The sequence below is a fragment of the Streptomyces sp. NPDC031497 genome, assembly GCF_055580905.1.
This window is the reverse complement of the sequence record NZ_JBVIKO010000004.1, coordinates 1-57671: the sequence shown is the minus strand read 5'-3', so window position 1 is coordinate 57671 and position 57671 is coordinate 1. Positions and strand designations below refer to the sequence as shown.

The following is a 57671-nucleotide window of genomic DNA, read 5'->3' as shown; positions in this document are numbered from 1 at the left end:
CGGCGTTGGGTCCCGAGGGGCCTGGGGGTCCGGCGCAGGCGCCGGGCGCGCAGACTCCGCCGGGCGCCCCCAACCCGCCCGGTGCGCCGGGCACTCCGGGTGGCACGCCCCCCGGCGATGTCCATCGGTCGGACACGATGCTGGCCGACCCGAGCGGGATGCGAGGGAGCGCGGGCGTGCCTCAGCCTCCGCGAGCCCCGGGCATGCCGAATCCGCCCGGCGCTCCTGGAGCACCGGGCGCCCCGGGTGTACCCCCAGCGCCCGGCGCACCGCCGCTGTCGCACGCCCCGGGTGCACCTTTCGCCCCGGGCGCACCGCACGCCCCGGGCGCCCCCGGCATGCCTCCCGCACCTGGTGCCCAGGGCTCCGCCGGTGGCGCGCATGGGGCGGTCCACCACGCGGAGACCGTGTTGGCCGCGCCTCCGGTAGGCGCCTCGGGCGCACCGCTGCCGCCACCCGCCCCCGGCGTACCCGCGGCCCCGGGCGCCCCCGGAATGCCGCCGGGCGCCCCGCAGATGCCGCCGCCGGCGCCGGCCGGTGCGATGCCGCCGCCCGGGCAGCCCGGGCCGGGGCAGCAGCCGCCGGCGTACGGCTACCCGCAGCAGGGGCAGCCGACCGTGGGCCCCGGCTACCAGGCGGTGCTGCGTTACCGTGCGCAGGACGGTTCGGAGCAGCAGCTGATCCGGCGTTCGGCGCCGGGGACGCCGCACCCGGAGTGGCAGATCTACCACGAGCTGCGGGCGATGAACGTGCCGCCGGACCAGGTGCTGGAGCTGCACACGGAGCTGGAGCCGTGCGAGCTGCCGGGTGCCTACTGCGCGCGGATGATCCGGGAGCAGTGGCCACAGGCGCGGCTCGCGAGCATCGCGCCGTACGGGACGGATCACGCCAGCCGGCAGCAGGGGATGCGGCAGTTGCTGGCGCACCAGGGCGAGCTGCACCAGGTGGCGGCGGGTCCCGCGCGGCCCGCGCCAGTGCGGGCGCCGTTGCCGCAGGTCCAGGCGGCGCCGCCGATCCCGCCCGAGGCGATCGCGCAGGAGCTGGGAGCGGCGTTCGGGCCGGGCGTGTTCCGGTTCGAGCAGGCGGCGGTGTCGCGGCAGGGTGTGCCGCCGATCGTGGCGCACACGCTGGTCGCGGCGGGACTGCCGCTGGACATGGGACCGTTCTTCTGGGCGCAGGCCCAGCCGGGCCGTCCGGTGCCGACGCTGGCGGAGCTGGCACAGGAGCGCGGGGTGCAGCCGGCGCCGGACGCGGGGTCGTACCTCGTGATGGGCACCGACTTCGGCAAGGCGGTGTGTGTGCAGTACGGCACCGCCAACATCGTGGCCGTGCCGGTGGAGGCGGGGCCGGGCGGGGCGTCAGTTCCGCCGCAGTTCGTCAACACCGGGCTGCCGGAGTTCGCGCGCTGTCTGGCGCTGCTGGGCCGGATGTGGCGGCTCAGGTTCGGCCTGAACCAGGAGCAGGCGGGCCGCTGGACCGTGGACTTCCAGGCCCAGTTGGCCTCCCTGGACCCGGCGGCGCTCGGTTCGCCGGAGAGCTGGTGGTCGGTGCTGCTGGAGCAGATGTGGGACGGCCTCCTGTAGCGCGGCGGTAGGAACGACCGGTGGGGGCCGGTCCGGTCGGGTGACCGGACCGGCCCCCTCGCGCGTGTGCACGCCTGGACCCGGGGCCGGGTCGGGCGGCGACGCTGGGCCGGTACCGCGACCACGGGCGCGCGGCTGTGCGTTCGCGCCCCTTGGTGCTCTCGTGGGCCTCGATACGACACGCGACGCTCCGGCCGTGACATGTCTGCGGAGTGTCGCGTTATGAACACTTACGCCCTATCCATCAAGATGTGCGCGAAATCATCATTTCGTGCGGGTCCGGCGGAGAGGGGTTCCAGGGTGAGCAGCGCATCGATGTCGCCGTACGGCTTCGTGACCGTCCGGGGGCGTGGTTACCGCCCCGAGCAGATCGACGCGTTCCTGGTGGCGCTCTCGCTGGACAGGGACGCCGCCTGGGAGCGTGCCGCGCGGCTCACCGTGCTCGCCAAGGAGATGGAGGCGGAGGCCGTGCGGATGCGTGCCGTCGTCGAGCAGCTCCCGCCCCAGACCTACGAGACGCTCGGGGACCGCGCGCAGCGGGTGTTCCGGCTCGTGGTGGACGAGGCGTCGGCCGTCCGTGAAAACGCCCGGCGCGCTCTGACCGACGGGGTTGTGCAGGCGGAGACGTGCGCCGAGAACGAGCGCTGTGCGGCGCAGGAAGAGGCGGACGCGCTCCGCGCGGACACCGAGGAGCGTGCCCGTCAGTTGCTTCTCGCCGCGCGTGCCGAGGCCGACGAGATCCGTATCGGCGCTCGGCTGGAGGTGAAGGAGATGCGCGGTGAGGCCCTCGCGGCGTTGCGCGAGGTGCGGCAGCGCACCACGGGGATGCTCGCCGAGCAGGCCAAGGAGCACGCCGAACGCTGGATCGCGGCGGAGGACGAGGAGGCCGCGCGCGCCGCCGAGGCCGATGCGGAGATGGCCGACCGCATCGCCCGCGCGGAGGCCGCCCTGTCCGAGGCGAAGCGGGCCCTGGGCGAGGCGGAGGAGTGGCAGCACCGTTCCCAGGAGGCGGCCCGGGTGCGTGCCGACGAGATCCTCGCGGAGGCGCGGGTCCGTGAGGAGCGCATCGCGCGGGAGACCGAGCGGGTGCTGCGCGAGCACGGGGAGACCTGGGACGACGTACAGGCGCACATGGATCACATGCGCGACAGCCTCATGACCCTGACGGGGCGCGCGACGGCCGACTAGCGCGCCGCCCCCGCCCTCACGCCCCCCTCACGCCTCCCCCCTCACGCCCCCGCCCGCAGGCCGCCGGCCCAGCCCGGCCTACCGCACCCGTTCCGCTCAAGCCCCCCGGCGCCCGGCTCCCGCGAGGATCCAGCCCTCCACCGCCTCGTACTGTCGGCGCTGTTCCGCCGCCCCGCGCCGGCCGGAGACGACCGTCCCCAGCCAGCCCAGGAGGAAGCCGGCCGGGATGGAGACGATGCCGGTGGTGGTGAAGGGGAACCAGTTGAAGTCGGCGTGCGGGAAGGCGGCGCCCGGTGAGCCGGAGACAAGGTTCGTGCCCGGCATCAGGAGGAGCACGGTGAGGGTGCCGCCGAGGAGGGTGCACATCAGGCCGGTTCGGGTGTAGCGGCGCCAGAAGAGGCCGTAGACCAGGGCGGGGGCGAGGGCCGAGGCGCCGAGGCAGAAGGAGAGGGTGGCCAGGGGCTGCAGGCTGTGGTGCTGGACCAGGGTCGCCAGCAGGATCGTGGGGACTCCTATGGCGAGCGCGCAGACGCGGGCGAGTTTCATCTCGCGCCGGGCCGGTGTCTCCTGGGCGCGGGTCGCGAGGACGTCGTGGGCGAGGGAGTTGGCGCAAGCGAGGATCATGCCGGCGACGGAGGCGAGCAGGGTGAGGAAGATCGCCGTGGTGACGGTGGTGAAGAGCAGGGTTCCCGCCGTCGAGACGTCGGCTCCGAACGCCGCGCGGGAGCCCAGCAGATAGGCGGTGTTGCCCTGCGGGTCGGCGGCGGTGATGGCGGTGCGGCCGACCAGGGCGGTGGCGCCGAAGCCGACGACGCTGATGATCAGGACGAACAGGGCGACGCTCGACACGGCCCAGGACATCGAGCGGCGGACCTGGCGGGCGCCGGCGGCGGTGTACATGCGCATGGTGATGTGCGGCAGGCAGGCGCCGCCGAGGACGATGGTCAGCTCCGAACTGATCATGTCCAGCCGGGGGTTGGGCCCGGCGGCGAACTGGAGTCCGGAGTGCAGGTAGGCGGTTCCGGCGCCGCTGCCCCGGGCCGCCGCGGTGAGCAGCGCGCCGGGATCCCAGTCGAAACGGCGCAGGATCAGCAGGGCGACCACCGTGCCGGAACCGAGCAGCATCACGATCTTCAGGATCTGGATGAGGGCGGTGCCCTTCATGCCGCCGATGGCCGCGTAGCTGATCATCAGCGCGCCGAGGCCGATGACGCAGCCGGTCTGCACGGACTCGTCGGAGAAGCCGAGGATGAACGCCATCAGCTGGCCGGCGCCGGCGAGTTGGACCAGCATCAGCGGCAGCAGGGCGGCGATGGTCACCGCGCAGGCCGTGATCCGCACGCACCGGCCGGGCATCCGCCGGGCCAGCGCGTCGCCCATGGTGAACCGGCCCGCGTTGCGCAGTGGTTCGGCCAGCAGGAACATCAGCAGCATCAGCGACAGCGCGGTGCTGAGGGCGAGGACGACGCCGTCGTAGCCGCACAGGGCGATCACGCCGCCGGTGCCGAGGACGGTGGCCGCGGAGATGTAGTCGCCGGCGATGGCCAGGCCGTTGCGCAGCGGGGAGAGGGAGCCGTAGCCGGTGTAGAAGGCGTCGAGGTCGTCTCGGTCCGGGCCGGTCAGTACGCACAGCAGGAGGGTGAGCGTGGCGACGGCGGTGAAGGCGACCAGGGACACCAAGGACATGGACTGCGCGGAGTCGCTGAAGCCGGTCACCGCGCGGCTCCTCGCCGGGCGTCCAGCTCGGCCGTTCTGCGGATGCGGTCGGCGAGCGGGTCGACGTGGCGGCGCGCGGTGTGCTCGTACAGGGCGATCGCCAGCCAGGTGACGGGCAGTTGGAGGAGGGCGAGGAGCAGGCCGGCGGGTACGCCGTCGGCGACCGTGCTCGTCATCACGCGCGGGGCGAACGCGGACAGCATCAGGAACAGGGTGAAGTAGCCGAGCGCGGTGAGGGTCGCGGTGCGCCGCTGGAGGCGGTAGGCGCCGCGCAGCACCCGCAGGTCGCTGTGGTGGCCGACCGGCTCCCGGTGCGGCACGTGACGGGGCTTCGGCGGCTCCGGCGGCAGCGGCTGCCAGGGGTAGGTGAGGTACGACGGATCGCGCGGGGAAGGGTCCTGGGACATCCCGGTGCTCCTTGCGTGGCTCGGGTCCGTGGCGGCGGACCGCAGGGAGAGGAGGGAGCGGGGTCACGCACCCTACTCGCAAGTAGCCGGGGCTCGCGGTGTTTTTCGCCAACTGGCCGACCGGTATGCGCTTACTGGACGAGAGGGCGTCTGACCTCGGGTGTTACCCGCGTTAACCGAGGGGTGGGCGTCGGTTCCCGGGGACCGTGTTGACGCAGGGTCAGGCGTCAGTCGGTGAGGACCGGGAAGCGTCGCGGTGCCACGAACAGCAGGACTAGGAACGCCAGTGCCGCCGCGCACGCCGCCCCGAAGTACACGGCGTGGACCGCGTCGGCGATCGCGTGGCGGGTGGACTCGGAGGCGGTTCCGTCGTCCAGTGCGCGCGTGACGGAGTCGAGGTCGCCGGCGCCGCCCAGGTGGGCCGCGAGCACCCCGTTGGCGATCGCGCCGAACACCGAGGCGCCGATCGTCTGTCCGGTCTGCCGGCAGAAGAGCACCGACGCGGTCGTCGTGCCCCGCTCCTCCCAGCCCACCGTCGACTGCACGCCGACGATCAGCGGCAGCTGGAACAGGCCGAGCGCACCGCCCAGCACGAGCATGAGCAGCGTCGGCTGCCAGGCGGCGCCGGGGTAGGGCAGGAAGGGGAAGGCGAACAGGACCAGCGCGGCCGCGCCGATGCCGAGCAGCGCGGTGTCACGGAAGCCGATGCGCCGGTACACGTGCTGGCTGAAGGCCGCCGAGATCGGCCAGCTCAGCGTCCACACCGACAGCACGAATCCGGCGGCCACCGGCGCGAGGCCGAGGACCGACTGCGCGTAGGTGGGCAGGAACACCGTGGGCGCCACCATCAGCAGGCCCAGCGCGCCGAGCGCGAGGTTGACGGCCGCGATCGTGCGGCGGCGCCACACCCAACCCGGGATGATCGGTTCCGCGGCCCGGCGCTCGATCCACATCACGAGCCCCACCAGCGCGAGCCCGGTGGCGAACAGCGCGCACGACGGCGCGGACCACCACGCCCACGCCACCCCGCCCTGCACGAGCGCCGTCAGCAGCACGCCCCCGCACGCGAAGACCGCCAGCGCGCCCGCCCAGTCCACCCGCGGGGGCGTGCGTGGCGCGCGCTCCGGCTCGTGCAGATGACGCACTATCAGCCAGAGCGCTGCCGCGCCGATCGGCAGATTGACGAGGAAGATCCACCGCCAGTCCGCGTATGTGGCCAGCACCCCGCCGAGCCCCGGTCCGGCGACCGCGGAGACCGCCCACACCGTGGACAGCTTGGACTGGATCTTGGGGCGCTCCTTGAGCGGGTACAGGTCGGCCGCCAGGGTCTGCACGGTGCCCTGCAGTGCGCCCCCGCCGAGGCCCTGCACGATCCGGAACGCGATCAGTGCGGCCATGTTCCAGGCGACCGCGCACAGCAGCGACCCCAGTAGGAACACCACGGCCCCCGCGACCAGTACCGGCTTGCGGCCGAAGGTGTCGGAGAGCTTGCCGTACACCGGCAGCGTCACCGTCACGGCCAGCAGGTAGCCGGAGAACAGCCAGGAGAAGACGGAGAACCCGCCGAGGTCGCCGACGATCTGCGGTACGGCGGTGGAGACGACGGTGGAGTCGAGCGCGGCCAGGGCCATCGCGAGCATCAGGGCGGCCACCACGGCCCCCCGCCGGCCCGTTCCGGCATCGCGCCCGGCCGCGCGTATCGCGGGTCTGGTGTTCTCCACGCCGGATCCTCTCCCCATGCGTTCCCCTTGCATCTATGTCGCGTGCGACAGCTTCCCATCCGCCCCGACCTGGCGGGAGAGCGCATCCGCTTGACCCTCACGCGCGGAGAGGGGGGAGGCTGACCGCGCCGAAGGGTGGAGCCGGACCCGGAGAAGGACTCCACTCGGCGGTGGACTTCCCCTAGGGGGTTCTCCGTACTACGGCTCGGGGAGGGTTCGTACCGCCGGAGGAGGAGACGGCGCCCCTGCCGTCCTTAACCTGGCTTTACGCCGCCGGGGGGCGGTTGACCGAACCGGCGGGGGTGGGGTTTACCCCCCGGGAAAGACGGGGCTTCGCACCAGCGCGGAGCGACGCCGTGCACCGCGAGACTCATCGTCGTACCAAACGCTTCCCAAACGCTTCGCAGCGGAGCGCGGCACCTCGCTGTTCATTCGCTGACCGACTTAGGAGACATACCGTGACATCGGCTGTGACCATTCCCAGGCACGGGGGTACTGGAGGGCGTACGGCCGTTGCCGCGCGGGCGCGGCAGGTCGTCAAGGCGTACGGGTCCGGAGAGACCCGTGTCGTCGCTCTCGACCACGTCGACGTGGACATCGCGCGGGGCCAGTTCACCGCCATCATGGGCCCCTCGGGGTCCGGCAAGTCCACCCTGATGCACTGCCTCGCCGGACTCGACACCGTGACGAGCGGTCAGATCTACCTTGACGAGACCGAGATCACCGGCCTGAAGGACAAGAAGCTCACGAAGCTGCGCCGGGACCGGATCGGGTTCATCTTCCAGGCGTTCAACCTGCTGCCGACGCTGAACGCGCTGGAGAACATCACGCTCCCCATGGACATCGCCGGGCGCAAGCCCGACAGGGAGTGGCTGGGGCGCGTGGTCGACACCGTGGGGCTCGCGGACCGGCTCAAGCACCGTCCCACGCAGCTCTCGGGCGGTCAGCAGCAGCGCGTGGCCGTGGCGCGCGCCCTCGCCGCGCGCCCCGAGATCATCTTCGGTGACGAGCCGACCGGAAACCTCGACTCCCGCGCGGGCGCGGAGGTCCTCGGCTTCCTGCGCAGCTCCGTCGACGACCTGGGGCAGACGATCGTGATGGTCACGCACGACCCGGTGGCCGCCTCCTACGCGGACCGTGTGCTCTACCTCGCCGACGGCCGGATCGTGGACGAGATGTTCAAGCCGACCGCGGACACCGTCCTGGACCGCATGAAGGACTTCGACGCGCGGGGGCGTACGTCATGACCGTCATGAAGACCTCCAGGCGCAACTTCTTCGCGCACAAGGGACGCATGGCCCTGTCGGCCGTCGCCGTGCTGCTGTCGGTGGCGTTCGTGTGCGGCACGCTGGTGTTCACCGACACGATGAACACGACGTTCGACAAGCTGTTCGCGGCGACCTCGTCCGATGTGACGGTCAGCGCCAAGGGCGCCTCCGACACCGGCGAGACGACCTCCGACAACGGCAAGCCGCCGGTCATGCCGGCCTCGGTGGTCGCCAAGGTCCGTGCGGCGGACGGCGTCAAGGCGGCCGAGGGGACGGTCTTCTCGACGTCCGTGACCGTCGTCGACGCCGAGAAGGACAGCCTGTCGCCGTCCAGCGGGGCGCCGACCATCGTCGGCAGCTGGAACTCCAACGACGCCCGCACCATGAAGATCACCTCCGGTGCGGCGCCGGAGAACTCCGGCCAGGTCATGGTGGACGCCGACACCGCCGACAAGCACCACCTCGGGCTCGGCGACGAGATCGGCGTGATCAGCGCGGTCGGCACGCACACCGCGAAGATCTCCGGCATCGCCGACTTCACCGTCACCAACCCCGGTGCCGCGATCTTCTACCTGGACACGAAGACCGCGCAGCGCACGCTCGTCGGGCAGAGCGGTGTCTTCACGAACGTCAACGTGACGGCGGCGTCCGGTGTCACCGACGCGCAGCTGAAGAAGAACGTGACCGGCGAACTCGGCGCCGGCTACCAGGTGCAGACCGCCAAGGAGACCGCCGACGCGAACCAGAAGGACGTCGAGGGCTTCATGAACGTCATGAGGTACGCGATGCTCGGCTTCGCCGGGATCGCCTTCCTGGTCGGCATCTTCCTGATCATCAACACCTTCTCGATGCTGGTCGCCCAGCGCACCCGCGAGATCGGCCTGATGCGGGCCATCGGCTCCAGCCGCGGCCAGGTCAACCGGTCCGTGCTCGTCGAGGCGCTGCTGCTCGGTGTGGTCGGCTCGGTCCTCGGGGTCGGCGCGGGCGTCGGCATCGCGGTCGGGCTGATGAAGCTCATGGGCTCGATAGGCATGCACCTGTCGACCAGCGATCTGACGGTCGCCTGGACGACCCCGGCGCTGGGCCTGGTCCTGGGGGTCGTCGTCACCGTCCTGGCCGCCTACCTGCCCGCGCGCCGCGCCGGCAAGGTCTCCCCGATGGCCGCGCTGCGCGACGCGGGCGCCCCCGCCGACGCCAGGGCGGGCCTCGTACGCGCCCTGCTGGGCCTCCTGCTGACGGCCGGCGGCGGCTGCGGCCTCTACCTGGCCGCGGAAGCCGACAAGGCGTCGCAGGGCGCCGCCTGGCTGGGCCTCGGCATCGTGCTCTCGCTGATCGGGTTCGTCGTCATCGGCCCGCTGCTCGCGGGCGCCGTCGTACGGGTCCTGGGCACCGTCCTGCTGCGGATGTTCGGCCCCGTCGGACGCATGGCCGAACGCAACGCGCTGCGCAATCCGCGCCGTACCGGTGCGACGGGCGCCGCCCTGATGATCGGGCTCGCGCTGGTCGCCTGTCTCTCGGTGGTCGGCTCCTCCATGGTCGCCTCCGCCACCGACCAGCTCGACAAGACCGTCGGCACGGACTTCATCATCCAGTCCGACAGGGGCCAGCGGATCACCCCGCAGGCGGTGAAGGCCGTCAAGGACACCCCGGGGCTCGCGCGGGTCACCGAGTACCGGGTCACCGAGGCCGACTACACCACCCCCGACGGCAAGACGCTCAAGGACACCGACATCACGGCGGCCGACCCGACGTACGCGACCGACCTGCGCACCAAGACCGTCGCCGGAAACCTCGCGGACGCCTATCTGCCGGACTCGATGTCCGTGCACGACAAGTTCGCGAAGGCGCACGGCATCCACCTCGGCTCGAAGATCACCCTCAAGTTCAAGGAGGGGCGGACGGCCCGGCTGACCGTCCGGGCGATCACCAGCAGCGACGGTCTCATCGACGCCGGATCCAAGTACATGTCGATCGCCACGCTCGCCAAGTACGTGCCGGCCGACAAGATGCCGCTCGACGACCTGGTCTTCGCCACCGCCAAGGACGGGCAGCAGGACAGCGCGTACAAGTCGCTCAAGAGCGCGCTGCACGAATACCCGCAGTACACCGTGCGTGACCAGACCGACTACAAGGACGCGCTGAAGGACCAGATCGGCCAGCTGCTGAACCTGATCTACGGGCTGCTCGCCCTGGCGATCATCGTCGCGGTCCTCGGTGTCGTGAACACCCTGGCGCTCTCCGTGGTCGAGCGGACGAGGGAGATCGGCCTGATGCGGGCGATCGGTCTGTCGCGGCGGCAGCTGCGCCGGATGATCCGCATGGAGTCCGTGGTGATCGCCCTCTTCGGCGCCCTGCTGGGCCTGGGGCTCGGCATGGGCTGGGGCGCCACCGCCCAGAAGCTGCTCGCCCTGCAGGGCCTGAAGGTCCTGGAGATCCCCTGGCCGACGATCATCGGGGTCTTCCTCGGCTCGGCCTTCGTGGGCCTGTTCGCCGCACTGGTCCCGGCGTTCCGGGCGGGCCGCATGAACGTCCTGAACGCGATCGCGACGGACTGACGGGACCGAGACCGGACTGACGGGACCGAGACCGGACTGACGGGACCGAGACGGGACTGACGGGACCGAGACGGGACCGACTGAGAGACCACCGCATACGGGGGTTGCGGGGGATGGCCCGGCGCCGGGGAGTCTTGGGGGACTCCGCGGTGCCGGGCTTTTTGCCCGCGGGGGACGTCAGCTCGCTTCGAGCCGGTTCCAGAACTCCTCCGTGCCGGGGCGCGTTCCGTCGTTGGCGAGGATCGCGGCCGCGCTGCACTTCAGCCGGAGCCGGATCTTGCGCTCCCCGCTGGCCGAGAAGGTGTCGTCGTGGGCCAGCTTCGAGTCCAGAAGCTCGTTGACGAACCGCTTCCAGATGTCCGGGCCGTATTCGTGGGTCCACTTCAGCCGGGCGTCCTCCGGCTGGTAGTCGCTGCGGAGAATGACGGACTTCTCCACCCGCCGGACCATCGTCGTCAGATAGTGGCGTGCGGCCAGCACCCCGACGGGCGGAAGGTCGTCGTCCCGGTCCTTCGTGTCGGCGACCTCTGCCCCGTAACGTCGCAGGGCGTCGAGGATGTGTTCCCTGCGGTACAGGAACTTGTTGGGAAGCAGCAGTTCCACCAGATCGGAGTGGCGCACACCGCGCAACCCGGCGAGGTCCGAGGGCGAGCCGCTCACCCTGATCTTCTTGACACTGGTGTTGTCGAGCCGCAGGGTCCAGCCGCCCGACGCGGGCAGGACCAGCCCGGCCAGCTCGCATCCGACGATGCGTGTGTCCACGTCCTGAACCTTGGACAGGTCGAGTTCGTCGGCGAACACGGCGTTGTGTATGTCCGCGCTCGGCATACGGCCCGTCTCCTTGATCACGGCTCCCCACAGGGCGCCGAGGTTGGTGGCCGCGACGGTGGACTCGATCTGCTGCTCCGTGCGCTGGATACGGGGCGCGAAGTCAGCGATGGCGCGGGCGACCCGCCCCTGCCCGGCCGTGGCGACGACCCCCGTGACGGTGGCGGACCGCCAAGGGGACTGCTTGAGCATCCCCTGGAACACGGCGGCGTGTCCCTCCAGGAGATAGCTGCTCGCGGCGCCGGCCAGGAACTGGTCGAAGAACAGCTCGTGCTGGAAACGGAAACGTGAGGCGGACGTGTCGTCCGAAGCCGCCGTGAGTCCGCAGAGTACGGGCAGCCGCTGCTTGAGGTGGCGCCGGGAGGACAGCTCCTCCTCGATGGCGTACTGGGCCGCCTCCTGCAGCTCGCCGATGTCCGCCTCGCGCTCTTCATGGGTTGCCATGAACTCCGCGACGTATTCGAACATGCGCCGTAGTTCGGCGCTGGTCAGGAGGGCGGCGTCCCCCTGGCCGGTCAGCTTGCGCTCCTCGCGCGCCACGTACTTGTCGAGCAGTCGCTCGGCGAGCGCGTTGCTCTTTATCACTCGCTCGTCGGGGTTGAGCGTCATCTCCGCGAACGCGTGCGCGAAGAACGGCAGCCCCAGCAGCTGCCGGTCGGGCTCGGACAGCCGGTCCAGGCTCTCGCGCGGGACTCCGTACTCGTCCAGGAACGACGTGACGTCCTGGGGCGACCAGCGTTGCACCGTCGCCACACGGTGGCGCACGAAGGGCATTCCCTGCTCGTTGGCGCGCTCGACGCTGGAGCGGTACTGGCCCATGTAGTAGGAGGACCTGGCCGACACCACCACGACGCCCCGGCCGCCGAGCTCGTCCAGCCAGGGCCGTAGCGACCCGATCGCGTCGCTGTATCCCACGCCGCCCAGCAACTCGTCGAACCCGTCGATGAGCAGGGTCATCAACCCGTTGCGGCACAGTGCCTTGACGCCCTTGTCGGTGAGGTTCCGGGTCGACGCGACGGCGCTGTCCACCACGGTGCGGAGGCTGTCGAGCACCTGGCCGGTGGAGCGGACGTACAGGAACAGGGCCCGGTCCGAGGATTCACCCGCCTGCAGTGCCTGCTCGACCTCCAGAGTGCGGGTCTTCGCCGCGTCGAGCATCGCCCGCGTCTTGCCGATCCCCGCCTCGCCGTTGATGAAGACCACCTGCGTCTGGCCCCGGTTGGCCTGGAGGTCCTGGTCGACACCGTCGATGAGCGCGGCGAAGGTCTGGGGCGGCTCCTCATGGCTGCCGTCCATGTCGGAGACGACGACCTTGGCCATCCGGGTCGTGACGCGTTCCCGGGAGGCCCAGCCCAGGGAGTCCCGCTCCTCCTCCGCCAGCTGGCGCTCCAACTGCTCCAGCTTCTGCCGCAGACGAGTCGCGACCACCGGCCAGTTGGCCAGTGAGCGCAGATATTCGGTGTACGGGACCCAGTCCGACTCCGCCCGCCACTGACGGGTGTTGTTCGGGCCCAGCCGGAAGTAGTCCCGGCGGGGCTGGGTTCCCGTGCCCTCACCGGTCGCCTTGTCCCAGTAGAACTCGAAACCCTGGTCGTGATCGGCGTAAACGGGCTCGGAGTCGTCGTCGGCGAAGCCGTCGAGATCCTGCTCGACATCCTTGACGAAGTATTCCAGCGTGCCGTTCTCCGCCTTCTTCGCTTTGAGAAGGGGGTGCAGCGCCGACTGGACCGCTTCGTCGGAGGGAGAGCTGTTCACCGATCCGCCCCCGAAGCAGAGGAAGGTGGGGTGCGCGCGGGTGAACTTGGAGAAGAGGTGCCAGACGCCACGGGGCTTCACGTGGACGAACGGCCAGAGCGACACTTCGTCGCCGTCCCAGACGAACGACGGCCGCAGTTCTCCTGAGCCGCCCTCGTGCAGCACCAGTTCGGCAGGGATCAGGGACTCCGTGACCGCGTCCGCGATGGAGTGGACCAGCTCGTCCAGTGTGGCCAGCTCTGTTTCCCCGGCGGGCAGCGGCCCCCCGTGGCTGATGTGATCGCGCAACCGCTTCAGATCGCGCAGTTCCCTGGGGGCACCCGGAACACCCTGGTCGTAGAGGTCCAGGACCTTGCCGACGGCTCGGCCCACGTGGCCGGCCGGCACCGTCACGCAGTTGTCCAGTTGCTGACGGGCGCGCCGCAGGTAGCCGGTCCACTCGCCGAGGCCTGGGGAACGGCCGACGGGCGCGGCCGCCAGTCCGGCCGCCCGTACCGTCGCGGCGGCCAGCAGCGCCAGGAACCTCAGCTCGAAGTCCAAAACGGAGAAGCCTTCGTGGATGCTGCGCGGACTGCTTCCGGACGCGTACGAGGCCTCCATGAGCCGGAACACCCCGGCGGGAGTGTCCGGCGTCGGCTTCTCGGCCGGCGATTCCCCTGTGCTCTGCACCGATTCCCCCCGGATTCTGTGTGACAGTGCCACGCACCTTATCGATCGAGCCGGGACATCGCCCGACCTGTGGACAAGAACGGCGCCGGGGGAGTCCTGGGGGACTCCCCGGCGCCGGGTGTGTGTCTTCTCGGGCCCGGCCTCTCGACCGACCGGGCCGGGTGGCGGCCGCGGGCATAGGCTTCGGGGGTCCAGGGGCGGAGCCCCCTGGTACGGCCACCGAAACGCACGTGCCGCACAGGGCGACGGAGGTTATCCACAGCCCCGGCACACACCGACGCGTCGACGTACGCTGGAAACCCCCCGGTCGCAGCCCGCGCCGGGCACTTCGCGTTGCCCACCCCCCAACGAAAGCCGCCTGAATGAGCCTGCACGGTCTGCTCGACGCCGTCCTCAAGGACGCCGCACTCGCGGAAGCGATCAAGGCGGCCGCGGACGGCAACCGCATGCACGTCGACCTGGTCGGCCCCCCTGCGGCCCGCCCCCTCGCGGTCGCCGCCCTGGCCCGCGAGGCCGGCCGCCCCGTGCTCGCGGTCACCGCCACCGGCCGCGAGGCCGAGGACCTGGCCGCCGCCCTGCGCACGCTGCTGCCCTCCGAGGGCGTCGTGGAGTACCCCTCCTGGGAGACGCTCCCGCACGAGCGGCTCAGCCCCCGCAGCGACACCGTCGGCCGCCGCCTCGCCGTGCTGCGCCGCCTCGCCCACCCGAGCTCCGACGACCCCGAGACCGGCCCGGTCTCCGTCGTCGTCTCGCCGGTACGGTCCGTGCTCCAGCCGCAGGTCAAGGGCCTCGGTGACCTGGAGCCGGTGGCGCTGCGCACCGGGCAGAGCGCCGATCTGAACGACATCGTGGAAGCCCTCGCGGCCGCCGCCTACGCGCGCGTGGAGCTCGTCGAGAAGCGCGGCGAGTTCGCCGTGCGCGGCGGCATCCTGGACGTGTTCCCGCCCACCGAGGAACACCCCCTGCGCGTCGAGTTCTGGGGCGACGACGTCGAGGAGATCCGCTACTTCAAGGTCGCCGACCAGCGCTCCCTGGAGGTCGCCGCGCACGGCCTGTGGGCGCCGCCCTGCCGCGAGCTGCTGCTCACCGACGACGTCCGGGCACGCGCGCGTGCCCTCGCCGAACAGCACCCGGAGCTGGGCGAGCTGCTGAACAAGATCGCCGAGGGGATCGCGGTCGAGGGCATGGAGTCCCTCGCCCCGGTCCTGGTCGACGACATGGAACTGCTGCTCGACGTGCTGCCCAAGGGTGCGATGGCCGTCGTCTGCGACCCGGAGCGGGTCCGCACGCGCGCCGCCGACCTGGTGGCGACGAGCCAGGAGTTCCTGCAGGCCTCCTGGGCGGCCACCGCGGGCGGCGGCGAGGCGCCCATCGACGTCGGCGCGGCCTCCCTGTGGTCCATCGCGGACGTCCGCGAGCGGGCGCGCGAGCGGGACATGATGTGGTGGTCGGTGTCGCCGTTCGCCGCCGACGAGGAGCTTGCGGCCGACACCCTCAAGCTGGGCATGCACGCCCCGGAGACCTACCGCGGCGACACCGCCAAGGCACTCGCCGACACCAAGGGCTGGCTCGCCGACGGCTGGCGCACGGTGTACGTGACCGAGGGCCACGGTCCCGCCTCCCGCACCGTCGAGGTGCTCGGCGGCGAGGGCATCGCGGCCCGCCTCGACGTCGACCTGGGCGAGCTGAGCCCCTCGGTCGTGCATGTGTCCTGCGGCTCGATCGACTACGGCTTCGTCGACCCGGCGCTCAGACTCGCCGTCCTCACCGAGACCGACCTGTCCGGCCAGAAGGCGGCCGGCAAGGACGGCGCCCGGATGCCCGCCCGCCGCCGCAAGACCATCGACCCGCTCACCCTGGAGGCGGGCGACTACATCGTCCACGAGCAGCACGGCGTCGGCCGCTACATCGAGATGGTGCAGCGCACCGTCCAGGGCGCCACCCGTGAGTACCTGGTCGTCGAGTACGCCCCCGCCAAGCGCGGCCAGCCCGGCGACCGGCTGTACATCCCCACCGACCAGCTGGAGCAGATCACCAAGTACGTCGGCGGCGAGGCGCCCACCCTGCACCGCCTGGGCGGCGCGGACTGGACGAAGACCAAGGCGCGCGCCAAGAAGGCCGTCAAGGAGATCGCCGCCGACCTGATCAAGCTCTACAGCGCGCGCATGGCCGCCCCCGGCCACGCCTTCGCCGGCGACTCGCCCTGGCAGCGCGAGCTGGAGGACGCCTTCCCGTACGCGGAGACCCCCGACCAGCTGACCACCATCGCCGAGGTCAAGGACGACATGGAGAAGTCGGTCCCCATGGACCGCCTGATCTGCGGCGACGTCGGCTACGGCAAGACCGAGATCGCGGTCCGGGCCGCCTTCAAGGCCGTACAGGACGGCAAGCAGGTCGCCGTCCTCGTGCCCACCACCCTGCTGGTGCAGCAGCACTTCGGGACGTTCTCCGAGCGGTACTCGCAGTTCCCGGTGAGCGTGAAGGCGCTCTCCCGCTTCCAGACCGACACCGAGGCCAAGACCACCCTGGAGGGCCTCAAGGAAGGCGCGGTCGACGTCGTCATCGGCACCCACCGGCTGTTCTCCTCGGAGACCAGGTTCAAGGACCTCGGGCTGGTCATCGTCGACGAGGAGCAGCGCTTCGGCGTCGAGCACAAGGAGCAGCTGAAGAAGCTCCGCGCCAACGTCGACGTGCTGACCATGTCCGCGACCCCGATCCCGCGCACCCTGGAGATGGCGGTCACCGGCATCCGTGAGATGTCCACGATCACCACCCCGCCGGAGGAACGGCACCCGGTGCTCACCTTCGTCGGCCCGTACGAGGAGAAGCAGATCGGCGCCGCCATCCGCCGCGAACTGCTGCGCGAGGGCCAGGTCTTCTACATCCACAACCGGGTCGAGTCCATCGACCGCGCGGCCTCCCGGCTCCGCGAGATCGTCCCCGAGGCGCGGATCGCCACCGCCCACGGCCAGATGTCGGAGTCGGCGCTGGAACAGGTCGTCGTCGACTTCTGGGAGAAGAAGTTCGACGTCCTCGTCTCCACGACGATCGTCGAGTCCGGCATCGACATCTCCAACGCCAACACCCTGATCGTCGAACGCGGCGACACCTTCGGCCTGTCCCAGCTGCACCAGCTGCGCGGCCGCGTGGGCCGCGGGCGGGAGCGCGGGTACGCGTACTTCCTGTACCCGCCGGAGAAGCCGCTCACCGAGACCGCGCACGAACGGCTCGCCACCATCGCCCAGCACACCGAGATGGGCGCCGGCATGTACGTGGCGATGAAGGACCTGGAGATCCGGGGCGCCGGCAACCTGCTCGGCGGCGAACAGTCCGGGCACATCGCGGGCGTCGGCTTCGACCTGTACGTCCGGATGGTCGGCGAGGCGGTCGCGGACTACCGGCGGCAGCTGGAGACCGGGGCGATCGAGGAGGAGCCGCCGCTGGAAGTCAAGATCGAACTGCCCGTCGACGCGCACGTCCCGCACGACTACGCGCCCGGCGAGCGGCTGCGCCTGCAGGCCTACCGGTCCATCGCCTCCGCCAACTCCGAGGAGGACGTCAAGGCGGTCCGCGAGGAACTCACCGACCGCTACGGCAAGCTGCCCGAGCCGGTGGAGAACCTGCTCCTCGTCGCCGGGCTGCGGATGCTCGCCCGCGCGTGCGGCGTCGGCGAGATCGTGCTCCAGGGCACCAACATCCGTTTCGCTCCGGTCGAGTTGCGCGAATCGCAGGAGCTGCGGCTCAAGCGTCTGTACCCGGGGACCGTCATCAAGCCGGCCGCCCACCAGGTGCTGGTGCCCCGCCCGAAGACCGCCAAGGTGGGCGGAAAGCCGCTGGTGGGACGGGAGTTGCTGGGCTGGGTCGGCGAGTTCCTGGCGTCGGTGCTGGGGTCGTAGGACCGTCGGTCCCGGAGTCGCGGGACCGTTGAGGCGCGGCTTTTGTCGGATTCCTTGACACTGGCCGCGCCCACTCCCCATCGTTGACGCATCGGCGCCTGCCAGGTGCCCCGTTCATTCCCAGGGGGAGGAATGAACAGCGTCGTCTTCGGCAATCTCGGCGTCATACTCACCGACGGGCACGGCGCGCGCGTCACGCGCCTGCCACTGCGCCCGCCCGGCCCGGGGCCCGTCCGGCTCCCGCACGGACCGGGGGCCGGCCCGCCGCCGTATCTCGTGGGCCGCGCGCACCAGCTCGACCTGGTGCACAGGGCGATGCGCGAGCGCGGGGCGGTCGAGTTCACCGGGCCCTGCGGGGCGGGCAGGACCACCCTCCTGCGAAACGCGGCGGCCCTCGGCGGCACCTACACGCGCGTGGGCCGCACCGAACTGGAGGACCTGCTCCAGGACCTGATGCGCCAGTTCTACGTCTACCCAGGCCCAGGCGGCACCCGGCTCGGCACCCAGGAGTGCGCCCAGGCGCTCGGCAACGTCCAGGGAACCGTCGTACTCGACGACGTGCCCTACGGCCCGGAACACCTCGCGTACCTGCGGCGGGTGCTGCCGGGCTGCGCGCTGCTGACCGGTACCGATACCCCGGCGCTCGGCCCGCTCGGAACCTCGCACGCGCTGCCCGGACTGACCGAGGCCCCGGCCCTCGCCCTGCTCTCGCGTGAACTGGGCCGCTTCATACCGGACACGGAACAGGACGCCGTACGACGGCTGGTGGCCGCCGTCGGCGGACAGCCGCTGGCGCTGCGACAGGCGGCCGCCCTCGTCCGCTTCGACGGGCGCACCTTCGCCGACCTGGCCACCCGCGCGGAGTCCGACCCGGCGGTCCTGGACGAGCTGAGCATCTCGGCGGTGGGCCCCCAGGCCAGACGGGCGCTGGCGGTGCTCACCCTGGTCGGCGGCGTCCTGCTGCCCGCCGGCCTGCTCGCCCAGATGGCCGATCTCGCGTACGTCGCCGAGACCCTGGAGACGCTGGCCGCACGCGGCCTGGCCGAACAGCGCGAGGACCGCTTCGGGTTACCGGTCTGCAAGTCCGAGCCCTACCGCCGGATCCTCTACCGCTCCATCGGACTCGCCTCCGCCGTGCGCTCGCTGGCCGCCTGGCTCGCCTCCCGCGACCCGGCGGGCGAGGAGGCGCGCGGGGCCGCCGAGGCGGCGCTCGGCCTGCTCGGCATCGCCGCCGAACAGCGCGAGTGGCAGACGGTCGTCGAGATCGTCACCGCCCTCGAACGCGTGCTCTTCGTGCAGGGGCACTGGCAGGCCTGGCAGCAGACCCTCGCGCAGGGCATCACGGCGGCCCAGGCGGTCGGCGACCGGGCCGCCGAGGCGTACTTCACCCATCAGCAGGGCGTCCAGCACTTCCTGCACGACCGCACCGAGCACGCGCGGCGCCTGCTCCGGCGCGCACTCGACCTGCGCACCCAGTTGGGCGACACGGCGGGCGCGGCGGTCACTGCCGCCAACCTCGCCCTCCTGGAAGCCGCCCCGCCGGCACCGTCGCCGCCCGCTCCGCCGAGGAGGCAGGAGACCTGGCGGCGGGTGCTGACCGCGGTCGCCGCGGTGGTGGCGGTGCTGGTGATCGGCACGGTGATCGGGCGGGCGCTGGGGGGTGCGGGCGGCGGGGACGGCCCCTCGGGAGCGTCCTCCGGGTCCGCGGTGGACGGCGGGACGGACGGCGGGGCGGTGGGCGGTGACACGGCGGCCGGTGGGACGAACAGCGGGACGAGCGAGGGGACGAGCGACGGGACGGCCAGTGGTACGAGCCGGGGTACGAGTCTCGGTACGACCGTGGGGCAGACCACGAACGGGAGGAACGGGAGCACCACGACGGGCCGGACGACCTCGGGCAACGGCGGTACGCGCGTGACGCTCGCCGCGCCCCTGGTCAGCCCGTCCGCACATGACTTCGGCCTGGAGCACGTCGAACCGGCCGAGAACCCGGCGGAGTTCGACTTCACCGTCACCAATCCCAACAACCAGGCCATCGAACTCGGTTCCGTCGCCGCGCCGCAGGACTCCGGGTTCGCGGCCATCGGCAGCACCTGCCCAGACCGGCTCGCCGCCCGGGCCACGTGCACGGTGACCGTCGAGTTCTCACCGCCCAGGACGGGGCCCGCGAGCGGCGCCCTGACGGTCACCTCGGGGAAGAACACCGTCACGGCCGCCCTGACCGGCACCGGCTACGTCCACCTCACGGTCGCCCTCGTGGGCGCGTCCGACCGGCACGTCACCATCGACGGGGTTCCCGCCGACGCGGCCTGCGACGGCCCGGCCGACACGTGGAACTGCGAGTTCGACGTCACGACCGATGAGTTGGCCCTGACCGCGACCATCACCGACACCGGCTTCTCTTTCAAGGGGTGGTCGAGCCCCTGCACCGGCCTCTACAACCCCTGCACACCGGACCTCGCCGTCGACGCGACCGCCACGGCGACCTTCGGCCCGCCGATACTGCACTGACCGCGGCACGGCGCCTGTCCCGGGCGGTTTGGCGCGCCGCGGACCGGCAAGGCGTGCGGTACGGCGTACGGCCGTGGCGTGGTGTGAGCGGGCGCGAAGGCGTACCGCTCGGGCTTCTCCCGGTACGTCAAAGTGGTTCCAATAAAGGGGAATTGCTTATCGTTGATCCCTTTTTGGTCCCATTCGGCGTGAACCGTGCGACGGCTACCGTGAGCCAGGAGAGATCCGCCCGTGTGGAGGCGGAAAAAAAGAAGAGGGGGCGCACGTGACGCGTCTGAGGGGCGGGGCGGTCATCGCTGTCGTCATGATCTTCGCCGTGGCCGGCTGCAAGGACCTGCAGGACAAGGGGAGCCCGGGAGCCCAGGGCACGGGCGGCGGGGGAGCGGCGCTGACCGCCGCCGAGGCGCTGACCGTCAAGGGCCGGGCACCGAAGACCGGTTACACCCGGGAGAAGTTCGGCTCCGCCTGGGCGGACACCGACTCCAACTCCTGCGACACCCGGGACGACATACTCAAGCGCGACCTGAAGGAGGTGAAGTTCACCGACGGCGACTGCAAGGTCTCCTCCGGCGTGCTGGACCCGGACCCCTACTCCGGCAAGGACGTCACCTACAAGCGCGGCCGCAGCCTGGTCGACATCGACCACCTCGTCGCCCTCTCGGACGCCTGGCAGAAGGGCGCCAAGTACTGGGACGCCAGCAAGCGCATAGCCCTGGCCAACGACCCGCTCAACCTGCTGGCGGTCGACGCGAGTGCCAACCGCGGCAAGGGCGACGGCGACACGGCCACCTGGCTGCCGTCCGACAAGGCCTACCGCTGCACCTATGTCGCCGCTCAGGTGGCCGTGAAGAAGAAGTACGGCCTGTGGGTCACCGCCGCCGAGAAGGCCGCGATGAAGAAGGTCCTCGTCACCTGCCCCGGCCAGAAGCTCCCCGCGGGCGGCAACCCGACCAAGGCGCCGTCCCGGTTCAAGGCCCACTGACGCGACGGCTCGCGCATCGGCGCCGCGGCGAAACCGTTCGGCACCGCGGGCGCCGTCGGGTACCCGGCGCGCGCACCCCGGTTCGCTGCGAACCGGGGTGCGCGCGGGTGCGCCGTGCGCGCCGTGCACGCCGTGCCCACCGTGTGGACGCACCCGCCGCTCCGACACCGCACGCCACACCACTCGACACGCGCCTCCTGGCGCACGCCCGCCCCCTCTGACGCGCGCGCCCGCGCCCGCGCGCACCACTCGTCCGCGCAACCCCTTTCGACGGCCCGCGCCGAGGCGTGGGCGTCCGCGCCCCGCGCTCGCCACACAACGGTTCGATACAACCCGGGCCGCGCGTCGGTGTCGGGCCATATGCTCGATGCGACCACCGCGCGACCGGTGTTGTCCGCACGCGGACGCATCGGACGGGCACGTACGCCCTATTTCAGGCAATACAGGAGCGATCATGCAAGGCCAGGGCCATGCGCAGCCGGTGCAGCGGCCGCCGCACGATGCGGTACTGGTCCTGTTGCGCGTGGTGTTCGTGGCGATGGGGGTGTTCAGCGTCGGCTTCCTGGCCTGGGTGATGATGCTGCGGCTGGCCGTGGTGACCCGCAGATCGGCGGACTACGGCCTGCTGGTGGCGGTGGCCGTAGCCGACATCCTCAGCATCGTGCTGCTGGCCACCGAACCCGGCGACGACGTGCACACGGCCGGCGGCTATCTGGGGATCACGCTGCTGTTCGGCACGCTCCTGGCCACGATCGTCTACTACCTCGCCGCCGACGTACGCCACTTCCAGCGGCAGCGCGAGGCGTACGCGGCGCAGGCGCCGGCGCAGACGTACGGCTACCCGCCCCCCGCCTCCCCGTACACCACGGCGACGACGCCCCTGGGCACCCCGCCCCCGCACACCGTGCCCCCGGTTCCGCGGCCGCCGCTCTCCCAGCCCCCGATACCCGCGCCGCCCCAGCGTCCGGCGCCCGCGCGGATCGACCAGGTGCGTGCCGAGCTCGACGAGCTCAGTGACTACCTGCGCAAGCACGACGGCCAGGACGAGGGCGGAAGGTGACCGTGGCGACAGGACGGGTCGTCGCCGACCGCTACCAGCTGTCCACGCTCATCGGGCAGGGCGGCATGGGCCAGGTCTGGACGGCATACGACCAGCGACTCGACCGGCGCGTGGCGGTGAAGCTGCTGCGCCCCGACAAGGTGGCGGGCGCGGACGCCGACGAACTGCGCCGCCGGTTCCTGCGGGAGTGCCGGGTGACCGCGCAGGTCGACCACCCCGGCCTGGTCACCGTGCACGACGCGGGCACCGAGGGCGAGGAGCTGTTCCTCGTCATGCAGTACGTGGACGGGACCGACCTCGCCGGGCACCTCGCGGAGCACGATCCGTACCCGTGGCCGTGGGCGGTCGCGGTGGCCGCGCAACTGTGCGCCGTGCTGAGCGCCGTGCACGCCGTGCCGATCGTCCACCGCGACCTCAAGCCGCGCAACCTGATGGTCAAGCAGGACGGCACCATCACCGTCCTGGACCTCGGTGTCGCCTCCGTGATGGACAGTGACACCACCCGCCTCACCCACACCGGCACCCCTATCGGCTCGCCCGCCTACATGGCGCCCGAGCAGGCGATGGGCGGCGCGGTCGGCCCGTACACGGACCTGTACGCGCTCGGGGTGCTGCTGCACGAGCTGCTCAGCGGGGAGGTGCCGTTCGCCGGCTCCACCTCGCTCGGCGTGCTGCACCGGCATCTGTACGAGCAGCCGGTACCGGTGCGCCGGCTCCGCCCCGAGGTGCCCGAGGCGCTGGAGGCACTCGTGCTGCGGCTGCTCGCCAAGGACCCGCAGCACCGGCCCGGCTCGGCGCAGGAGGTGTACGAGAACCTCGTCCCGCTCCTGCCCGCCCGCGGCATGCACACCGGGGCACCCCTGGACCCCACGCGCCCCTTCCTGCGCCCGCACGCCCCCTGGCCGGACCGCGCGCGGATGCCCGCGCCCCAGCCCGCCGCCCCCGTGGCCGCCGTACCCGGAAGACCCGAGGTCGCCGTAGCCGTCGACGAGGTCAAGCGGCTGCTCGGGGAGGGGCGCATCACCCAGGCCGTCGACATCCTGGGCGCGATCCTGCCGGTCGCCGCCGACCAGCACGGCGAACGCTCCACGGTCGTACGCACCCTGCGCAAGCAGTACGCGGCCACTCTGATGGACGACGGCCAGTACCGGCGCGCGCTGCCCGAACTGCGCCGGCTCGCCGACGAACGCGCCGCCGAGGCCGGCCAGGCCGACCCTCAGTCCCTGCGCTTCCGCTACGAGACCGCCCAGTGCCTGGAACAGCTCGGCGAACCGGCCGCGGCGCTCGCCGAGTACCGCGCGTTGCTGCCGTACTACGAGAACCAGTACGTGTCCGGCGATCCGCAGCTCGCGCACGACGTGCGCCGCCGGATGGGGCATCTGCTGCTCGCGCTCGGCGACCGGCCGGCCGCGCACGACACGCTCACCCGGCTGCTGTTCGACGTGGAACGGCTGCACGGGCCCGGTCATCCCATGGCGGGCGAGGTCCGGCGGACGCTGCAGTGGCTGGGGCAGGTGCGGCGCTAGCCCTCGCGACCGGGAGGCCCTGGTCCGGCTCCCTGGATTCTTCTTGCACAATGACTCTTCTTGACAGCGCACATACAAGGGTGGGGTTCCGCATGTCCAGCCATCGGCAGTCGAAGAAGCTCAGATACATCACCTGGGGCGTCGCGGGGACCGCGGTCGTCGCCGGGGCCGGGATCGCCGCTCAGGCCTCCATGGCGGCCACCACCTGGCCCGCGCAGAAGACGTACACCGGCCGCGCCTTCGACACCTGCACCGCGCCCTCGCTGGCCGCGATGAAGGCCTGGCACGGCGGCCTCTACGGCGCCGCCGCCGTCTACGTCGGCGGCAAGAACCGCGGCTGCGCCCAGCCCAACCTCACCGCCTCCTGGGTCAAGTCCGTCTCCGCGACGGGCTGGAAGCTCATCCCGCTCTACGTCGGCGCCCAGCCGTCCTGCCAGAGCGGCTCCAACCCGGAGAAGATGACCACCGCCAACGCCGCCTCCCTGGGCACGAGCGACGCCACCGACGCGGTCGCCAAGGCAGCCGCCCTCGGCATGAAGGCGGGCAGCCCGATCTACCTGGACATGGAGGCGTACGACACGACGAACACGGCGTGCAACAACGCCGTGCTCACCTATGTGCGCGCCTTCGACAAGCAGCTGCACGCGAAGACGTACCGCGCGGGCTTCTACGGCTTCACCAGCTCCAGCGCCAAGGCCATCGCGAACGCCAAGGACAAGACGGACCTGCCGGGCAACCTCTGGTACGCGCTGTGGGACAAGAACAACACCACCACGGCGGACTGGCCGTTCGGCGCGACCCAGTTCACCGGGCACAGCCGGGCGCACCAGTACATGGTGAACAGCAAGGAGACGCGCGGCGGTTACACGATCACCGTGGACCGTGACGCGTGGGACGCCCCGGTGGCGATCACGGGCTGAGCGCGGGACGCCCCGCGAAATCCCGAGGACCGACCCGCAAACCCTTGCGGAGGGTGGCGCGGCGGTGCCGGACGCGCGTGTGAATCGTTGGTCGAATGGGTTGGCCAGAGCTTGCCCACTGCCTACCATCGATCACCGCAAGACTTTGTGCGCCCGCCCGTCGCCCGACCACCACCCCTGAACGAGCCGCTACGCGGCGCACCTGTCTTCACCATCTCCTCGGGAGGCATCCTTGCACCGCCGCCGTCGCACCGCGCTCGTCCTGTCCGCCGCGATCGCCACCGCGGCCCCCTTCCTCACCGCCTGCGGAAGCGACGCGCACCCGGGCGCGGCGGCCGTCGTCGGCGGTCAGCGGATCACCGTCGCCCAGCTGGAGACCAGGGTGAACGAGGTGCGTCAGGCACAGCGTTCCGCGGTGCCGGACGAGCAGCAGTACCAGCAGGTCCTCGCCGCCACCAGCAGCCTCACCCGGGACACCCTGCACAACATGGTCCTCGACCAGGTGCTGCACCGGGCCGCCCAGGACGCGGGCATCAGCGTCACCCGCAAGGAGATCCAGCAGATGCGCACCGGCCTCGAACAGCAGGCCGGCGGCTCCAAGGAGCTCCAGAACGCCTGGCTCCAGAAGTACGGCATCGCCCCCAAGCGCCTGGACGACAACCTCCGCCTCCAGCTGGAGGCCCAGAAACTCGCCCAGCAGCTCGGCACCGACACCACCCAGCCCGCCTTCTGGAAGGCCCTGTCCAAGGCGTCCCAGGAACTCCACGTCGACCTCAACCCGCGCTACGGCGCCTGGGACGTCCAGAAGAGCAGCAGGGTGGACGCGAAGACGCCGTGGGTACGGGAGGTCACGTCGTCGGGGACCCAGGCGACGGCGTAGGGCGGGCGCCGGCGGCGGGCAGCCCGGATCGACGAGCAGAGCGAGGCGGCGGGCAGAGCGAGGCGGCGGGGTCGACGTGGTCGGTCATACGATCACTTGATCGTCCCCGCCCTGTGGACAACGCCCGAGGCCGGCGGCGCGGGTGCGTTACGTTCGGATCGTGAACACCACCAGCCCGGAACCTCCCGCTCCTGCCGCCCCCGACACCGGCCGGATCATCCTCCTCACCACCAGCCACCGCGTCGCCCCCGGCCTGCTGTCCTGGCCCGCCTGGCAGGCGCTGCGCTCGGCGGACCGTGTGCTGTGCGCGGACGGCGCGCATCCGCAGCTGCCGTATCTGCGGGAGGCCGGGACGGCCGTGGACGAGGCCGCCCCCACCGCCCAGGAGCTGGTCGACGCCTGCGCCGGCGGGCGGACGGTGGTGGTCGTGGCGACCGGCGAGGGTGAGCCGGCCCTCACGGACGGCCTGGCCCGCCTCGCCGGCTCCGGCCGTGTCGCCATGCCCGACCTGGAGCTGCTCCCCGCCTCCTACGATCTGCCCGGCGCCCGCCTCCTCGACCTCGTCCAGGTCATGGACCGCATCCGCGCCGAGTGCCCCTGGTCGTCCCGGAAGACCCATGAGGGACTGGCGAAGTACGCCATCGAGGAGGCGTACGAGCTGGTCGAGGCCATCGAGGACGGCGACCGCGACGATCTGCGGGAGGAACTGGGGGACGTCCTGCTCCAGGTGGTCTTCCACGCCCGCATCGCCGAGGAGGACCCGGACGCCCCCTTCTCGATCGACGACGTGGCGGGCGGCATCGTCGCGAAGCTCATCCGCCGCCACCCGCATGTCTTCGGCGACGAGACCGCCTCGACGCCGGAGGAGGTCAAGGAGCACTGGCTGCGCACGAAGGCGGCGGAGAAGCGCCGGGACTCGGTGACCGACGGGATACCCCTCGGCCAGCCGGGTCTCGCGCTGGCGGCGAAGCTCTCCTCACGGGTGCGGACGGCCGGGCTGGAGGTGCCGCTGCCCAAGGTGGAGGGCATCGGGTACGACCTGCTCGCGCTGGCGGTACGGGCCGAGGCGGAAGGCGTCGACCCGGAGGCGGCGCTGCGGGCGGCGGGCCGCGCCTACCGGGACGCGATCAGGGAGACGGAGGGCCACTGAGATCGTCCCGTCCGCACGGGGAGCGGCCGCGTTTGAGTACCGTGGATCCAGCGACGCTCGGGCTCAAAGGGGGACGCGGTGGATACCGGGGTCGACGAACTGGCGAGGGCGGGTGCGCGGACGGTCGTCCGGGGCCTGGCGGTCCTCAAGGAGGGCCCGCGGCCCCCGGCGATGGCGGACTTCCCTTTCCTGCTCTGCCTTCTCGACGCTCCGGGCGGCAGCAGGATGGAGGGGCGTCTCGTCGTGGACTGGCACCGGCTCAGAAACCGCGGCAGCGCGGCGACGCGCGAGATCGAGACCGACTGGTTCCACCGCTTGCGGAATCGACTGGGCACGGACCCGCTGAGGGCAGCCCGACTGCGAGCCGCGCTGGAGGAGGACCGCCGGCGGCCGGACGCGGACACGGACGTGCCCGAGGAAACCGCGGCGGCCGACTCCGAGGGGCCGGTGGATCCGGCGGCTTCATCCGCCCCCGACAGCCCGCAGAGCGCGGGGGACCACGTCGACTTCCGCAGCGCCACCTTCCTGGACCAGGTAGTGGGCGTGCAGCACCACCATTACGGGACCGGGCCCGCACCGATCGCCTGGCGTCCCGCGGACGAGGTCGCGCCGCTGGAGTTCGGGGTCCGTCCGACGCGACGCGTGCCGGGGCTGCCGGAGGTGCCGCCGTACATCCCGCGCGACTGCGACAAGCGGCTGCGCGCCGAACTGGATCATCCCGGTCTCGTACTGATCCTGGGCGAACCGTACGTCGGCAAGTCGTACTCGGCATGGCACGGCGTCCAGTCCTTACCGGACCCCCTGCTCTACATCCCGGAGCCCGGCGAGGACCTGCGCGCACTCCTCACCGAGCCGGAAGGCGGCCACGGCCGGTCCGTCGTCTGGCTCGACGACCTCACCGACCACCTCGGCGACGGGCGGCTCGGCCCGCGGCTGCTGGGCCGGCTCACGACGCTCGGCGTGGTCGTCATCGGGACGATGCCGGCCGGCGAGTACTACCGGCGCCGCGCCGGGACCGAGCCCGGCGACCGGGTCGTGGCCATGGCGCGCACCGTCGAGGTGCCACGGGAGTGGAGCGAGGGAGAGCTGCAGCGGCTGGCGGGGCACCGGCGTGATCCCCGCGCCTACCCGGCGTTCCTGTGGAGCGGCCGCGAGGGCGCCGCCTCGTACTTCGCGATCGGGCATCTGCTCTTCGACGAGTGGCGCCGGATCGGCACCCAACTGGAGCACCCGGGCGGCCAGTTGCTGGTCAGGGCGGCGGTCGATCTCGCCCGGTGCGGGGTCACGGCGGCGGTGCCGGTCGCACTGCTCCGGGCGGTCCGGCAGCGGTACGCGGCGGAGGAGCGCGAGCCGTTCGAGGAGGCGTTCGCCTGGGCGACGGCACCGTTGTTCGGCGTCTCGGGACTGCTGGTGGAGGGCGACGAGAAGGGCACCTGGCGGGCGTACGGGGCGCTGGTGGCGGAGGCGCTGAGGTCGGGGGACCTGGAGCCGGTGCCGGACGAGGTGTGGTGGACGCTGCTGGATGCGGCGGAGGCCGACGCCCCGTTCGACCGCGGGGCCGTCGTCGACGCGGCGCGGGCCGCACTGCAGCCGCGGTTCGAGGCGGGGGACACGGCGGCGATGTACGCCTTCGCCGGCCGGATCGACGGAGAGGAGAACGCGGAGCTGTTGCGCCGGGCCGCCGAGGCCGGGCACCCGGAGGCGGCCGAGGCGCTGGCGGTGCGGCTGCTCGCGGTCGGGGACGAGGAGGCGGCCCTCCGCTACCTGGAGGCGGCGGCGGAGGGCGGCAGCGTCTCGGCGGCCCGGGAGGCGGGGCAGCTGCACCGGGACCGCGCGGAGAGATGGTTGCGGCGGGCGGCGGAGGCGGGGGACTGGGCGGCGGCACAACAGCTGGGGGAGATGGTGATGGGGCGGGGCCGCAGGACCGAAGCGCGGCACTGGTACTTGCGGGCGCTCGACAAGGGCCATCAGGAAGTCGCCTTCGGCCTCGCGAACGTGTACCTGGGCGCGGGCGACCTCAAGACCGCCGAGAGCTGGCTCCGTCATGGCGTCGACCAGGGAGACGCGCGCGCGATGAACGGCCTGGCACTGCTGCTGCACCACAGGGACAAGGACGACCCCGAATGGGAGGAGCTGTTCCGCCGGTCCGCCGCGGCCGGGTACGTCGGGGCCAGGGTGAACCTCGGAGGCCGTCTGCTGGAGAAGGGGAGGGGGAAGGGGCAGCAGCAGGAGGCGGAGAGACTCTTCCGTGAGGCCGACGCCCTGGGGAACAGCGAAGCCGCGTTCCAGATGGCCGGTCTGCTGGACCGCAGGGGAGCCGAGACGGAGGCGCTGCAGTGGTACCGAAGAGCCGCTGAGCGGGGCCACTACCTCGCGGAGCGGGCCTTGGCGGAGCGAGCCGTACCCCCGCCGCGCGCACCGGATACCGTCAAGGAGTGACCCACCAGCCCGCCCCCGACGGCACCGCCCGCCCCGACGGCACCACCGCCGCCCCCGACCTCTTCACCTGGGAGTTCGCCGCCGACCCCTATCCCGCCTACGCCTGGCTCCGGGAACACGCCCCCGTGCGTCGCACCCGGCTGCCCAGTGGGGTCGAGGCGTGGCTGGTCACCCGCTACGCCGACGCCCGGCAGGCGCTCGCCGACCCCCGGCTGTCCAAGAACCCGGCGCATCACGACGAGCCCGCGCACGCGAGGGGGAAGACCGGGATCCCCGGGGAGCGCAAGGCCGAGCTGATGACGCATCTGCTGAACATCGATCCGCCGGACCACACCCGGCTGCGGCGGCTGGTCAGCAAGGCGTTCACGCCGCGCCGGGTGGCCGAGTTCGTGCCCCGGGTGCAGGAGCTGACCGACCGGCTCATCGACGGGTTCGCGGACCGGGGCGAGGCCGACCTCATCCACGAGTTCGCCTTCCCGCTGCCCATCTACGCCATCTGCGACCTGCTGGGCGTCCCGCGCGAGGACCAGGACGACTTCCGGGACTGGGCCGGGATGATGATTCGCCACGGCGGAGGGCCGCGGGGCGGGGTCGCGCGGTCCGTGAAGAAGATGCGTGGATATCTGGCCGAGCTGATCCACCGGAAGCGGGAGGCGCTGTCCGCCGAGCCGGCCCCCGGCGAGGACCTCATCTCCGGGCTCATCCGCGCCTCCGACCATGGCGAGCACCTCACCGAGAACGAGGCCGCCGCCATGGCCTTCATCCTGCTGTTCGCCGGTTTCGAGACGACGGTCAACCTCATCGGGAACGGGACGTACGCCCTGCTCACCCACCCGGAACAGCGCCGCCGCCTCCAGGACTCCCTGGCCGCAGGTGAGCGCGGGCTGCTGGAGACCGGTGTGGAGGAACTCCTGCGCTACGACGGGCCGGTGGAGCTGGCCACCTGGCGGTTCGCCACCGAGCCGCTCGGCATCGGCGGGCAGCGCATCGCACCCGGCGACCCGGTCCTCGTCGTACTCGCCGCCGCGGACCGGGACCCGGAGCGGTTCGCCGAGCCGGACACGCTCGACCTGGCACGGCGGGACAACCAGCACCTCGGATACGGCCACGGCATCCACTACTGCCTCGGCGCCCCGCTCGCCCGCCTGGAGGGGCAGACCGCCCTCGCCACCCTCCTCACCCGTCTCCCGGACCTGCGACTCGCGGTTCCGGAGAGCGAGTTGCGCTGGCGCGGCGGCCTCATCATGCGCGGACTGCGCACGCTCCCCGTGCAGTTCACCCCCGACGGCCGATAGCCCACCGACACCCGCCCGGCTTCCCACCGGCGTCTGCCCGGCTCCCACCGGCGTCTGCTCGGCTCCCCACCGGCGTCTGCCCGGCTCCCCACCGACACCCGCCCGGCCCCCCACCGACACCCGCCCAGCCCCTCACGGGTGCCTGCCCGGCCCCCACCGACGCCCGCCCCCCACGGGCCGCTGCCCGGCCCTCCGTCGGCGCCCCGCACGGCCCTCCACCGGCAAAGATGACCGGCGTTCAAGTCTGTGATCTTCACGTGATCTGCGCGGCATTAACTTGTGACAAGTGATCGTCTGCCTATACGTTCACCCATCAGTGCGGCGCCCCAGCGGGACCCGTCGCGCCGGTCACCGCTGTCGCTCGAAAGGTTTCCGCATGCTCTCCGGGAACGGTCGTCACCGTCGCCCCCGTCAGGCTCCGGCTCTCCTCGTCGCGGCCGGCGTGACCGGCTCGGCCATCGCCATCCCGCTCCTCGGCGCGGCGAGCGCCAACGCGGCCGACGGCAGCACCTGGGACAGGGTGGCCGAGTGCGAGAGCGGCGGCTCCTGGAGCATGGACACCGGCACCGGCTACTACGGCGGCCTGCAGATGTCCCAGGACGACTGGGACGAGTACGGCGGCCAGGAGTACGCCGGCACGCCGGACCAGGCGAGCCGTTCGCAGCAGATCGCCGTCGCCGAGAAGATCCTCGCCGACCAGGGCACCAAGCCCTGGCGGACCTGTGCCCTGCTCGCCGGACTCTCCTCGGACGACGCCTCGGTGAACGTCGACACGGGCCTCGACGGATCCGACGACACGTCCGGCTCCGCGGACTCGTCCTCCGGGCTGTCGGATTCGTCCTCTTCGTCTGGTTCATCGGATTCATCCGGTTCATCGGACTCCGGCTCGTCCGACTCCTCGTCGGACACCTCGGGCGCCACGGACTCCGGCTCCGCCACCCCGTCCCCGGGTGCGAGCGACGGCTCCGGTAAGGGCACCCCCACCGACTCCGCCAAGGCGGACAAGTCGGGATCCGAAGGCTCCGGCGCCTCGAAGGTGAGCGAGAACCCTGTCGTGCCCGAAGCTGACGACTCGGACAATTCCTGGCAGACGGGCAGTTCTTGGGACCTGGTCGACACCGGGGCCGTCAGTGGCAGCGGCGGCAAGCATCGGGGCGGCTCGGCGGACGAAAGTGTGACAAACGGTCAGAGTGTGACTTCTTCCGGCCGTCACGCCTCCCGGGACGCCGGCACCTACACCGTCCGGGACGGTGACACCCTCGCCTCCATCGCCGACTCCCTTGACCTCGACGGCGGATGGCGCGCGCTCTACGCGGCGAACAAGTCGGACATCGGTGCCGACCCGAACGACATCGCCCCCGGTCAGACCCTGAAACTCAGCGGCGAAACGGACGCAAAGTAGCGGGAGTTGACCCCTCAGGTCGCCCTACTTGGCAGTTATATGTCCGTTTTGGTGAAAGTGTGGGATGAGTCTCAGAAGCCCTGATCATCTTTGAAATTCACCTGATCGCCTGTTTACGGTCAAGTCCGCTCGTCACCACGAGCCCCGGCCGTCGCAACGCCGAGTCCTGCCAGCGGCCATCCGGGAACAGTCGTCGCGTCAAGCGCCGTAGGCAGGAGCGGGGGACCCAAGGTAAGTGCCGGGACCGGTAGTTGAGACTGCCGTGTCCGGCTCGGGGTGAAGCCGCGCACCGTGAGGTGTGCGGCCGGGCAACTCAACCGGCCCGAACCCGACAGCTCACCTCGCAGGCGTCGGTGAGGGGATCCTCCATGCTGTTTTCCGGCAAGGGCAAGCACCGTCGTCCGTCCAAGGCCACCCGCGCCGCCGCGCTCGCCGGTGTCGCCGGTGTCGCCATCGCCGCACCGCTGATGGCCTCCGGCACCGCCTCCGCCGCCACCGCCTCCGAGTGGGACGCCGTCGCCCAGTGCGAGTCCGGCGGCAACTGGGCCATCAACACCGGCAACGGCTACTACGGCGGTCTGCAGTTCTCCGCCTCCACCTGGGCCGCGTACGGCGGCACCCAGTACGCCGCGCAGGCCAACCAGGCCGGCAAGGCGCAGCAGATCGCCGTCGCCGAGAAGGTCCTCGCCGCGCAGGGCAAGGGTGCCTGGCCGGTCTGCGGCACGGGCCTGTCCGGCGCCGCCTACACCGGCAGCAGCGCCGGCTCCTCCAGCTCCTCGTCGAGCAGCGGCACCAGCGGCCGTACGACCGACACGCAGGCCGCCTCCCGCTCCGCCGAGCGTCCGGCCGCCAAGAAGACCGTCACCACCCCGACCGGCAAGAAGGTCAAGAAGGGTGACGGCGAGTACAAGGTCGTCAAGGGCGACACGCTCAGCTCGATCGCCGAGAAGCACAAGGTCAAGGGCGGCTGGCAGGCGCTGTTCAAGCTGAACAAGGACATCGTCGACGACGCCGACTTCATCTACCCGGGCCAGCAGCTGCACCTGAAGTAGGACGACGGGCCGCTCCCGAAGTCGTACGAAGTGCTACGCGGTGCCCAGCTGAACCACAGTGCCCATACAACCGTGGTCCTCATAGTGAGGACCACGTGAGGGCCACCCCCGTCCCCCACGGGCCCCCGCTCCGGTGCGTTCTCCCCCGTACGCACCGGAGCGGGGTTTCTCTTTGCGGCCCCTTGCGGCCCCTCGCGGTCTTCTTCTTGACCCGCTCTTCTTCCGTTCTTCATCGGGACCCCCTTTGTTCCGCGCGTGAACAATGAGTACCGTCTGTGTGTCCAAGGGTCGGTCGGTCGTGCCGGCCGACGGCCCCGGGACGGTTAGGCTCTAGTCGCAAGGCTGAGCAAGGGCCGACAAGGTCCGCGTGCGCCCGCACAACCAGCGTCACATCCCAAGAAGGAGATGCTCGTGCCGTCCATCGACGTCGTCGTAGCCCGGGAAATCCTGGACTCCCGAGGCAACCCCACGGTCGAGGTCGAGGTCGGCCTCGACGACGGCAGCACGGGTCGTGCCGCCGTCCCGTCCGGCGCCTCCACCGGTGCCTTCGAGGCCATCGAGCTCCGTGACGGGGACCCCAACCGCTACCTCGGCAAGGGCGTCGAGAAGGCCGTCCTCGCCGTGATCGAGCAGATCGGCCCGGAGCTCGTCGGCTACGACGCCACCGAGCAGCGCCTGATCGACCAGGCGATGTTCGACCTGGACGCCACCGACAACAAGGGCTCGCTCGGCGCCAACGCCATCCTCGGCGTCTCCCTCGCCGTCGCCCACGCCGCCTCCGAGGCCAGCGACCTCCCTCTCTTCCGCTACCTGGGCGGCCCCAACGCGCACCTGCTGCCGGTGCCGATGATGAACATCCTCAACGGCGGCTCGCACGCGGACTCCAACGTGGACATCCAGGAGTTCATGATCGCCCCGATCGGCGCGGAGTCCTTCTCCGAGGCGCTGCGCTGGGGCGCCGAGGTCTACCACACCCTCAAGAAGGTCCTGAAGTCGAAGGGCCTGTCCACCGGCCTCGGCGACGAGGGCGGCTTCGCCCCGAACCTGGAGTCCAACCGCGCCGCGCTCGACCTCATCCTGGAGGCGATCAAGCAGGCCGGTTACGTCCCCGGTGAGCAGATCGCCCTCGCGCTCGACGTCGCCGCGTCCGAGTTCTACAAGGACGGCAAGTACGAGTTCGAGGGCAAGTCCCGCTCGGCCGCCGAGATGACCGAGTACTACGAGGAGCTCGTCGCCGCGTACCCGCTGGTCTCCATCGAGGACCCGCTGTTCGAGGACGACTGGGCCGGCTGGAAGGTCCTCACCGACAAGCTGGGCGACAAGGTCCAGATCGTCGGCGACGACCTCTTCGTCACCAACCCGGAGCGTCTGGCCCGCGGCATCGAGGACGGCGCCGCCAACGCCCTGCTCGTCAAGGTGAACCAGATCGGCTCGCTCACCGAGACCCTGGACGCCGTCGAGCTGGCCCAGCGCAACGGCTTCAAGTGCATGATGTCGCACCGCTCCGGCGAGACCGAGGACGTCACCATCGCCGACCTCGCCGTCGCCACCAACTGCGGCCAGATCAAGACCGGCGCCCCGGCCCGCTCCGAGCGCGTCGCCAAGTACAACCAGCTGCTGCGCATCGAGGAGATCCTCGACGACGCCGCGGTGTACGCCGGCCGCAGCGCCTTCCCGCGCTTCAAGGGCTGACCCGCCAGGGGTCGCTGACCCGTTAAGGGTCAAGGCTGCGCCAGTCGTACGTACGTCCCCGTACCGGTCCCGTACCGTGTGCGGGGACGTACGCGCGTGTGAACGGGAGGCGGGGACATGGCCGTGAAGGACCGGGACCGGTTCTCCACCGCGACCAGGCTGAAGCTGCTCGGTGAGCAGACGGCGGCCCGGGTCTACCGCTCCCAGACCAAGCGGCAGGCCCGCCGCTCCCGGCTCACCGGCCGGGCCGCGCTGCTCGCGATCGTGCTGTGCACGATGATCGTCGCGCTCGCCTATCCGATGCGGCAGTACGTCTCCCAGCGCGCCGAGATCGCCGACCAGGAACGCCAGCAGAAGCAGGCCCGGCAGCGGGTCGAGCAGCTGCGGGACGTCAAGGCCCGGTGGCAGGACGACGCGTACGCCGAGCAGCAGATCCGGGAGCGGCTGCACTACGTGATGCCGGGGGAGACGGGGTACATCGTGATCGACCCCGCTGCCGCCCGGCAGGCGCACGCCTACCTCGGGGCGGCCGACCGCCCGTGGTACGCGAACGTCTGGGACGGCGTCGACAAGTCCGACGCGTCCGACCAGTGAACCGACAGAAAGCCACACAGAACACAGTCATGCACACGCCTCCGCCCTCCACTCCGCGCACCGAGCCGACCGACGCCGACGTCGAGGCCTTCCAGCAGCAGCTCGGGCGGCCGCCGCGAGGGTTGCGGGCGATCGCGCACCGGTGCCCGTGCGGGCAGCCGGACGTCGTGGAGACCGCGCCGCGGCTGCCCGACGGCACGCCGTTCCCGACGCTGTACTACCTGACGTGCCCCAAGGCCGCGTCCGCCATCGGCACCCTGGAGGCCAACGGCGTGATGAAGGAGATGACGGCGCGGCTGGAGAGCGACCCGGAGCTGGCGGCGGCGTACCGTGCCGCGCACGAGGACTACATCCGGCGCCGGGACGAGATCGAGGAGCTGACGGGGTTCCCGAGCGCCGGCGGGATGCCGGACCGGGTGAAGTGCCTCCACGTGCTGGTGGCGCACTCGCTGGCGGCGGGGCCCGGCGTGAACCCGCTCGGCGACGAGGCGATCGCCCTGCTGCCCGAGTGGTGGGCCAAGGGGGCCTGCGTGACGCCCGCGGGGCCGCCGACGGGCGAGGGGTGGCAGACGGAGACGACGGAGGACGGCAAGGGATGGTTCTCCTTCCGGCCGGCCCAGGAGGACGACAAGTGACCCGCGTCGCCGCCATCGACTGTGGCACCAACTCCATCCGGCTGCTCGTCGCCGACGCGAACCCGGAGACCGGGGAGCTCGTCGACCTGGACCGGCGGATGGTGATCGTGCGGCTCGGGCAGGGGGTCGACCGGACCGGGCGGCTGGCGCCGGAGGCGCTGGCGCGGACCTTCGCCGCCTGCCGGGAGTACGCGGCCGTCATCAAGGAGTACGGGGCGGAGCGGCTGCGGTTCGTGGCCACCTCCGCTTCCCGGGACGCCGAGAACCGCGACGAGTTCGTGCGCGGGGTGCTGGACATCCTCGGCGTCGAGCCGGAGGTCATCAGCGGTGACCAGGAGGCCGAGTTCTCCTTCATGGGTGCGACGAAGGAGCTGACGGGCCGCGACGACCTCGCCAGGCCCTTCCTCGTCGTGGACATCGGCGGCGGTTCCACCGAGTTCGTTGTCGGGGACGAGCGGGTGCGGGCCGCGCGGTCCGTGGACGTCGGCTGCGTGCGGATGACCGAGCGGCACCTGGTGCACGAGGGGCAGGTCAGCGACCCGCCGACCGAGGCCGAGATCGCCGCCCTGCGAGCCGACGTCGAGCGCGCCCTCGACCTCGCCGAGCGGACCGTGCCGCTGCGCGAGGCGCACACCCTGGTCGGTCTGGCCGGGTCGGTCACCACCCTCTCCGCCATCCACCAGGACCTGCCGGAGTACGACTCCGCCGCCATCCACCACTCCCGCATCCCCTACGACCGGGTCCGGGAGATCACCGAGCGGCTGCTGGACTCCACCCACGCCGAACGCGCCGCGATCCCCTCCATGCACCCCGGGCGCGTCGACGTCATCGGCGCGGGCGCCCTCGTCCTGCTGTCGATCATGGAACGGGTGGGCGCGACGGAGGTCGTGGTGAGCGAGCACGACATCCTGGACGGCATCGCCTGGTCCATCGCCTGACCCTCCCACCCGGCAACACCCGCTCCCGCGGCCCGGCGTCGCCTGCTCCTGCGGCCCGGCGACGCCTGTCCCTTCCGCCTGACCTTGCCTGCTCCTGCGGCTTGGCGTCGTCTGGCGTCTCCTGCTCCCTCCGCCGGCGACGCCTGCTCCTGCGGCCCGGCGACGCCTGCTCCCGCCGCCTGGCGAAGCCTGACCCCTCCGCCGGCCTCGCCTGCTCCGTCCGTCCGCCCGGCCTTCCGGCCCGGCCACTCCCGCCGACCGGCGTCGCCCGCGTCTCCTGCCCGCCCCGCCCGCTCCTCCCGTCCCGTCTCACCCCGTGCGAGCGCCTCGCCCACCCCCGCCCGGTCACCTCGTACACCCCTCCCCACCACCTCGGATGAGCGCGCGGGGGTGACGGGTGAGCGGGGTTTCGGGGGTGTGACACGCCGTGCCATGACAGGCCGTCGGGAAACTTCGTGAAGTTCTTCACAAGGAATTCGGTGCAGGTGGGGGGTCCCTGGGGTCCCGTTGGCCCGTTCGGGGGCTCAACAGGCCCGAGCGCGTGCTCAGGGGAGCGTTCCGGGGGTGTTCCGGGAGGTGCTCGTGTGGGTGACATCCGGTGCCTCCGCGGTGCCCCCGGAAGCCTGGACGGGCAGCTCACACGGCATTGACAACGGGTCGTATCGGAAGTGGGTTCCCGCCGCCCACCATGACCTGCGTCACGTGGGCGGGGGAGTGTAACACGACCCCTGTAGAACCTTGTGAAGGGGCGCACGAGCGGCCCCCCTGGGGCGGGTGGATACTCGATGCCATGAGCACCACGGAGCGTCCCAGGATCCTCGTAGTAGGCGGTGGGTACGTAGGCCTGTACGCAGCTCGGCGCATTCTCAAGAAGATGCGCTATGGCGAGGCGACCGTCACGGTCGTCGACCCCCGGTCGTACATGACCTACCAGCCCTTCCTCCCCGAAGCCGCCGCCGGCAGCATCTCCCCTCGGCACGTCGTCGTCCCGCTGCGACGCGTGCTGCCGAAGGCGGAGGTCCTCACCGGCCGGGTCACCACCATCGACCAGGACCGCAAGGTCGCCACGATCGCCCCCCTCGTGGGCGAGGCGTACGAGCTGCCGTTCGACTACCTGGTCATCGCGCTCGGCGCGGTCTCCCGCACCTTCCCGATCCCCGGCCTCGCCGAACAGGGCATCGGCATGAAGGGCATCGAGGAGTCCATCGGCCTGCGCAACCACGTCCTGGAGCAGCTGGACAAGGCCGACTCCACGACCGACGAGGAGATCCGCCGCAAGGCGCTCACCTTCGTCTTCATCGGCGGCGGCTTCGCGGGCGCGGAGACCATCGGCGAGGTCGAGGACATGGCCCGCGACGCGGCGAAGTACTACAAGAACGTGTCCCGTGAGGACATGCGCTTCGTCCTGGTCGACGCCGCCGACAAGATCCTTCCCGAGGTGGGCCCCAAGCTCGGCCTGTACGGCAAGGAGCACCTGGAGAGCCGCGGTGTGGAGATCTACCTCTCCACCTCGATGGACTCCTGCGTCGACGGCCACGTCGTGCTGAAGAACGGCCTGGAGGTCGACTCCAACACGATCGTGTGGACCGCCGGCGTCAAGCCCAACCCGGCGCTCTCCCGCTTCGGTCTGCCGCTCGGCCCCCGCGGCCACGTGGACACCGCCCCGACCCTCCAGGTGCAGGGCACCGACTACATCTGGGCCGCGGGCGACAACGCCCAGGTGCCGGACGTCGCCGCCCGCAAGGCCGGTGTCGAGAACGCCTGGTGCCCGCCGAACGCGCAGCACGCGCTCCGTCAGGCCAAGGTCCTCGGCGACAACGTGGTCTCCGGTATGCGGGGCTTCCCGCAGAAGGAGTACAGCCACGCCAACAAGGGCGCGGTCGCGGGCCTCGGTCTGCACAAGGGCGTCGCGATGATCGTCCTGGGCAAGACGAAGATCAAGGTCAAGGGCCGTCTCGCCTGGTACATGCACCGTGGCTACCACGGTCTGGCCATGCCGACCTGGAACCGCAAGATCCGCATCTTCGCCGACTGGACGCTCGGCATGTTCCTCAAGCGTGAGGTCGTGTCCCTGGGTGCCATGGAGAACCCCCGCGAGGAGTTCTACGAGGCCGCCAAGCCGGCTCCGGTCGCCACCCCGAAGACCGAGGAGAAGGCCAAGGCCTCCTAGGCCAGGGCCTCCTGGGTCAGGGCCTCCTGGGCCAAGGCCTCCCGGCCGAGGTCGGACGGCCTCGGCCGCCGGTCACCGAATCACCCGAAGGACCTCCCGCCATCCGTGGTGCGGGAGGTCCTTCGGCGTTCCCGGACACCCGGGCAACTGCGTGGTGGCTACAGCTGTTTTGCCCAGTCGTAACTCCTTTGCGGGACTGCGCTGCTGCCCTCACGGTGTTTACGTGGTAACCGGCATCCGGGATCGTCGTCTTGGAGGTGTGTGCCATGGCCGACGCCGCGTCGCGGCTGAGGAGTGTTGCCGAGCAGGTGCTGGGAGTCCCGCTCCCGGTACGGCTGCGGGCCTGGGACGGATCACAGGCCGGACCGCCGGACGCTCCGGCGATAGTGATCCGTAACCGCCGTGCCCTGCGTTACATGCTGTTCAAGCCGGGGGAACTGGGCCTGGCCCGGGCCTGGGTCGCCGGCGATCTGGACATCGAGGGCGACCTGTACAGCGCCCTGGCGGTGATGTCCGGACTGATCTGGGAGCGCGGGGAGGACGACCGTACCCTCGCCCAGGCCCTGCGCGACCCCGAGGTGCGGGCCGCCGGCCGGGAGCTGCTGAAGCTCGCCGGACCGCCCGTCCCGCCGCCCCCGCCCCGCGAGGAGGTGCGCAGACGCCGCCATCTGCACACCCGCCGCAGTGACAAGCAGGCCATCAGCCACCACTACGACGTGGGGAACGACTTCTACGAGATCGTCCTCGGGCCGTCGATGGTCTACTCGTGCGCGTACTGGGAGGACGACGGCACCCTGGAGACCGCCCAGCGCGACAAGCTTGAACTCGTCTGCCGGAAGCTCGGTCTGAAACCCGGTCAGCGGCTGCTCGACGTCGGCTGCGGCTGGGGCTCGATGGCGATCCACGCGGCCCGCGAGCACGGCGTGAGCGTCGTCGGGGTCACCCTCTCCCAGGAGCAGGCCGCGTACGCCCGTAAACGGGTCGCGGACGAGGGTCTGACGGACCGGGTGGAGATCAGGGTCCAGGACTACCGGGACGTCAGGGACGGGCCGTACGAGGCGATCTCGTCGATCGGGATGGCCGAGCACGTGGGCGCGGAGAAATACCTGGACTACGCGCGCGATCTGTACGCCCTGCTGAAGCCGGGCGGCCGGCTGCTCAACCACCAGATCGCGCGGCGGCCGCGGCGCGACGAGGAGGCCTACCAGGTCGACAAGTTCATCGACGCCTATGTCTTCCCGGACGGGGAACTCGCGCCGATCGGCACCACCGTCACCCAGCTGGAGCGGGCCGGGTTCGAGGTGCGGGACGTGGAGTCCCTCCGCGAGCACTACGCCCGCACCCTGCGTCAGTGGGTGGTCAACCTGGAGGCCGACTGGACCCGGGCGGTACGGCTCACCAGCCCCGGCCGGGCGCGCGTCTGGCTGCTGTACATGGCCGCCTCCGCGCTCGCCTTCGAACGCAACCGCATCGGCGTCAACCAGGTGCTGGCAGTCAAGACCCCCGAGCCGGGTGCGTCGGGGCTGCCGCTGCGCTCCCGGACCTGGAACCGGTAGCACCCACAGCCGGAGCCAGCAGGACGGCGAAGGGGCCCCGCACGCACGGTGCGGGGCCCCTTCGCCGGGTCCGCGGCTACTCGGACTTGATCGCCGCCAGCATGTTCAGGCGCGCCGCGCGCCGGGCCGGCCACAGGGCGGCCAGGACGCCGACCAGGCCGGCCAGCACCAGGAAGAGCGCCATCCTGGACCACGGCAGGACCAGTTCGTACGTCGCCATCCGCGCGCCGACCAGCCGGCCGGCCGCCCAGCCGAAGAACACCCCCAGGCCGAGGCCCAGCACCCCGCCGAAGAGCGAGATGACCAGGGACTCCAGCCGGACCATCCGCTTGACCGCCTTGCGGTCCAGGCCGATCGCGCGCAGCATGCCGATCTCCTGCTGCCGTTCGAAGACCGACATGGCCAGGGTGTTGACGACACCGAGGACCGCGACGATCACCGCCATCGCGAGCAGGCCGTAGACCATGTTCAGGATCAGCGTGAACGCCCGGGCGATGGAGTCGGACAGGTCTTGCTTGTCCTGGACCTTGATCGCCGGGTTGGAGCCGAGGACCTTCTCCAGCTTGTCCTTGGCCGCGCCGGACGCGCCGTCCGCCGTCTTGACCATGACCTGCATGTCGGCGGGGTCGGTCTGGTGCGAGGCGAGGACGGCGTTGTCGAGCATGATCCCGTGGATCACCTCGTTGCCCTCGTAGATCCCGGCGACGGTCATCTTCTGCGCCTTGCCGTCCTCGTAGTGGACGGTGAAGCTCGAACCCGCCTTCCAGCCGAGCGACTTGGCCTTGTCGGCGTCCACGACGACGTCCGAGCCGCCGACCTTGAACGAGCCGTTGTCCACCGTGAGGTCGGTCAGCCTGCCGATCGCCGAGCCGTTGACGCCGGTCAGGAACTCGGTCTTGCCGTCGATCCGGGAGACCGCGTTGCGCAGCGGGCTGCTCGCGGTGACGCCGTCCGTGGCCGCGACCTTCTTCGCCACGTCGGGGGAGAGCGCGTTCCCGTTGGCCATCGAGACGATGTAGTCCGCGCGGATCGCCGAGCTCGCCATCTTGTCGATCGACTTCTGCAGGCTGCCCGCCATCACCGTCATGCCGGTGATCAGGGTCAGGCCGATCATCAGCGCCGAGGCGGTCGCGGCGGTACGGCGCGGGTTGCGCACCGAGTTCTGCCGGGCGAGCTTGCCGGAGACGCCGAACCCGCGCAGCAGCGGGGCGGCGGCCGCGATCAGCGGACGGGACAGCAGCGGGGTCAGGACGAACACACCGATGATCAGGAGGACCGCGCCCAGGCCCATCGGCGCCTGGCCGTCGGAGCCCTCCATCGTGGTCGCCGCCAGGATCACCGTCACGCCCGCCGCCGAGAACAGCGCGCCGATCGTGTTGCGCAGCACCAGCGACTTGGTGGTCGGCGCCGAGTGCAGCGCGCTCATCGCGGCGACCGGCGGGATCTTCGCGGCCCGGCGGCCGGGCAGCCAGGCGGCCAGCATGGTGATGACGACGCCGACCGCGAGGGCGGCCGCCACCGTGCCGCCGCTGACGACCAGCGGGCCGTCCGGGACGGTCGCGCCGAACGAGCCCATCAGCGCGCGCAGTCCGGCGCCGATGCCGATACCGGCGACCAGACCGGCCACCCCGGCCACCGCGCCGACCACGAACGCCTCGATCAGCACCGAGCGGGTGACCTGGCGGCGGGAGGCGCCCACCGCGCGCAGCAGCGCCAGCTCCTTGGTGCGCTGGGCGACCAGCATGGTGAAGGTGTTGGCGATGATGAACGTGCCGACGAACAGGGCGATACCGGCGAAGACCAGCAGGCCCTGGCGCAGGCCGCTCATGCCGGCGGCGATGGCCTTCGCCTGGTCGTCGGCGAGCTTCTTGCCGGTGGTGGTCTCCACGAGCCGCTTCGGCAGCGCCTGGTCCAGCTGGGACTTCAGCGTGGCCTGGGCGGTGCCGGACTTCGCGGTCACGTCGATCTCGTCGTACGTGCCCGTCTTGCCGAACAGTTGCTGCGCGGTCGCCGTGTCGAACAGCGCGAGGCTGCCGCCGGCCGCGACGTTGCCGTCGTCGGTGGTGAAGATGCCCGCCACGGTCGGGGTGAGGACCGGGCCGTCGACCGAGATGCGCACGGTGTCGCCGACCTGGTAGCCGGCCCGCTCGGCGGTCTTGGAGTCGATCAGCACCTCGCCCTTGCCGCTGGGCGCGTGGCCGCTGACCAGCGGGTAACGGGCGTCCTTGGTGCCCCAGTAGTTGCCGCCCTCGGACTGCCAGCCGCCGCCGATCAGCTTGCCGTGCTTGTCGGCCATGGCGGTGAATCCGGTGACCACCCCGGTCGCGGAGGCGGCCCCGGGAACCTTCGCCGCCTTGTCGAGCACGGCCTGAGTGAGGTCGGGCGTCTTGCCGACCTTGTCGCCCTTCGAATCCTGGTACTTGGCCTGTACGGCGACGTCGACACCCGCGAAGCCCTTGGCCGAGCTGTTCTGGTAGGCGTCCGAGATGGTGTTGGTGAAGACCAGGGTGCCGGAGACGAACGCGACGCCGAGCATGACGGCGAGCACGGTCATCAACAGCCGGGCCTTGTGCGCGAGGACGTTGCGCAGGGCGGTGCGGAACATCAGCTGGTCCGGCCCTTCGCGTCGAACTCGGGGGTCTGGGGCCGCGCGGCGGAGCCGCTGGTGTCAGCGCCCCCAGGAAATTGCCGCATGAAGTCGAGGACCGTCTCGGCCGTCGGGCGGTACATCTCGTCGACGACCCGGCCGTCGGCGAGAAAGACGACGCGATCCGCGTACGACGCCGCGACCGGGTCGTGGGTGACCATGACGACCGTCTGGCCCAGCTCCCGCACCGAGTTGCGCAGGAAGCCGAGCACCTCGGCGCCGGAGCGGGAGTCCAGGTTTCCGGTCGGCTCGTCACCGAAGATGATCTCCGGCCGGGAGGCGAGGGCGCGGGCGACGGCGACGCGCTGCTGCTGGCCGCCGGAGAGCTGCGAGGGACGGTGGCTCAGCCGGTCCTTCAGACCGACCATCTGGATGACGCTGTCGAGCCACTGCCTGTCCGGTTTGCGGCCCGCGATGTCCATCGGGAGTGTGATGTTCTCCAGCGCGGTCAGCGTCGGGAGCAGGTTGAACGCCTGGAAGATGAACCCGATCTTGTCCCGGCGCAACTTGGTGAGCTGCTTGTCCTTCAGGGAGCCGAGTTCGGTGTCGCCGATCCGCACGGAACCGGAGGAGAAGGTGTCGAGGCCGGCCACGCAGTGCATCAGCGTGGACTTGCCGGAGCCGGACGGCCCCATGATCGCGGTGAACTCGGCCTGCGGGAACTCGACGGTGACCCGGTCCAGGGCGACGACCTGCGTCTCACCCTGCCCGTAGATCTTCGAGAGCTCCGTGGCGCGAGCGGCCACCGAGGTGGTCCGCCGGTCGGCCGGGGGCACCCCCGGACGAAGGCTGGGGGAGGGTGTGGTGGACACGGAAGGGCGCTCCTGTCGGGACGACGTCGTTCATGGGGACCGCACCATCGTCTCGGCCGCACGGGCCCGTGTAGTCAGCCGTAGTTCCGGTTCCGGAGGGCAACCAAGGGGGGACCGGGGGCCCGCCGTGTCATACCTGGGGATGACGGCGGACCCTCAGGCCGGCCGCACCAGATCCGGAACCGGTCGCTCCGACCCGTCGAGAACAGGTGGAGCCCCCTTGTTCGGACGGTGAAATTCCGTCATTCCCCGTACGCGCGCACCCACCGCGCGTAACGCTATTGGCAAGTGCGGATGGCTCGTTCCGGGGGCTGATGCACCCTCAGACGTCAATAAAATAAGACAACATCGGGTCGCCCGTCCGCTGTTCGAGGGACGCCTCCCGATAGGCTCGGAATCTCGTAGCGGAGCCCATGGCCTGCCCGGATGGTGGAATGCAGACACGGCGAGCTTAAACCTCGCTGCCCCTCGCGGGCGTACCGGTTCAAGTCCGGTTCCGGGCACTTCCCGCGCCCTCTCGGGGGCGGCGGCTCGTCCCTCAGAGCGTCGGCTCATCCCTCGTAGACGGTCAGGACCGCGCCGTCCACCTCGATACGGCGGCCCGCGCGCATGCCGTTGCGGCGCAGCGCGCGCAGGCACTCCTCGAACAGGGGGAGTTCGCCGGCGTCCAGGATGGCGGCGGCCAGGTCCAGGAGTTCGGTGACCGAGGCGTCGGTGAGTACCTCGGGCAGTTCCCCGGACAGCAGGACGACGGACTCGCCGTCGGGTCCCCGGACCACGGCCGTCGCCGGTCCGCCGTGCACGAACAACACATCTCCCCCTGAGAGCCCGTGGTCGTGCGGCTCTCGCGTCCCGGGCAGGACGAGAGACTAGCCCTGGATCTTGACGGTTTCGTGCGGAGTTGGATTCTTTTTCCGACTTGACGGAAGAACGTCCGAGAGCGTTCGGAGAGCGGTCCGCCGAGGGGCCGGGGAGCGGTCCTCCGGCGGATCGGGGAGCGGTTCGCCGACGGATCGGAGAGCGCCCCCGACGGACCAGAGGCGGTCCGGGGCGGTCCGGGGTGGTCCGGAGGCGGCTCCGGGCGGTCCGGGGGCGGTCACTGCTCCTTGGGCGGTCTGGAGGAACGGTCCAGCAGCGACTCGACCAGAGCGGTGACGTGGCGGCGGTCGTCCGCCGACAGCTTCTGGACGCTCGCGATGAGCAGCGCGACCTCGGGGTCGGCGGCGCCGCCGTTCGCGCCGGCGCCCGGCGAGGTGTCGTACACGTGGATCCCGCACGCCTCGGCGGCGGCCCGGCGCACGCTCTCCAGCGGGAGCTCCAGCCCCTTGGCCAGGCCCTCCAGGGTCGTCGTCTGGGGCATGCGGACCACCCGCTCGGTGGTGGCCAGGTGGTGGACGGTGGAGCGGGGGATACCGCCGCGCCGCGCCACGTCACCGTAGGACCAGCCCTTGCGGTCGAGGTGCTCACGGATCAACTGCTGCAGTGCGTTGGCCACTGACCGTCACTTCCTGCTCGCCGCCTGCGGAGTCCGCCATGTCGCGCCGATTCTACGGTCGCCGCCGCGATCGGCCGAGAGGGTGATTTCTCGAACGGGTTGCGCAGGGGGTCTCCGAGGGCCTAGTGTCCAATCTCGTTGGACAGCTCGTCCGACCAGATTGGACAGAGTCCGGGGGGAACCTGACTCGGTCCGATCGGAAATGTCTATCCCTGAGGGGGAAGCGATCATGATGGACGCCCATGAGCTCGAGGCCGAGTCCGCGGAGCTGCTGCCGGGTCGTGAGGCCCTGGGCCGGCTGAAGTTCGGCTTCGGAAAGACGGTCAACGTCACCAAGCACGTCGCGAACATCAGCGCCCACAACGAGTCCGCCGCGCTGAACGACCACTCGTCGTGGTCGGTGGCCGACTCCGGCGCCGCCCAGACCATCAGCGTCACCCAGTAACGCCGCCCCGGCGCACGGCGCCGGTGCCGATCTCGACCTCATCGCACACGAAACGAAAGGACATCCGTCATGAGCATGGACATGAACGAGCTGGAGAACGAGTCCGCGGAGCTGCTGCCGGGCCGTGAGGCCCTCGGCCGGCTGAAGTTCAGCTTCGGCAAGACCGTCAACGTCACCAAGCACATCGCCAACATCGACGCGTCCAACCAGTCCGCCGCCCTGAACGACCACTCGGCGTGGTCGTCCGCCACCTCGCAGGCCGCGCAGACGATCAGCGTCACCCAGTAGTCCCCGGGAGCGCCACCGCCGTCGCCCCGGCGGTGGCGCTCGCGGCCGGTGCCGGACAGGCGCCAAGGGGGGAACTGCATGCGGGATCCGGGGGGAGACCACACATGACGGTGCTCGGAGACGGGACCGCCGCACTGTACGACACGGGCCCGGTGCCCGGACCCGGCGGCTGGCCGGTCACCTACGAGCAGGTCGCGACGGGCAACCTGCCGGTGGTGGACCCGCCGTCGCCGATCCCGAGGCTGAGCGCGGGACTGCGGTTGCACGGCGAGTACCAGGGGTCGGGATTCACCGAGCCCAAGTACATCGCCCGTCGGGGGGACGGGCAGGTCGTGCAGCTGTCCAGGCTGCTGTACCTGGTGGCGTCGTCGGTCGACGGCGTCCGCGATGCCGAGGCCATCGCCCACCGGGTCAGCGCCCGCTTCGGCCGTGAGGTCAGCGGGGAGAACATCCGCTTCCTCGTCGAGAAGAAGCTCGAACCGCTGGGCGTGACGGTCCCGGAGGGCCAGGAGGACGACGAGGTCGACGCCCCGCGCTCCGACCTGCTGCTCGCCCTCAAGGGCCACCGGGTGATCTTCAACGAGCGGCGGACGGCGAAGATCGCCCGTTCGCTGGCCTGGCTGCACCGACCGGTGGTGGTGGCACTGGTGCTGGCCTCGGCCGTCGGCATGGACGTCTGGCTGTTCGGGTTCTTCGGGGCGATAGAACCCGTCCTGGAGGTGCTCGACCAGCCGGTCCTGATCCTGGTCGTCTTCGTCCTCACCGTGGCCTCCCTCGTCTTCCACGAGTTCGGCCACGCCTCCGCGTGCAGATACGGCGGAGCCCGCCCCGGCTGTATCGGGTGCGGGCTCTTCCTCATCTGGCCCTCGATGTACACCGACGTCACCGACGTGTACCGGATCGGCCGGGCCGGCCGGCTCCGCACCGACCTCGGCGGCGTCTACTTCAACATCGTCTTCATGCTGGCCATGGCCGGCGCCTACTTCGCCACCGGGGCGCAGTTCTTCCTCGCCACGGTCTACCTCGGGCACTTCGAGATCCTGGAACAGCTGATGCCGGCCGTACGGCTGGACGGCTACTACATCCTCGGCGACCTGGCCGGGGTCCCGGACCTGTACGGCAAGATCAAGCCGATCCTGCTGGCCCTGGTGCCGGGGCCGCGGGGGGACAAGGCCCGCGAGGAGGTCGCGGGGCTGAAGAAGTCGGCGCGCGCCATCGTCGCCACCTGGGTGCTGACGATGGTCCCGCTGATCATCGGCGAACTCGGGTACGCGCTGTGGAACCTGCCGCGGATCCTCACCACCATGACCCGCTCCCTGACCGAGCAACTCGTCGGTACCGGCTCGGCGTTCGTGGACGGGAAGATCGTCGAGGGGCTGGTCGGGACCATCGGCAGCGTGATGCTGCTCTGCCCGATGGCCGGTGTCGTCTATCTGTCCGTGAAGATCGGCGGGCGGCTCTTCCGGGCCGCGAAACGCACCACGGCGGGCCGGCCGAGGCTGCGGCTTGCGGTCTGCGCGCTCGCCCTCGCCGGGCTCACCGGTCTCAGCTACGCCTGGGTCTCCGGGGTGACGCCGAAGCCGCTGCCCAAGCAGCCGCCGATCGCGCCGATCCTCCAGCCGGGGGTGCCCACCGAGGCACCGCCGGCCCGGCAGGCAACGACCCCGGACAGCCCGACGGACTCCGGTGCCCCGTCGGATCCGGCGGCCGGTGCGACGGCCGCCTCGGCCGGGGCGGGCGCCGGCCCCTCGCCGACGGAGTCCTCGCGCCGGGCGTCCGCCTCGGCGTCGCCGTCCGCGTCGGTACCCGGCGGCCCTGGCGGCGGTACCTCCAGGTCGCCGGTGCCGTCCAGCGGGGGAACGGTCGCCGATCCGGTGCCCTCGCCGTCCGACGGGACCGGCACCACGGAGCCCGAGCCGTCGCCCACGCCGTCGGAGAGCGTCCCGGCGTCCCCGCCGCCCAGCCCGTCCCCGCCGCCGGCCAGCGACCCGCCCAGCTCCCCGGCCCCGGCCACGTCCTGACGAGCGGCCCCGGGCCGTCGTACGGCCACCGCGCGGGCCGGTCCGCCGGCCACCACCACGCGGCCGGCCGGCGCACGGCCACCGAACCACCCACCGCAGAAGCACAGGAGCATCCATGAGCAGTCACCGAAAACCACGCACCACCTCAGGTCCGCTCACCCGGCGGGCCGTCCGGATCGGCCTGTTCGCGGCCGGGGTCGCCGGGGCGGCCACCGCCCTGCCCGCACAGGCGGCCACCGCCGTGCCGCACGCCGCGGTCGCCTCCGACCATGTCTTCAGCCACGCCGACCGCGGGCACCACACCCAGGTCCGGGACTCGTTCACGGTCCGTCAGTTCGGCAAGGTCAACGCCGCCGCCGTACGCAACCAGGCCAACGCCGTCTCGGCCGGCTGCTCGGCCGACGACCACTGCCGTTCGGTCGCGCTGTCCTTCCAGATCGTCACGGTCGCCGGGGAGCACGCGCGGCTGAACGCGGTGAACCTCAGCGACGCCGCCAACAAGGAGTGCACGGGCTGTCAGACCCTGGCCGGTGCCTACCAGTTCGTGGTCTCCACGCCCAACCCGCTGCTCCTCGACGCCACCGCGCGGGGCAAGCTCGCCGACATCCACCGCCGGCTCGACGAACTGACCCGCTCCACACTGCCCGCCGCCGACCTGCGCACGCAGGCCGACGGGCTCGCCGCCGAGGTCACCACCGTCCTGCACGACGCGGTCGCGAGCGCCCCGAAGGGCGACCCGCGCACCGACGTCACCCTGCACCGCCACCTGGACGGCTGGCCGGGTCGCTGACCCCTGCCCCGCCGCTCCGCGCACCGGCCGCCCGGCCCACCACCGCCTCCGGCGGGCCGGGCGGCCGGTCGTGTGCACCGGCGGACCCGGGGCGCGTCCATTGACAGGGAATACCTCGGGACGGAGACTCGGGAGAAGATGGTGAAGGAAATTTCACCAGACGAACCCAGCGGCCGGACGAACCCGGCGAACCAGGCGAACCATGCGTGCCGGGTGCGGCAGGTGCACCAGGTGAACGCCATAGTCTCCGCAGCGGGCGACGACGCCCCGTCCACGGAAGGAACGACCGATGCGCACCACCGTCGGCATCATCGGAGCCGGACCCGCCGGACTCCTGCTCGCCCGGCTGCTGCACAACGCCGGCATCGACTCGGTCGTCCTGGAGAGCCGCGACCGCTCCTACGTGGAACACCGCCAGCGCGCCGGGATCCTGGAGCAGGGCACGGTGGACGTGCTGCGCGCGGCCGGCGCCGGGGAGCGCATGGACCGCGAGGGCCTGCGCCACGACGGCATCGAGCTGCGGTTCGCGACACAGCGCCACCGCGTGGACTTCCCCGGGCTCACCGGCGGGCGGTCCGTGACGGTCTACGCCCAGACCGAGGTCTGCAAGGACCTCATCGCCCTCCAGCTCAAGGAGGGCGGCCCGCTGCTCTTCGAGGCGGAGGCACTGGCGGTGGAGGGCGCCGAGAGCGACCGGCCGCGCATCCGGTTCCGGCACGAGGGCCGCGAGGACGTCCTGGAGTGCGCGTACGTCGTCGGCTGCGACGGCTTCTGGGGCGTCGCCCGCACCGCGTTCCCCGAGTCCCTCTCCCAGGTCTTCGAGCGCACCTACCCCTACGCCTGGCTGGGCATCCTCGCCGATGTGGCCCCCTCCCACGACGAGCTGGTCTACGCCCGCCACGACCGCGGCTTCGCCCTTCTCTCCATGCGCTCCCCGTCCGTCTCCCGCCTCTACCTCCAGGTCCCGGCCGACACGGACGCCGAGGACTGGACCGACGAGGCGATTTGGGACGAGCTGGAGCGGCGTTTCGAGACCGACGACGACTGGCGCCTGGAGCGCGGGCCGATCACCCAGAAGTCGGTCACGCCCATGCGGTCGTACGTCCATGAGCCCATGCGGCACGGCCGGGTCTTCCTCGCCGGGGACGCCGCCCACATCGTGCCGCCGACCGGCGCCAAGGGGCTGAACCTCGCCGTCGGCGACGTCGTCACCCTCGCCCGCGCCCTCGCCCACGAGCGGGAGACGGGCTCCCCCGAGCTCCTGGAGACCTACTCGGCGACCTGCCTGCGCCGGGTCTGGCAGGCCGAGCGGTTCTCGTACGACATGACCACCCTGCTCCACCGCGGCCCCGCGGACACCCCCTTCGACGCCAGGCTCCAGCTGGCCCGGCTCGGCCGGATCGCCTCCTGCCGGGCGGCTGAGACCGACCTGGCGGAGGCGTACACGGGCTTCCCCCTGGACGCCTGAGGCACCTCCGGCCGGTTCCAGTCGTGTAGCGGCTTGGTCATGGAATGAAGCCCTCCATGGCCGGGAATCAGGGGTCCGCGTAGCGTGTTGCGCAGCACGGCAGGGGAAAGATCCTCCTGAGGTACGAGGGTCATTCCTTTGCCAATCCATTACTCTTGACGCCAAGGCCTCGCACAGCGGCCATGGAGGAGTGAAATGAGGAGCAGTAACCCGGTCTTCTCGCGACGGGGGTTCAGCCGCGACAACGGCTACGCGGGCTTCAACACCGCGCCGCAGGCCGGGTACGCACAGGGCAACCCGTACGCGCAGAACCCCTACGCGAACAACCCCTACGCCCAACAGGACGTCCAGCAGGGCGCCCCGCCGCAGGCCCCGGCCACCACCGGCCGCATGACCATGGACGACGTGGTCCTGCGCTCGGCGATGACGCTGGGCACGGTCGCCGTCGGCGCGGCCCTCGCCTGGGCCCTGCTGCCGGTCTCCAGCACCAGCTACGGCCTGGCCTTCGGCTCCGCGATCGTGGCGATGGTCCTGGCGCTGATCCAGAGCTTCAAGCGCACCCCGGTGCCCGCGCTGATCCTGGGATACGCCGCCTTCGAGGGCGTCTTCCTCGGCGTGATCAGCGAGATGTACAACAGCCAGTGGAGCGGCGCCCCGTTCCAGGCGGTGCTCGGCACCATGGCGGTCACGGCCGCGACCCTGCTGGTCTACAAGGCCGGCTGGATCCGCGTCACCGCCCGCTACGCCCGCATCGGCATGGCCATCGCCATCGCCTTCGTGCTGGTCATGGTGGTCAACCTGCTGCTGGTCGCGTTCGGCGTCGCCGACAACGGCGGCCTGCGCAGCTTCGGCCCGCTCGGCGCGATCGTCGGCATCATCGCGATCCTGCTCGGCGCGTTCTTCCTGACCCTCGACTTCAAGCAGATCGAGGACGGCATCGCGTACGGCGCCCCGAAGAACGAGGCCTGGCTGGCCGCGTTCGGCCTCACCCTGACGCTGGTGTGGATCTACGTCGAGATGCTGCGCCTGGTGGCGATCTTCAGCAGTAACGACTAGCGGTCACGACCAGCGGCCACGGCCGGCGGCCACGGCCGGCGGTCACGGCCTTCGGCCGCAAGAGAGCCGAGAAGGGCCCCGGGGCACCACCCCCGGGGCCCTTCGTCGTCTGTGCGCGCCTAGAGAAGTTTGCGCGCGGCCCTCCTCAGGTCGTACTCGTGGATCAACGCCTTCGCGTGGCCGTACGCGAGGTTGTGCTCGTGGCGGAGCCAGCTGACCTTCTCCTCGAAGCGGAAGAGGGACGGGCCTTCGGCGACGGTACGCAGCCAGTCGGACACTTCACGACCGGTGCAGTGGGGGATGCGGGCGAGCATGTTGCGATGGGTCTCCTCGGAGAAGACTTGGGACATCGGCGCCTCCGGTGCGCAAAGGGGGGTTGTAGCCGGTCCTTCACGTCACCGTGCCTGAGTGTTGGCGTGTTGGCAACAGTCGGGACAGGACAGCCGACGTCAGGCGTTACGCTCACGGCGTGGTTGATACGACGCCTCTTACCCGTGCAGTGGAGCACTTCGCCGACAAGTTGAGGGCGGCGCCGCAGAGTCGGTTGCAGAGGGGGGCGGCCGCGGAGGCGCTGTCGCTGGCCAGGCAGTTGGCCGACTGGGCGCAGGCCGTTGAGGAGCCGGGCGGTACGGCCCGGGAGATGCCGGACGCGGGGATGTTCGCCGTGGCCGACCAAATCACCGTGGCCGGGAACGACTTGGCGGTCGTCCTGGAGAGCGACGCGGAGGTGGGGGAAGCGGTGCGCCTGGTGGAGGAGGCGCAGAAGAGGGCGGGGGTGTGAGGGCCGGGGGTGCGTGGTCGGGTGCGGGTGCGATGCGGCTGGTAGCGCAGTTCCCCGCGCCCCCGCAGGGGCGCACTGCGGCGCCCCTGCTTCTGCTTTCAGGGGCGCGGGGAACTGCGCGAACAACCCCCACGCACCCGCACCCGACCACGCACCGTCAACGGCTCACAGCGACGCTATGACCCGGTCCGCCAGGATGTACACGTTCTCCTCGCCGCACGCGAACGTCAGCGTGTAGGCGCCGGAGATCCCCGACCCGCCCAGCAGGTACGGCGTCTCGCCCGCGTTCAGCGCCGCGGCCAGCCGTTCCGCCGTCTCCCGGTGCCCCGGCGTCATGCACAGCGTCGTGCCGTCGGCGAAGACGTAGACGTCCAGCGTGCCCAGCGGCCCGGGGCGCACGTCGGAGAGCTCGACCCGCAACTCGGCCAGCTGCTCCAGCGTCGCGACCGTGCGCTCATGGTCGTTCACCACCGGCGACTGCACCGGTACGAAGTCCGGATGGGACGGGTGACGGCGGCGGGCCGCCGCCAGCTCCGGGGACTCGGCGGGGCCGCTCCCGGCGAAGTCGTCGGCCTCCGTCGCCTGCTCGGCGACCGGCTCCAGGCCCACGAAGTCGCTGTGCCGGGGCAGGAACGGCTCACCGTCCGCCAGACCCAGCAGCGACGGAGTGTCGGAGGCGTCACGCGCCTCCTGCGCGGCCCAGAAGGCCCGCGCCTCGGCCAGTTCCCGCTCCCGCTCCTCGGCGAGCGCCTCGGCCACGGCGGCCCGTATCTGCCCGGCGTCCGCATGGCTGCGGGCGGCCGGCAGCAGGGCGCGCATCGCGGCGGCCTGGTTCTGGGCAAGCTGGGTGTGCAGCTCGGCGACCTGACGGCGCAGCTTCAGAACAGTGCGCAGGACAGCGACGCCCACGGCGCCCGTGGCGGCCGTGGTGAGCAGCAAGGCGATCGGCATGGCGCTCACTGACGTACTCCCGGTTCAAAGTCGACCCCCGACTTCCTACATCAGCTTGAAGGGTGGACTATCAAGCTGTCAGTGCGTAACGTCACGAACCGGACAGGGCTTTGGCCCTCGGGTTTGCCTGGACAGCCACGCTGACCTGCGGTGATACCCCCGCAGAGGGAGATAGGTCACATCCTGGGGGAGATTGGATCACAAATCGGCCCGGTGTTCGGAGTTTTCTCGAACACCGGGCCGGGGCGTCACGGTGGGTCCCATGACGGTCACTCAGGGGTCACTCAGGGGTGGTGCGGTGGCTCAGCTCAGGCGCTCGATGACCATCGCCATGCCCTGGCCGCCGCCGACGCACATCGTCTCCAGACCGAACTGCTTGTCGTGGAACTGGAGGGAGTTGATGAGCGTGCCGGTGATGCGGGCGCCGGTCATGCCGAAGGGGTGGCCGACGGCGATGGCGCCGCCGTTCACGTTCAGCTTCTCCAGCGGGATGTCCAGGTCGCGGTAGGAGGGGATCACCTGGGCGGCGAACGCCTCGTTGATCTCGAACAGGTCGATGTCGTCGACGGTCAGGCCGGCGCGGCGCAGGGCCTGCTGCGAGGCCTCCACCGGGCCGAGGCCCATGATCTCGGGGGAGAGGCCGGTGACACCGGTCGACACGATCCGGGCGAGCGGGGTGAGGCCGAGCTCGCGGGCCTTGGTGTCGGACATGATGATCACGGCGGCGGCGCCGTCGTTCAGCGGGCAGCAGTTGCCGGCCGTGACCAGGCCGTCGGGGCGGAAGACCGGCTTCAGGCCCGCCACGCCCTCCAGGGTGACGCCGGCGCGCGGGCCGTCGTCCTTGCTGACGACCGTGCCGTCGGGGAGGGTCACCGGGGTGATCTCGCGCTCCCAGAAGCCGTTCTTGATGGCTTCCTCGGCGAGGTTCTGGGAGCGGACGCCGAACTCGTCCATGTCCTGGCGGGTGACGCCCTTGGCGCGGGCCAGGTTCTCGGCGGTCTGGCCCATCGCGATGTACGGGTCGGGGACCAGGCCGTCCTCGCGCGGGTCGTGCCAGGTGGAGCCGGTGGACTGGGCGGTGGCGGCGGTACGGGCCTGGGCCTCGGCGAAGATCGGGTTGGTGGTGTCCGGGAGACCGTCCGAGCTGCCCTTGGCGAACCGGGAGACCATTTCGACACCGGCCGAGATGAACACGTCGCCCTCGCCGGCCTTGATGGCGTGCAGCGCCATGCGGCTGGTCTGGAGGGACGAGGAACAGTAACGGGTGATCGTGCAGCCGGGGAGGTGGTCCATGCCCATCTGCACGGCGACGATCCGGCCGAGGTTGTAGCCCTGCTCGCCGCCGGGGAGGCCGCAGCCGAGCATCAGGTCGTCGATGTCCTTGGGGTCCAGCTCGGGGACCTTGGCGAGGGCGGCCTGGATGATCGTCGCGGTGAGGTCGTCGGGGCGCAGGTCCTTCAGGGAGCCCTTGACGGCACGGCCGATCGGGGAACGGGCGGTCGAGACGATGACGGCTTCGGGCATCTCACGGCTCCAGTGACGCGGGGATTGGCAGGGCTGCTTGGGAAGTTACCCGCACGTATGTCGTTGGTCACCGGTGCCGCGGTGTGACACTGGCCGCACTTTCTAAGCGCTTGCTTTTTCGGTGTCGAGGGGTGCGTCGTTCCGTGCGGGTGGGTGGGGGCTGGTCGCGCAGTTCCCCGCGCCCCTGAAGGGGCGCTCCCCCGCCGCCTCTCCGTGCCCCCAGGCGGCACGGGTGGGCGCTGGGGGTGCCCCCTCTGGGAGGAGGCACCCGGCCGGCGCCGGTACGTGACACGCCCCGACTCGGCGCACCGTCTCCCTAGTCGGTCGTGCCGGCCCTCGACCTGGCCTCTTCGGAAGCCGGGTCGGTCGGGAGGGCGGGCGGCTCGTCGACCTGGTGGCGCCGGCGGCGTTTCAGCAGGGCCCACGGTCCCCGCGGCCCCGTCGGCATCGCCGCCGTGACCTCCGTGCCGGCCTCGGCCGCCGCCTCCGCCGCAGCGCGGGCCACCGGGAGGAAGCCCTCGCGGCGGGTGACGTCGGGGCGCTCCTCCTCCGCCGGCCACAGGCCGAGCGCGGCGCAGACCGTGGGGAGCACCGCCATCGCCGCGGTGGCGTAGCCCTCCGCCGAGGGGTGGTAGTTGTCGGGGCCGAAGAGCTCGCGGGGGTTCGCCGCGAACTCGGGGCCCAGCAGGTCGCCCAGCGACACCGTGCGGCCGCCCTGCTCCACCGTGCCGATCGTCTGGGCCGCCGCCAGCTGGCGCGACGCCCGCCGGGCCAGCCAGCGCAACGGCTGTCGTACCGGCTCGATCGTGCCCAGGTCGGGACAGGTGCCGACCACGACCTCCGCGCCCGCCGTGCGCAGTCGGCGGACCGCTGCCGAGAGGTGGCGTACCGAGCGGGTCGGCGGCATGCGGCGGGTGACGTCGTTCGCGCCGATCATGATCACGCACACGTCGGGGCACGGCGAGGCCGAGCCGAGGACCAGCGCCACCTGGCGGTCCAGGTCGTCGGACTGGGCGCCGGGCTGGGCCACGTTGGTGAACTCGACGGGGCGTTCGGCGACCGCCGCGAGGCCCGACGCCAGCAGCGCGCCCGGCGTCTGTGCGGCCCGGTGCACCCCCTGCCCCGCCGCCGTGGAGTCGCCGAGCATCGTCAGGCGCAGCGGAGGCTCACCGGTGCCGTACGCGTCGCCGTAGCGGCCGTCCGCCATCGGCACCCGGCCGCCGCTGTTGCCGTTGTTCACCCGGGTCCTGGCCATCCGCACCTCGGCCAGCACCAGACCCACCGCGGCCGCGCCGACCAGCCCGATCCCGCCTCCGCCGTACGCCGCCCCGGCCGCGATCCGCCGGGCCACCCGCGCCCTCGACATGTTCGTCATGCGTCGCCGCCACCTCCTCGTTGCCGCTCATCCACTCCTTGCCCCGTACACGCCGTGCGTCAATCTCAACGGGGAGTGAACCTCCGGAGCGGGCCTTAGGCTGGCCGCACCACCAGGACCACTTCTTTTGAAAGCAACCGGAGACAACGGTGCGATTCCACGACTCGATGATCAGCCTCGTCGGCAACACCCCGCTGCTGAGGCTCAACAGCGTCACCCAGGGCATCCAGGCCACCGTGCTCGCCAAGGTCGAGTACTTCAACCCGGGCGGTTCCGTGAAGGACCGCATCGCCCTGCGGATGATCGAGGCCGCCGAGAAGAGCGGGGAGCTTCGGCCCGGCGGCACCATCGTGGAGCCGACCAGCGGAAACACCGGGGTGGGGCTGGCGATCGTGGCCCAGCAGAAGGGGTACAAGTGCATCTTCGTGTGCCCCGACAAGGTCAGCACCGACAAGATCAACGTGCTGCGGGCGTACGGCGCCGAGGTGGTCGTCTGCCCCACCGCCGTCGACCCCGAGCACCCGGACTCGTACTACAACGTGTCCGACCGGCTCGTCCGGGAGACCCCCGGCGCCTGGAAGCCGGACCAGTACTCCAACCCGAACAACCCCCTGTCGCACTATCACTCGACCGGCCCCGAGCTGTGGGAGCAGACGGAGGGGAAGATCACCCATTTCGTGGCGGGCGTGGGCACCGGCGGCACCATCTCCGGCACCGGCCGCTACCTGAAGGACGCCAGCGACGGCCGGGTCCAGGTGATCGGCGCGGACCCGGAGGGTTCCGTGTACTCCGGCGGGTCGGGGCGGCCGTACCTCGTCGAGGGCGTCGGTGAGGACTTCTGGCCGACCGCCTACGACCGGACCGTCGCCGACGAGATCGTCGCCGTGTCCGACAAGGACTCCTTCCAGATGACGCGGCGGCTGGCCAAGGAGGAGGGCCTGCTGGTCGGCGGCTCCTGCGGCATGGCGGTCGTGGCCGCGCTGCGGGTGGCCGAGCGGCTCGGCCCGGACGACGTCGTCGTCGTCCTGCTGCCGGACAGCGGCCGCGGCTACCTCAGCAAGATCTTCAACGACGAGTGGATGGCCGACTACGGCTTCCTGGAGGACGAGGGTCCCAGCGCCCGCGTCGCCGACGTGCTCAGCGACAAGGCCGGCGGCTCCATCCCCTCCCTCGTCCACATGCACCCGGAGGAGACCGTCGGGGAGGCCATCGAGGTGCTGCGCGAGTACGGCGTCTCGCAGATGCCGGTCGTCAAGCCGGGCGCCGGGCACCCGGACGTGATGGCCGCCGAGGTCGTCGGCTCGGTCGTCGAACGCGAGCTGCTCGACGCGCTGTTCAGCAAGCGGGCCTCCCTGGAGGACCCGCTGGAGAAGCACATGTGCGCGCCGCTGCCGCAGGTCGGCTCCGGTGAGCCGGTCGGCGACCTGATGTCAGTGCTGGGCGCGGCGGACGCGGCGATCGTCCTCGTCGAGGGCAAGCCCAAGGGTGTCGTCAGCCGGCAGGACCTGCTGGCGTTTCTCGCCAAGGGCGGCAAGCACTAGGGCCTGTCTGACAATTCCCGTCTGCCTCACGACGCCATGCACGCACTCTCGCCGCACCGGGCGCAGACCCAAGTACGTCCAGTACGAGG

At 71.3% G+C, this 57671-nt stretch carries 42 protein-coding genes, 1 tRNA gene and 1 riboswitch (1 of these 44 running past the window's edge); of the genes, 31 read left to right on the top strand and 12 right to left on the bottom strand.

The window, feature by feature from the left end; genetic code table 11:
- Positions 1-1583: the 3' portion of an SUKH-4 family immunity protein gene (locus tag ACZ5K7_RS08925; RefSeq protein WP_468912077.1), read on the top strand. The gene continues 1534 nt to the left of window position 1, outside the view; the window shows 1583 of its 3117 coding nt (coding positions 1535-3117); its start codon lies beyond the left edge, outside the window; the stop codon is at positions 1581-1583.
- Between the two features lie 300 nt (positions 1584-1883).
- Positions 1884-2771, top strand: coding sequence for a cellulose-binding protein (locus ACZ5K7_RS08920; protein ID WP_450972859.1), 888 nt, complete (start codon positions 1884-1886; stop codon positions 2769-2771).
- Between the two features lie 96 nt (positions 2772-2867).
- Here the strand turns inward: ACZ5K7_RS08920 and ACZ5K7_RS08915 are convergent, their stop codons facing one another.
- From ACZ5K7_RS08915 to ACZ5K7_RS08905, 3 genes are all read right to left on the bottom strand, one after another.
- Positions 2868-4487: a sodium/solute symporter gene (locus ACZ5K7_RS08915; protein WP_351706636.1), complete on the bottom strand. Its 1620-nt coding sequence runs from the start codon at positions 4485-4487 to the stop codon at positions 2868-2870.
- Entirely contained in the window at positions 4484-4894 is a 411-nt protein-coding gene (locus ACZ5K7_RS08910; RefSeq protein WP_351706633.1) for a DUF485 domain-containing protein, read from the bottom strand. Before ACZ5K7_RS08910 ends, ACZ5K7_RS08915 begins: the two co-directional genes overlap by 4 nt.
- 227 nt (positions 4895-5121) lie before the next feature.
- Positions 5122-6615, bottom strand: a complete 1494-nt coding sequence (locus ACZ5K7_RS08905; protein WP_468912074.1) for an MFS transporter — start codon at positions 6613-6615, stop codon at positions 5122-5124.
- Between the two features lie 458 nt (positions 6616-7073).
- Here ACZ5K7_RS08905 and ACZ5K7_RS08900 point away from each other — a divergent pair, with 458 nt between their 5' ends.
- Both ACZ5K7_RS08900 and ACZ5K7_RS08895 read left to right on the top strand, forming a co-directional pair.
- Positions 7074-7862: an ABC transporter ATP-binding protein gene (locus ACZ5K7_RS08900; RefSeq protein WP_351706627.1), complete on the top strand. Its 789-nt coding sequence runs from the start codon at positions 7074-7076 to the stop codon at positions 7860-7862.
- The gene (locus ACZ5K7_RS08895; protein WP_468912072.1) at positions 7859-10438 is read left to right on the top strand and encodes an ABC transporter permease; all 2580 of its coding nucleotides are present in this window, start codon (positions 7859-7861) and stop codon (positions 10436-10438) included. Before ACZ5K7_RS08900 ends, ACZ5K7_RS08895 begins: the two co-directional genes overlap by 4 nt.
- A gap of 177 nt (positions 10439-10615) precedes the next feature.
- Here the strand turns inward: ACZ5K7_RS08895 and ACZ5K7_RS08890 are convergent, their stop codons facing one another.
- Positions 10616-13690, bottom strand: a complete 3075-nt coding sequence (locus ACZ5K7_RS08890) for an NACHT domain-containing protein (protein WP_468912070.1) — start codon at positions 13688-13690, stop codon at positions 10616-10618.
- Positions 13691-14052: 362 nt separating this feature from the next.
- Here ACZ5K7_RS08890 and mfd point away from each other — a divergent pair, with 362 nt between their 5' ends.
- The 18 genes from mfd to ACZ5K7_RS08800 all read left to right on the top strand — a co-directional run bounded on the left by mfd (position 14053) and on the right by ACZ5K7_RS08800 (position 40388).
- A complete protein-coding gene (gene mfd / locus ACZ5K7_RS08885; protein ID WP_468912068.1) occupies positions 14053-17586 on the top strand; it encodes a transcription-repair coupling factor in 3534 nt (1177 codons plus the stop codon).
- A 132-nt stretch (positions 17587-17718) separates the two neighbouring features.
- On the top strand, positions 17719-20097 hold the full coding sequence (locus ACZ5K7_RS08880) for a hypothetical protein (protein ID WP_468912066.1): 2379 nt from the start codon (positions 17719-17721) through the stop codon (positions 20095-20097).
- A 265-nt stretch (positions 20098-20362) separates the two neighbouring features.
- A complete protein-coding gene (locus ACZ5K7_RS08875) occupies positions 20363-21079 on the top strand; it encodes an HNH endonuclease family protein (protein ID WP_468912064.1) in 717 nt (238 codons plus the stop codon).
- Positions 21080-21533: 454 nt separating this feature from the next.
- A complete protein-coding gene (locus tag ACZ5K7_RS08870; RefSeq protein WP_468912062.1) occupies positions 21534-22139 on the top strand; it encodes a hypothetical protein in 606 nt (201 codons plus the stop codon).
- A gap of 38 nt (positions 22140-22177) precedes the next feature.
- Positions 22178-23665: a protein kinase domain-containing protein gene (locus ACZ5K7_RS08865; RefSeq protein WP_351706846.1), complete on the top strand. Its 1488-nt coding sequence runs from the start codon at positions 22178-22180 to the stop codon at positions 23663-23665.
- 92 nt (positions 23666-23757) lie between these two features.
- The gene (locus ACZ5K7_RS08860) at positions 23758-24585 is read left to right on the top strand and encodes a glycoside hydrolase domain-containing protein (protein WP_468912061.1); all 828 of its coding nucleotides are present in this window, start codon (positions 23758-23760) and stop codon (positions 24583-24585) included.
- Positions 24586-24817: 232 nt separating this feature from the next.
- Positions 24818-25465 carry a SurA N-terminal domain-containing protein gene (locus ACZ5K7_RS08855; protein WP_468912059.1) on the top strand — a complete coding sequence of 216 codons (648 nt, stop codon included), beginning with the start codon at positions 24818-24820 and terminating at the stop codon, positions 25463-25465.
- A gap of 160 nt (positions 25466-25625) precedes the next feature.
- Positions 25626-26615 (top strand): nucleoside triphosphate pyrophosphohydrolase, encoded by a 990-nt coding sequence (locus ACZ5K7_RS08850; RefSeq protein WP_351706594.1) that lies wholly within the window; start codon positions 25626-25628, stop codon positions 26613-26615.
- Positions 26616-26693: 78 nt separating this feature from the next.
- Positions 26694-29054 (top strand): hypothetical protein, encoded by a 2361-nt coding sequence (locus ACZ5K7_RS08845; RefSeq protein WP_468912057.1) that lies wholly within the window; start codon positions 26694-26696, stop codon positions 29052-29054.
- The gene (locus ACZ5K7_RS08840; RefSeq protein ID WP_450972863.1) at positions 29051-30349 is read left to right on the top strand and encodes a cytochrome P450 family protein; all 1299 of its coding nucleotides are present in this window, start codon (positions 29051-29053) and stop codon (positions 30347-30349) included. The genes ACZ5K7_RS08845 and ACZ5K7_RS08840 overlap by 4 nt, the downstream gene beginning before the upstream one ends.
- Positions 30350-30725: 376 nt before the next feature.
- Entirely contained in the window at positions 30726-31751 is a 1026-nt protein-coding gene (locus ACZ5K7_RS08835; RefSeq protein WP_468912055.1) for a transglycosylase family protein, read from the top strand.
- Positions 31752-31944: 193 nt separating this feature from the next.
- Positions 31945-32116, top strand: a riboswitch (cyclic di-AMP (ydaO/yuaA leader).
- 3 nt (positions 32117-32119) lie between these two features.
- Positions 32120-32803: a transglycosylase family protein gene (locus tag ACZ5K7_RS08830; RefSeq protein WP_351706582.1), complete on the top strand. Its 684-nt coding sequence runs from the start codon at positions 32120-32122 to the stop codon at positions 32801-32803.
- 405 nt (positions 32804-33208) lie between these two features.
- Entirely contained in the window at positions 33209-34495 is a 1287-nt protein-coding gene (eno, locus tag ACZ5K7_RS08825) for a phosphopyruvate hydratase (RefSeq protein ID WP_351706579.1), read from the top strand.
- Between the two features lie 117 nt (positions 34496-34612).
- Positions 34613-35089, top strand: a complete 477-nt coding sequence (locus ACZ5K7_RS08820; RefSeq protein WP_351706576.1) for an FtsB family cell division protein — start codon at positions 34613-34615, stop codon at positions 35087-35089.
- A 29-nt stretch (positions 35090-35118) separates the two neighbouring features.
- Complete coding sequence (locus ACZ5K7_RS08815; RefSeq protein WP_351706573.1) at positions 35119-35724, top strand: DUF501 domain-containing protein; 606 nt, start codon at positions 35119-35121, stop codon at positions 35722-35724.
- Entirely contained in the window at positions 35721-36662 is a 942-nt protein-coding gene (locus ACZ5K7_RS08810) for a Ppx/GppA phosphatase family protein (RefSeq protein ID WP_351706570.1), read from the top strand. The genes ACZ5K7_RS08815 and ACZ5K7_RS08810 overlap by 4 nt, the downstream gene beginning before the upstream one ends.
- Positions 36663-37452: 790 nt before the next feature.
- Positions 37453-38832 carry an NAD(P)/FAD-dependent oxidoreductase gene (locus ACZ5K7_RS08805; protein ID WP_351706567.1) on the top strand — a complete coding sequence of 460 codons (1380 nt, stop codon included), beginning with the start codon at positions 37453-37455 and terminating at the stop codon, positions 38830-38832.
- 266 nt (positions 38833-39098) lie between these two features.
- Positions 39099-40388 carry a class I SAM-dependent methyltransferase gene (locus ACZ5K7_RS08800; RefSeq protein ID WP_468912047.1) on the top strand — a complete coding sequence of 430 codons (1290 nt, stop codon included), beginning with the start codon at positions 39099-39101 and terminating at the stop codon, positions 40386-40388.
- Between the two features lie 76 nt (positions 40389-40464).
- Here the strand turns inward: ACZ5K7_RS08800 and ACZ5K7_RS08795 are convergent, their stop codons facing one another.
- Together ACZ5K7_RS08795 and ACZ5K7_RS08790 are read right to left on the bottom strand one after the other, a co-directional pair.
- Positions 40465-42993, bottom strand: coding sequence for an ABC transporter permease (locus ACZ5K7_RS08795; RefSeq protein WP_468912044.1), 2529 nt, complete (start codon positions 42991-42993; stop codon positions 40465-40467).
- Positions 42993-43811, bottom strand: coding sequence for an ABC transporter ATP-binding protein (locus ACZ5K7_RS08790; protein WP_351706843.1), 819 nt, complete (start codon positions 43809-43811; stop codon positions 42993-42995). Before ACZ5K7_RS08790 ends, ACZ5K7_RS08795 begins: the two co-directional genes overlap by 1 nt.
- 456 nt (positions 43812-44267) lie before the next feature.
- Between ACZ5K7_RS08790 and ACZ5K7_RS08785 the strand changes: the two genes are divergently transcribed.
- Positions 44268-44350, top strand: a tRNA-Leu gene (locus ACZ5K7_RS08785).
- Positions 44351-44398: 48 nt separating this feature from the next.
- Here the strand turns inward: ACZ5K7_RS08785 and ACZ5K7_RS08780 are convergent.
- Both ACZ5K7_RS08780 and ACZ5K7_RS08775 read right to left on the bottom strand, forming a co-directional pair.
- Positions 44399-44650 carry a hypothetical protein gene (locus ACZ5K7_RS08780; protein ID WP_351706558.1) on the bottom strand — a complete coding sequence of 84 codons (252 nt, stop codon included), beginning with the start codon at positions 44648-44650 and terminating at the stop codon, positions 44399-44401.
- A gap of 293 nt (positions 44651-44943) precedes the next feature.
- Positions 44944-45342, bottom strand: coding sequence for a helix-turn-helix transcriptional regulator (locus ACZ5K7_RS08775; RefSeq protein WP_351706555.1), 399 nt, complete (start codon positions 45340-45342; stop codon positions 44944-44946).
- Positions 45343-45571: 229 nt separating this feature from the next.
- Here ACZ5K7_RS08775 and ACZ5K7_RS08770 point away from each other — a divergent pair, with 229 nt between their 5' ends.
- From ACZ5K7_RS08770 to ACZ5K7_RS08745, 6 genes are all read left to right on the top strand, one after another.
- Positions 45572-45787, top strand: a complete 216-nt coding sequence (locus tag ACZ5K7_RS08770; protein ID WP_207921928.1) for a hypothetical protein — start codon at positions 45572-45574, stop codon at positions 45785-45787.
- Positions 45788-45856: 69 nt separating this feature from the next.
- Positions 45857-46075, top strand: coding sequence for a hypothetical protein (locus ACZ5K7_RS08765; protein ID WP_351706552.1), 219 nt, complete (start codon positions 45857-45859; stop codon positions 46073-46075).
- 104 nt (positions 46076-46179) lie between these two features.
- Positions 46180-48096, top strand: coding sequence for a zinc metalloprotease (locus tag ACZ5K7_RS08760; RefSeq protein WP_468912038.1), 1917 nt, complete (start codon positions 46180-46182; stop codon positions 48094-48096).
- Positions 48097-48211: 115 nt separating this feature from the next.
- Complete coding sequence (locus tag ACZ5K7_RS08755; protein ID WP_351706546.1) at positions 48212-48886, top strand: hypothetical protein; 675 nt, start codon at positions 48212-48214, stop codon at positions 48884-48886.
- Positions 48887-49175: 289 nt separating this feature from the next.
- Positions 49176-50354 carry a 4-hydroxybenzoate 3-monooxygenase gene (locus ACZ5K7_RS08750; RefSeq protein ID WP_468912034.1) on the top strand — a complete coding sequence of 393 codons (1179 nt, stop codon included), beginning with the start codon at positions 49176-49178 and terminating at the stop codon, positions 50352-50354.
- A gap of 195 nt (positions 50355-50549) precedes the next feature.
- The gene (locus ACZ5K7_RS08745) at positions 50550-51410 is read left to right on the top strand and encodes a Bax inhibitor-1/YccA family protein (protein WP_351706540.1); all 861 of its coding nucleotides are present in this window, start codon (positions 50550-50552) and stop codon (positions 51408-51410) included.
- Between the two features lie 119 nt (positions 51411-51529).
- Here the strand turns inward: ACZ5K7_RS08745 and ACZ5K7_RS08740 are convergent, their stop codons facing one another.
- Positions 51530-51760, bottom strand: coding sequence for a DUF4287 domain-containing protein (locus tag ACZ5K7_RS08740; protein WP_351706537.1), 231 nt, complete (start codon positions 51758-51760; stop codon positions 51530-51532).
- A 119-nt stretch (positions 51761-51879) separates the two neighbouring features.
- On the opposite strand from ACZ5K7_RS08740, the gene ACZ5K7_RS08735 reads away from it, so the two are divergent.
- On the top strand, positions 51880-52191 hold the full coding sequence (locus ACZ5K7_RS08735; RefSeq protein WP_351706534.1) for a hypothetical protein: 312 nt from the start codon (positions 51880-51882) through the stop codon (positions 52189-52191).
- A 165-nt stretch (positions 52192-52356) separates the two neighbouring features.
- Here the strand turns inward: ACZ5K7_RS08735 and ACZ5K7_RS08730 are convergent, their stop codons facing one another.
- The 3 genes from ACZ5K7_RS08730 to ACZ5K7_RS08720 all read right to left on the bottom strand — a co-directional run bounded on the left by ACZ5K7_RS08730 (position 52357) and on the right by ACZ5K7_RS08720 (position 56041).
- On the bottom strand, positions 52357-53151 hold the full coding sequence (locus tag ACZ5K7_RS08730; protein WP_351706531.1) for a hypothetical protein: 795 nt from the start codon (positions 53149-53151) through the stop codon (positions 52357-52359).
- A gap of 294 nt (positions 53152-53445) precedes the next feature.
- Positions 53446-54666: an acetyl-CoA C-acetyltransferase gene (locus tag ACZ5K7_RS08725; RefSeq protein WP_351706528.1), complete on the bottom strand. Its 1221-nt coding sequence runs from the start codon at positions 54664-54666 to the stop codon at positions 53446-53448.
- Positions 54667-54982: 316 nt separating this feature from the next.
- The gene (locus tag ACZ5K7_RS08720) at positions 54983-56041 is read right to left on the bottom strand and encodes an SGNH/GDSL hydrolase family protein (protein ID WP_351706524.1); all 1059 of its coding nucleotides are present in this window, start codon (positions 56039-56041) and stop codon (positions 54983-54985) included.
- 149 nt (positions 56042-56190) lie between these two features.
- Between ACZ5K7_RS08720 and ACZ5K7_RS08715 the strand changes: the two genes are divergently transcribed.
- The gene (locus ACZ5K7_RS08715; RefSeq protein WP_351706521.1) at positions 56191-57582 is read left to right on the top strand and encodes a cystathionine beta-synthase; all 1392 of its coding nucleotides are present in this window, start codon (positions 56191-56193) and stop codon (positions 57580-57582) included.
- The last annotated feature ends 89 nt before the right edge of the window (positions 57583-57671 follow it).

Coding starts and splice junctions, on each gene's coding strand:
- eno (WP_351706579.1), top strand. CDS start 33,209: ATGCTCGTGCCGTCCATCGACGTCGTCGTAGCCCGGGAAATCCTGGAC.
- ACZ5K7_RS08750 (WP_468912034.1), top strand. CDS start 49,176: ATGCGCACCACCGTCGGCATCATCGGAGCCGGACCCGCCGGACTCCTG.
- ACZ5K7_RS08805 (WP_351706567.1), top strand. CDS start 37,453: ATGAGCACCACGGAGCGTCCCAGGATCCTCGTAGTAGGCGGTGGGTAC.
- ACZ5K7_RS08895 (WP_468912072.1), top strand. CDS start 7,859: ATGACCGTCATGAAGACCTCCAGGCGCAACTTCTTCGCGCACAAGGGA.
- ACZ5K7_RS08795 (WP_468912044.1), bottom strand. CDS start 42,993: ATGTTCCGCACCGCCCTGCGCAACGTCCTCGCGCACAAGGCCCGGCTG.
- ACZ5K7_RS08770 (WP_207921928.1), top strand. CDS start 45,572: ATGATGGACGCCCATGAGCTCGAGGCCGAGTCCGCGGAGCTGCTGCCG.
- ACZ5K7_RS08755 (WP_351706546.1), top strand. CDS start 48,212: ATGAGCAGTCACCGAAAACCACGCACCACCTCAGGTCCGCTCACCCGG.
- ACZ5K7_RS08910 (WP_351706633.1), bottom strand. CDS start 4,894: ATGTCCCAGGACCCTTCCCCGCGCGATCCGTCGTACCTCACCTACCCC.
- ACZ5K7_RS08745 (WP_351706540.1), top strand. CDS start 50,550: ATGAGGAGCAGTAACCCGGTCTTCTCGCGACGGGGGTTCAGCCGCGAC.
- ACZ5K7_RS08880 (WP_468912066.1), top strand. CDS start 17,719: ATGAACAGCGTCGTCTTCGGCAATCTCGGCGTCATACTCACCGACGGG.
- ACZ5K7_RS08725 (WP_351706528.1), bottom strand. CDS start 54,666: ATGCCCGAAGCCGTCATCGTCTCGACCGCCCGTTCCCCGATCGGCCGT.
- ACZ5K7_RS08820 (WP_351706576.1), top strand. CDS start 34,613: ATGGCCGTGAAGGACCGGGACCGGTTCTCCACCGCGACCAGGCTGAAG.
- ACZ5K7_RS08860 (WP_468912061.1), top strand. CDS start 23,758: ATGTCCAGCCATCGGCAGTCGAAGAAGCTCAGATACATCACCTGGGGC.
- ACZ5K7_RS08800 (WP_468912047.1), top strand. CDS start 39,099: ATGGCCGACGCCGCGTCGCGGCTGAGGAGTGTTGCCGAGCAGGTGCTG.
- ACZ5K7_RS08830 (WP_351706582.1), top strand. CDS start 32,120: ATGCTGTTTTCCGGCAAGGGCAAGCACCGTCGTCCGTCCAAGGCCACC.
- ACZ5K7_RS08870 (WP_468912062.1), top strand. CDS start 21,534: ATGCAAGGCCAGGGCCATGCGCAGCCGGTGCAGCGGCCGCCGCACGAT.
- ACZ5K7_RS08765 (WP_351706552.1), top strand. CDS start 45,857: ATGAGCATGGACATGAACGAGCTGGAGAACGAGTCCGCGGAGCTGCTG.
- ACZ5K7_RS08760 (WP_468912038.1), top strand. CDS start 46,180: ATGACGGTGCTCGGAGACGGGACCGCCGCACTGTACGACACGGGCCCG.
- ACZ5K7_RS08815 (WP_351706573.1), top strand. CDS start 35,119: ATGCACACGCCTCCGCCCTCCACTCCGCGCACCGAGCCGACCGACGCC.
- ACZ5K7_RS08740 (WP_351706537.1), bottom strand. CDS start 51,760: ATGTCCCAAGTCTTCTCCGAGGAGACCCATCGCAACATGCTCGCCCGC.
- mfd (WP_468912068.1), top strand. CDS start 14,053: ATGAGCCTGCACGGTCTGCTCGACGCCGTCCTCAAGGACGCCGCACTC.
- ACZ5K7_RS08720 (WP_351706524.1), bottom strand. CDS start 56,041: ATGACGAACATGTCGAGGGCGCGGGTGGCCCGGCGGATCGCGGCCGGG.
- ACZ5K7_RS08835 (WP_468912055.1), top strand. CDS start 30,726: ATGCTCTCCGGGAACGGTCGTCACCGTCGCCCCCGTCAGGCTCCGGCT.